49 protein-coding genes, 2 tRNA genes and 2 pseudogenes (1 of these 53 running past the window's edge) are annotated in these 57,419 nt (G+C 72.7%); 40 read left to right on the top strand and 13 right to left on the bottom strand.

Annotated elements, in window-relative coordinates; genetic code table 11:
- From ACEZDG_RS31640 to ACEZDG_RS31590, 11 genes are all read left to right on the top strand, one after another.
- Positions 1–395, top strand: the 3' portion of a protein-coding gene (locus ACEZDG_RS31640; protein ID WP_380516345.1) for a response regulator transcription factor. Its footprint begins 325 nt before the window's first position; only the last 395 of its 720 coding nucleotides appear in the window; the start codon falls outside the window, past its left edge; its stop codon occupies positions 393–395.
- Positions 392–1,909 carry a sensor histidine kinase gene (locus tag ACEZDG_RS31635; RefSeq protein ID WP_380516343.1) on the top strand — a complete coding sequence of 506 codons (1,518 nt, stop codon included), beginning with the start codon at positions 392–394 and terminating at the stop codon, positions 1,907–1,909. Before ACEZDG_RS31640 ends, ACEZDG_RS31635 begins: the two co-directional genes overlap by 4 nt.
- Positions 1,910–1,965: 56 nt before the next feature.
- Positions 1,966–2,457, top strand: a complete 492-nt coding sequence (locus ACEZDG_RS31630) for a DUF1269 domain-containing protein (protein ID WP_380516340.1) — start codon at positions 1,966–1,968, stop codon at positions 2,455–2,457.
- A 159-nt stretch (positions 2,458–2,616) separates the two neighbouring features.
- Entirely contained in the window at positions 2,617–4,005 is a 1,389-nt protein-coding gene (locus ACEZDG_RS31625) for an FtsW/RodA/SpoVE family cell cycle protein (RefSeq protein ID WP_380516338.1), read from the top strand.
- Positions 4,002–5,576: a peptidoglycan D,D-transpeptidase FtsI family protein gene (locus ACEZDG_RS31620; protein WP_380516336.1), complete on the top strand. Its 1,575-nt coding sequence runs from the start codon at positions 4,002–4,004 to the stop codon at positions 5,574–5,576. The genes ACEZDG_RS31625 and ACEZDG_RS31620 overlap by 4 nt, the downstream gene beginning before the upstream one ends.
- A gap of 97 nt (positions 5,577–5,673) precedes the next feature.
- On the top strand, positions 5,674–6,600 hold the full coding sequence (rbsK, locus tag ACEZDG_RS31615; protein WP_380516333.1) for a ribokinase: 927 nt from the start codon (positions 5,674–5,676) through the stop codon (positions 6,598–6,600).
- Positions 6,601–6,714: 114 nt separating this feature from the next.
- A complete protein-coding gene (locus tag ACEZDG_RS31610) occupies positions 6,715–8,223 on the top strand; it encodes an APC family permease (protein ID WP_380516330.1) in 1,509 nt (502 codons plus the stop codon).
- A gap of 30 nt (positions 8,224–8,253) precedes the next feature.
- Positions 8,254–9,573: a sensor histidine kinase gene (locus tag ACEZDG_RS31605; RefSeq protein ID WP_380516327.1), complete on the top strand. Its 1,320-nt coding sequence runs from the start codon at positions 8,254–8,256 to the stop codon at positions 9,571–9,573.
- Between the two features lie 32 nt (positions 9,574–9,605).
- Positions 9,606–10,292: a response regulator gene (locus ACEZDG_RS31600; protein WP_380516324.1), complete on the top strand. Its 687-nt coding sequence runs from the start codon at positions 9,606–9,608 to the stop codon at positions 10,290–10,292.
- 110 nt (positions 10,293–10,402) lie between these two features.
- Positions 10,403–11,773, top strand: coding sequence for a glycosyltransferase family 87 protein (locus tag ACEZDG_RS31595; RefSeq protein WP_380516321.1), 1,371 nt, complete (start codon positions 10,403–10,405; stop codon positions 11,771–11,773).
- Positions 11,774–11,869: 96 nt separating this feature from the next.
- Positions 11,870–12,364: a VOC family protein gene (locus ACEZDG_RS31590; protein WP_380516319.1), complete on the top strand. Its 495-nt coding sequence runs from the start codon at positions 11,870–11,872 to the stop codon at positions 12,362–12,364.
- A 16-nt stretch (positions 12,365–12,380) separates the two neighbouring features.
- Here the strand turns inward: ACEZDG_RS31590 and ACEZDG_RS31585 are convergent, their stop codons facing one another.
- Complete coding sequence (locus ACEZDG_RS31585; RefSeq protein WP_380516316.1) at positions 12,381–14,078, bottom strand: penicillin-binding transpeptidase domain-containing protein; 1,698 nt, start codon at positions 14,076–14,078, stop codon at positions 12,381–12,383.
- Positions 14,079–14,139: 61 nt separating this feature from the next.
- Positions 14,140–16,053, bottom strand: a complete 1,914-nt coding sequence (locus ACEZDG_RS31580) for a dolichyl-phosphate-mannose--protein mannosyltransferase (RefSeq protein WP_380516313.1) — start codon at positions 16,051–16,053, stop codon at positions 14,140–14,142.
- A gap of 66 nt (positions 16,054–16,119) precedes the next feature.
- On the opposite strand from ACEZDG_RS31580, the gene rsmI reads away from it, so the two are divergent.
- The gene (rsmI, locus tag ACEZDG_RS31575) at positions 16,120–16,965 is read left to right on the top strand and encodes a 16S rRNA (cytidine(1402)-2'-O)-methyltransferase (RefSeq protein ID WP_380516311.1); all 846 of its coding nucleotides are present in this window, start codon (positions 16,120–16,122) and stop codon (positions 16,963–16,965) included.
- Between the two features lie 261 nt (positions 16,966–17,226).
- Entirely contained in the window at positions 17,227–17,631 is a 405-nt protein-coding gene (locus ACEZDG_RS31570; protein WP_380516308.1) for a hypothetical protein, read from the top strand.
- A gap of 33 nt (positions 17,632–17,664) precedes the next feature.
- Here ACEZDG_RS31570 and ACEZDG_RS31565 read toward each other — a convergent pair whose 3' ends face one another.
- Entirely contained in the window at positions 17,665–19,485 is a 1,821-nt protein-coding gene (locus tag ACEZDG_RS31565) for a protein kinase domain-containing protein (RefSeq protein WP_380516305.1), read from the bottom strand.
- A gap of 190 nt (positions 19,486–19,675) precedes the next feature.
- On the opposite strand from ACEZDG_RS31565, the gene metG reads away from it, so the two are divergent.
- The 14 genes and pseudogenes from metG (at position 19,676) to ACEZDG_RS31495 (ending at position 34,242) form a co-directional block, all read left to right on the top strand.
- On the top strand, positions 19,676–21,406 hold the full coding sequence (metG, locus tag ACEZDG_RS31560; protein WP_380516302.1) for a methionine--tRNA ligase: 1,731 nt from the start codon (positions 19,676–19,678) through the stop codon (positions 21,404–21,406).
- A complete protein-coding gene (locus ACEZDG_RS31555) occupies positions 21,406–22,293 on the top strand; it encodes a TatD family hydrolase (RefSeq protein WP_380516300.1) in 888 nt (295 codons plus the stop codon). The genes metG and ACEZDG_RS31555 overlap by 1 nt, the downstream gene beginning before the upstream one ends.
- A gap of 524 nt (positions 22,294–22,817) precedes the next feature.
- Positions 22,818–23,051: pseudogene (locus tag ACEZDG_RS31550) on the top strand (transglycosylase family protein); the annotation flags it as partial.
- 114 nt (positions 23,052–23,165) lie between these two features.
- Positions 23,166–24,023 carry a 16S rRNA (adenine(1518)-N(6)/adenine(1519)-N(6))-dimethyltransferase RsmA gene (rsmA, locus tag ACEZDG_RS31545; RefSeq protein ID WP_380516564.1) on the top strand — a complete coding sequence of 286 codons (858 nt, stop codon included), beginning with the start codon at positions 23,166–23,168 and terminating at the stop codon, positions 24,021–24,023.
- 39 nt (positions 24,024–24,062) lie between these two features.
- On the top strand, positions 24,063–25,028 hold the full coding sequence (locus ACEZDG_RS31540) for a 4-(cytidine 5'-diphospho)-2-C-methyl-D-erythritol kinase (protein WP_380516297.1): 966 nt from the start codon (positions 24,063–24,065) through the stop codon (positions 25,026–25,028).
- A 51-nt stretch (positions 25,029–25,079) separates the two neighbouring features.
- Positions 25,080–26,873, top strand: coding sequence for an ABC-F family ATP-binding cassette domain-containing protein (locus ACEZDG_RS31535; protein ID WP_380516294.1), 1,794 nt, complete (start codon positions 25,080–25,082; stop codon positions 26,871–26,873).
- A 142-nt stretch (positions 26,874–27,015) separates the two neighbouring features.
- Positions 27,016–27,336 (top strand): hypothetical protein, encoded by a 321-nt coding sequence (locus tag ACEZDG_RS31530; protein ID WP_380516291.1) that lies wholly within the window; start codon positions 27,016–27,018, stop codon positions 27,334–27,336.
- Positions 27,337–27,352: 16 nt separating this feature from the next.
- Positions 27,353–28,963 (top strand): alpha/beta hydrolase, encoded by a 1,611-nt coding sequence (locus ACEZDG_RS31525; RefSeq protein WP_380516288.1) that lies wholly within the window; start codon positions 27,353–27,355, stop codon positions 28,961–28,963.
- 58 nt (positions 28,964–29,021) lie between these two features.
- A tRNA-Thr gene (locus ACEZDG_RS31520) sits at positions 29,022–29,094 on the top strand.
- A gap of 134 nt (positions 29,095–29,228) precedes the next feature.
- Entirely contained in the window at positions 29,229–29,891 is a 663-nt protein-coding gene (locus tag ACEZDG_RS31515) for a response regulator transcription factor (protein ID WP_380516285.1), read from the top strand.
- 96 nt (positions 29,892–29,987) lie between these two features.
- Positions 29,988–31,097, top strand: coding sequence for a galactose-1-phosphate uridylyltransferase (gene galT, locus ACEZDG_RS31510; RefSeq protein ID WP_380516283.1), 1,110 nt, complete (start codon positions 29,988–29,990; stop codon positions 31,095–31,097).
- A complete protein-coding gene (gene galE / locus ACEZDG_RS31505) occupies positions 31,094–32,068 on the top strand; it encodes a UDP-glucose 4-epimerase GalE (protein ID WP_380516280.1) in 975 nt (324 codons plus the stop codon). The genes galT and galE overlap by 4 nt, the downstream gene beginning before the upstream one ends.
- Before the next feature lie 4 nt (positions 32,069–32,072).
- Positions 32,073–33,230 carry a galactokinase gene (gene galK / locus ACEZDG_RS31500; RefSeq protein ID WP_380516277.1) on the top strand — a complete coding sequence of 386 codons (1,158 nt, stop codon included), beginning with the start codon at positions 32,073–32,075 and terminating at the stop codon, positions 33,228–33,230.
- A 109-nt stretch (positions 33,231–33,339) separates the two neighbouring features.
- Positions 33,340–34,242, top strand: a complete 903-nt coding sequence (locus tag ACEZDG_RS31495; RefSeq protein ID WP_380516275.1) for a LuxR C-terminal-related transcriptional regulator — start codon at positions 33,340–33,342, stop codon at positions 34,240–34,242.
- A gap of 27 nt (positions 34,243–34,269) precedes the next feature.
- On the opposite strand, the gene ACEZDG_RS31490 is transcribed toward ACEZDG_RS31495, so the two are convergent.
- From ACEZDG_RS31490 to ACEZDG_RS31470, 5 genes are all read right to left on the bottom strand, one after another.
- Positions 34,270–34,959, bottom strand: coding sequence for a hypothetical protein (locus ACEZDG_RS31490; protein ID WP_380516272.1), 690 nt, complete (start codon positions 34,957–34,959; stop codon positions 34,270–34,272).
- A 52-nt stretch (positions 34,960–35,011) separates the two neighbouring features.
- A complete protein-coding gene (locus tag ACEZDG_RS31485) occupies positions 35,012–36,763 on the bottom strand; it encodes a phosphatidylglycerol lysyltransferase domain-containing protein (protein ID WP_380516269.1) in 1,752 nt (583 codons plus the stop codon).
- 154 nt (positions 36,764–36,917) lie between these two features.
- Entirely contained in the window at positions 36,918–37,808 is an 891-nt protein-coding gene (locus ACEZDG_RS31480) for an SGNH/GDSL hydrolase family protein (RefSeq protein ID WP_380516266.1), read from the bottom strand.
- Positions 37,809–37,969: 161 nt separating this feature from the next.
- Positions 37,970–39,241 (bottom strand): glycosyl hydrolase family 8, encoded by a 1,272-nt coding sequence (locus ACEZDG_RS31475; protein ID WP_380516263.1) that lies wholly within the window; start codon positions 39,239–39,241, stop codon positions 37,970–37,972.
- Positions 39,242–39,351: 110 nt separating this feature from the next.
- Positions 39,352–39,849, bottom strand: a complete 498-nt coding sequence (locus ACEZDG_RS31470) for a MarR family winged helix-turn-helix transcriptional regulator (protein ID WP_380516260.1) — start codon at positions 39,847–39,849, stop codon at positions 39,352–39,354.
- 108 nt (positions 39,850–39,957) lie between these two features.
- On the opposite strand from ACEZDG_RS31470, the gene ACEZDG_RS31465 reads away from it, so the two are divergent.
- Both ACEZDG_RS31465 and ACEZDG_RS31460 read left to right on the top strand, forming a co-directional pair.
- On the top strand, positions 39,958–40,749 hold the full coding sequence (locus ACEZDG_RS31465) for a methyltransferase domain-containing protein (RefSeq protein WP_380516257.1): 792 nt from the start codon (positions 39,958–39,960) through the stop codon (positions 40,747–40,749).
- A 10-nt stretch (positions 40,750–40,759) separates the two neighbouring features.
- Positions 40,760–41,134: a glyoxalase gene (locus ACEZDG_RS31460; RefSeq protein WP_380516254.1), complete on the top strand. Its 375-nt coding sequence runs from the start codon at positions 40,760–40,762 to the stop codon at positions 41,132–41,134.
- Positions 41,135–41,164: 30 nt separating this feature from the next.
- Here ACEZDG_RS31460 and ACEZDG_RS31455 read toward each other — a convergent pair whose 3' ends face one another.
- Both ACEZDG_RS31455 and ACEZDG_RS31450 read right to left on the bottom strand, forming a co-directional pair.
- On the bottom strand, positions 41,165–41,887 hold the full coding sequence (locus ACEZDG_RS31455; protein ID WP_380516251.1) for a TetR family transcriptional regulator: 723 nt from the start codon (positions 41,885–41,887) through the stop codon (positions 41,165–41,167).
- A gap of 7 nt (positions 41,888–41,894) precedes the next feature.
- The gene (locus ACEZDG_RS31450) at positions 41,895–42,878 is read right to left on the bottom strand and encodes an acyl-CoA desaturase (protein ID WP_380516248.1); all 984 of its coding nucleotides are present in this window, start codon (positions 42,876–42,878) and stop codon (positions 41,895–41,897) included.
- Positions 42,879–43,088: 210 nt separating this feature from the next.
- Between ACEZDG_RS31450 and ACEZDG_RS31445 the strand changes: the two genes are divergently transcribed.
- The 7 genes from ACEZDG_RS31445 to ACEZDG_RS31415 all read left to right on the top strand — a co-directional run bounded on the left by ACEZDG_RS31445 (position 43,089) and on the right by ACEZDG_RS31415 (position 49,309).
- Positions 43,089–43,937 carry a hypothetical protein gene (locus tag ACEZDG_RS31445; protein ID WP_380516245.1) on the top strand — a complete coding sequence of 283 codons (849 nt, stop codon included), beginning with the start codon at positions 43,089–43,091 and terminating at the stop codon, positions 43,935–43,937.
- 45 nt (positions 43,938–43,982) lie between these two features.
- Positions 43,983–44,055, top strand: a tRNA-Gln gene (locus ACEZDG_RS31440).
- A 118-nt stretch (positions 44,056–44,173) separates the two neighbouring features.
- A complete protein-coding gene (gene glmU / locus ACEZDG_RS31435; protein ID WP_380516242.1) occupies positions 44,174–45,625 on the top strand; it encodes a bifunctional UDP-N-acetylglucosamine diphosphorylase/glucosamine-1-phosphate N-acetyltransferase GlmU in 1,452 nt (483 codons plus the stop codon).
- 218 nt (positions 45,626–45,843) lie between these two features.
- Positions 45,844–46,821, top strand: coding sequence for a ribose-phosphate diphosphokinase (locus ACEZDG_RS31430; protein WP_380516239.1), 978 nt, complete (start codon positions 45,844–45,846; stop codon positions 46,819–46,821).
- A 251-nt stretch (positions 46,822–47,072) separates the two neighbouring features.
- The gene (locus tag ACEZDG_RS31425; RefSeq protein ID WP_380516236.1) at positions 47,073–47,657 is read left to right on the top strand and encodes a 50S ribosomal protein L25/general stress protein Ctc; all 585 of its coding nucleotides are present in this window, start codon (positions 47,073–47,075) and stop codon (positions 47,655–47,657) included.
- Between the two features lie 105 nt (positions 47,658–47,762).
- Positions 47,763–48,341: an aminoacyl-tRNA hydrolase gene (pth, locus tag ACEZDG_RS31420; protein ID WP_380516233.1), complete on the top strand. Its 579-nt coding sequence runs from the start codon at positions 47,763–47,765 to the stop codon at positions 48,339–48,341.
- A gap of 293 nt (positions 48,342–48,634) precedes the next feature.
- Positions 48,635–49,309, top strand: coding sequence for an LAETG motif-containing sortase-dependent surface protein (locus ACEZDG_RS31415; RefSeq protein WP_380516231.1), 675 nt, complete (start codon positions 48,635–48,637; stop codon positions 49,307–49,309).
- A gap of 91 nt (positions 49,310–49,400) precedes the next feature.
- On the opposite strand, the gene ppc is transcribed toward ACEZDG_RS31415, so the two are convergent.
- A complete protein-coding gene (gene ppc / locus ACEZDG_RS31410; RefSeq protein ID WP_380516228.1) occupies positions 49,401–52,229 on the bottom strand; it encodes a phosphoenolpyruvate carboxylase in 2,829 nt (942 codons plus the stop codon).
- A 78-nt stretch (positions 52,230–52,307) separates the two neighbouring features.
- Between ppc and ACEZDG_RS31405 the strand changes: the two genes are divergently transcribed.
- Both ACEZDG_RS31405 and ACEZDG_RS31400 read left to right on the top strand, forming a co-directional pair.
- A complete protein-coding gene (locus tag ACEZDG_RS31405; protein ID WP_380516225.1) occupies positions 52,308–53,660 on the top strand; it encodes a sensor histidine kinase in 1,353 nt (450 codons plus the stop codon).
- Between the two features lie 69 nt (positions 53,661–53,729).
- Positions 53,730–54,101 carry a GntR family transcriptional regulator gene (locus ACEZDG_RS31400; RefSeq protein WP_380516222.1) on the top strand — a complete coding sequence of 124 codons (372 nt, stop codon included), beginning with the start codon at positions 53,730–53,732 and terminating at the stop codon, positions 54,099–54,101.
- 21 nt (positions 54,102–54,122) lie between these two features.
- Here ACEZDG_RS31400 and ACEZDG_RS31395 read toward each other — a convergent pair whose 3' ends face one another.
- Positions 54,123–54,617 (bottom strand): SUKH-3 domain-containing protein, encoded by a 495-nt coding sequence (locus ACEZDG_RS31395; RefSeq protein WP_380516561.1) that lies wholly within the window; start codon positions 54,615–54,617, stop codon positions 54,123–54,125.
- Between the two features lie 5 nt (positions 54,618–54,622).
- Positions 54,623–55,036, bottom strand: a complete 414-nt coding sequence (locus tag ACEZDG_RS31390) for a YwqJ-related putative deaminase (RefSeq protein ID WP_380516558.1) — start codon at positions 55,034–55,036, stop codon at positions 54,623–54,625.
- Positions 55,037–55,381: 345 nt separating this feature from the next.
- On the opposite strand from ACEZDG_RS31390, the gene ACEZDG_RS31385 reads away from it, so the two are divergent.
- Positions 55,382–56,422, top strand: a complete 1,041-nt coding sequence (locus ACEZDG_RS31385) for an HNH endonuclease (RefSeq protein WP_380516219.1) — start codon at positions 55,382–55,384, stop codon at positions 56,420–56,422.
- 8 nt (positions 56,423–56,430) lie between these two features.
- A pseudogene (locus tag ACEZDG_RS31380) lies at positions 56,431–57,419 on the top strand (SUKH-4 family immunity protein); the annotation flags it as partial.

Below are 57,419 nucleotides of genomic sequence, written 5' to 3'. Positions count from 1 at the left end.
AGCTGATGGCGCGGCTGCGGGCACTGCTGCGCCGGGCGATGCCGGTGCCGGTCCCGGCCGACCCGCCGTCCAGCCAGGCCGCCCCGGCCGGGGACGACCTGATCGAGGTCGCCGACCTGCGGATCGACCCGACCGCCCGCCGGGTGTGGCGCCGGGAGGCCGAGATCGCGCTCTCGCGCACCGAGTACGACCTGCTGGAGCTGCTCGCCCGGAACGCCGGGATCGTGCTCGACCACAGCACCGTGTACGACCGGATCTGGGGCTACGACTTCGGCCCCGGCTCCAAGAACCTCGCCGTCTACATCGGCTACCTGCGGCGCAAGCTGGAGATCGGCGACGCGCCGGCACTGATCCACACGGTCAGAGGCGTCGGTTACACCCTGCGCGAACCGTGAACAGCCCGACCGTGCCGCCGACCCCGCCGACCCCGCCGCCGCTGGGCCGGCCTTCCGGCACGTCGGTGACCGGCTTCCGCGGGCCGCGCCGGATACCGGTGCCGGCCGGTCTCCGGGTGCGCTTCTCGGTGGCCTTCGCCGGGGTCGCGGCCCTGGTCGCGGTGCTGGTCGGCGGTCTCGGCTACGACGCCGCCGCGAACCTGATCCGGCACGACCGGGCCAATGACTTCACCCAGTCGCTGGAGGCGCTGACCGCCGCGGTGGCCGCGCCGGCGGCGCTCTACCCGTCCGACTTCCAGCCGTCCAACCAGAACCACGACCAGTTGGAGGACCGGCTGACCCAGTCCGGGGACATCGGCATCCAGGTGCTGGGTCCGGACGGCAGCGTGGTGGAGAAGGGCCAGCCGGACCAGCTCCCGGTCACCGCGGCCGACCACGCCCTGGCGGCCGAGCGCAGGCCCGGGCAGGTCCACGACGTGACCGAGGACACCGGGGGCGACCGCTACCGGGTGGTCACCGTGTCGCTCGGGGCCGGGCGCGGCGCGGTGCAGCTCTCGGAGCGGCTCAGCGCCACCGACGACCTGCTCGACCTGCTGCTGGAACGTACCGCGCTGCTGGCCACGGCCGTGGTGCTGGGCGCCGGGGCGGCCGGCTGGTGGCTCGCCGGCCGGATCACCAGGCGGCTGGTGCGACTGACCGGCGCGGCCGAGCACGTGGCCTCCACCGGGCAGCTGGACGTGGAGGTGCCGCGTCGCGGCGCAGACGAGATCGGCCGCCTGGGGCGGGCCTTCGACGACATGCTGGGCCGGCTGGCCCGCTCCAAGGACGACCAGCGCCGCCTGGTCCAGGACGCGGGCCACGAGCTGCGCACCCCGCTGACCTCGCTGCGGACCAATATCGCCGCCCTGCGCCACCTCGACCGGCTGCCCGAGGAGTCCAGAGCGGCGCTGCTCGACGACCTGGCGACGGAGACCCGCGAGCTCAGCGTGCTGGTGAACGAGCTGGTCGAGCTGGCCGCCGACCGCAGGGAGACCGAGGAGTCGACCGAGGTCGAGCTGGACGTGCTGGCTGAACGGGTGGCCGAGCTGGCCCGGCGCCGCACCGGCCGGGAGATCGTGGTGGAGGCCGCACCGGTCAGCCTGACCGGACGCCCCGGGGCGCTGCAGCGGGCGCTGACCAACCTGGTGGAGAACGCGGCCAAGTTCTCCCCGGAGTCGGCCGGGATCCTGCTGCGGGTGACCACCGAACGGGTCACCGTGCTGGACCGCGGCTCGGGCATCCACGAGGCCGACATCGCCCGGATCTTCGACCGCTTCTACCGGGCGACCAGCGCCCGCAGCCTGCCCGGCTCCGGTCTCGGCCTGGCCATCGTCAAGGAGGTGGCGGAGAGCCACGGCGGCGGGGTCTTCGCCAGGAACCGCCCGGGGCCGTGCGGCGGCGCGGAGATCGGGTTCACGCTGCCCACCGGACAGGTGGCGACACGCCGACCAGCAAATCGGACAAATGACTCATAGGTGATTAGATTCCCAGGTAGTTCCAGCCAGGAATTCCAGCCAGGAAAGGGAATCCCGTGAGCAACCTGATCGCTGTCGCCTATCCCGACGTCGCCACCGCGGAGAAGGTCAGAGCGCTCCTCGCCGACCTCCAGAAGCAGAAGCTCATCCAGCTCGAGGACGCCGTCATCGTCGAGCGCAAGCAGGACGGCAAGGTCAAGCTGCACCAGGCCGTCAGCGCCACCGGCGCGGGCGCGGCCGGCGGCGCGCTCTGGGGCGGGCTGATCGGCCTGCTCTTCTTCATGCCGTTCCTCGGCGCGGCGATCGGCGGAGCCACCGGCGCGGCGGTCGGCGCCGCCCAGGACTTCGGCGTCGACGACAACTTCATGCGCCGGATCGGCGAGAACCTGACCCCGGGCGCGGCGGCGCTGTTCGTCCTGGTGCAGAACGCGGTCCAGGAGAAGGTCATCCCGCAGATCGCGCCGTTCGGCGGCCAGCTGATCCAGACCTCGCTCAGCAACGAGGACGAGACCCACCTGCGCGAGGCCGTCAAGGCCGCCCAGGCCTGACCCGCCCCAGGGCCGACCTGCCCTGAGGCAGGTCCACTCCAGGGCCGACCCGCCCGCGGTCCGGGGCTTGCCCCAGCTCGGGGGCAGCCCGGGGCCCGGGGGACGCACCGTCCTGCACCGACCCCCGTCCGCTCGTCCCCCCGCGCCCCGAGGACGCCGATGGCTGCCGCGACCGCCCCCGCGTCCCCCGCGGCCCCGCTGCCGGACGCGCCCGTCCGCACCGGGCGGCTGAGCGAGCTGCTCCTGGTCGTGCTCGCCGTGCTGATCGCGGCCTTCGGCTACGCGGACACCGGCTGCGCCATCGACGGCAGGGTGCCCGCGGACACCTTCCAGTACGGCGCGGGCCTTGGCGTCCTCGCCCTGCTCGCGCATCTGGCGATCAGATTCCGGGCGGGCTGGGCCGATCCGCTGCTGCTGCCGTTCGCGGTGCTGCTGAACGGCCTCGGCCTGGTCGTCATCTACCGGCTGGACCGGGCCACCGGCACCTCCTCGGCGCCCTCGCAGCTGGTGTGGTCGACGCTCGGGGTCGGCCTGTTCATCGTGGTGGTGCTGCTGCTCCGGGACTACCGGAGGCTGCAGCGCTACGCCTATCTGCTGGCCCTGGGCGCGATCGTGCTGATGATCGTCCCGATCTTCCTGCCCGCGGTCTACGGCGCCAAGATCTGGATCAAGATCGGCCCGCTGTCCTTCCAGCCCGGCGAGATCGCCAAGATCGCGCTGGCGATCTTCTTCGCCTCCTACCTGGCCGTCAACCGGGATGCTCTGGCCCTGACCGGCCGCCGGCTGTGGCGGCTGGAGCTGCCGCGCGGCCGTGACCTCGGCCCGATCACGGTGATCTGGCTGGCCGGCACGGCCGTGCTGTTCCTGGAGCAGGACCTCGGCACCTGCCTGATCTTCTTCGGCCTGTTCCTGGTGCTGCTGTACGTGGCCACCGGGCGGATCGGCTGGATCGCGGTCGGCCTGGTGCTGACCGGCCTCGCGGTGGTCCCGGTGGCGCTGTGGGAGCCGCATGTGCACAGCCGCTTCGAGGACTGGCTGCATCCGATGGCCAGCATCGACGCGGGCCAGGGCGCCAGTCAGCTGGCCCAGTCGCTGTTCGCCTTCGCCGCGGGCGGCCTGCTCGGCACCGGCCTCGGCCAGGGCCACTCGTACCTGATCGGCTTCGCGGTCAAGTCGGACTGGATCCTGGCCACCTTCGGCGAGGAGCTCGGCCTGGTCGGCCTCGCCGCGCTGCTGCTGGTGTACGCGGTGCTGGTGGTCCGCGGCTACCGGACCGGGATGCTGCTGCGGGACCCGTTCGGACGGCTGCTGGCGATCGGGCTGGCCACGCTGCTGGGGCTGCAGGTCTTCGTGGTCGCCGGCGGAGTCACCGATCTCATCCCGCTGACCGGGATGACCCTGCCGTTCCTGGCCCAGGGCGGATCCTCGCTGGTGACCAACTGGGTGCTGGTGGCCCTGCTGGTGCGGATGAGCGACGCCGCCCGCCGCCCCCACCTGCCGCCGCCGGCCCTCGATGACGAGCAGAACCTGGTGGTGCCCGAGGCATGAGCCCCTTCGGCCGGCAGAACCGGCAGAACCGGCAGAACCGGAACAGCGGCGGCGGCGGCGGTTCCGGGCCCGAGCCGCACGCCGGCGCGGTCCGGCTCTCGCTCAGCCGCACCTCACGCCGGGCCGGCGAGTTCTGCCTGGTGCTGATCCTGGTCCTGCTGGTCAACTGCACCCGGGTGCAGGTGCTGCAGGCGAAGAAGTACAACGACAACGCCGCCAACCAGCGCGCCGTCATCGCCCGCTACTCCGAGCCGCGCGGCGACATCCTGGTCGCGGGCCGGGCGGTGACCGGCAACACCAGGGTCGAGAGCGGTGCCTACACCTACCGGCGGACCTACACCGACGGGCCGCTGTACGCCCCGGTCACCGGCTTCTCCTCGCAGACCTTCGGGAACTCGCTGCTGGAGGGCGTCGAGGACGGCGTCCTGGCCGGGACGGACAGCGATCTGGCGAGCCACCCGCTGCTGAACGCGATCAGCAGGGCCCAGGTCCCCGGCGGCGACGTGCTGACCACCATCAACGCCAAGGCCCAGCGGGCCGCCTTCGCCGGGCTGGGCAGCAAGCGCGGGGCGGTCGCCGCGATCGAACCGGCCACCGGGAAGATCCTGGCCCTGGCCAGCACCCCCTCCTACGACCCGGGGACGATCACCGGCACCGGCAGCGCCGCCACGGCCAACTGGAACCGGCTGAACAACGCCTCCACCCAGCCGATGCTGAACCGGGCGCTGCGGCAGACCTACCCGCCCGGCTCGACCTTCAAGGTGGTGACGCTGTCGGCCGGGCTGGCGGACGGCGTCTACAGCGGCATCGACGTGCCGACCGACTCGCCGGACCCGTTCACCCCGGCCGACACCAGCACGCCGATCACCAATGAGAGCGCCAGTGACGCCTGCGCCAATGCGACGTTGCGGTATGCGCTGGAGGTCTCCTGCAACACCGTCTTCGGCAAGCTGGGCGACGACGTGGGGCAGTCCGGCATGGTGAAGGCGGCCGAGGCGTTCGGCTTCAACCAGACCGGCCAGACCGTGCCGGTGGGAGTGGTGCCGAGCGTCTTCGACACCTCCATGACCAGCAAGGCGCTGCTGGCCCTGTCCTCGATCGGCCAGTACAACACCGCGGCGACCCCGCTGGAGATGGCCTCGGTGACGGCCGCGATCGCCAATGGCGGGCTGCTGATGAAACCGCAGCTGGTGGCGTCCACCACCAGGGCCGACGGTACGGTCCTGAAGTCGTTCGGCCCGGAGGAGTTCGGGCGGCCGATCAGCGCCGCGGTGGCGGACCAGGTGCAGCAGGCGATGGTGACCGTGGTCACCTCCGGCACCGGCGGCAACGCGGCGATCCCGGGGGTGACGGTCGGCGGCAAGACCGGTACGGCCCAGAACGGCGTCGGCAACAGCGGCACGCCCTACGCCTGGTTCATCTCCTGGGCCCGGCCCGGCGGCGCCACGGCCTCGCCGGTGGCGGTCGCGGTGGTGATCGAGGACAGCAACGCCAACCGCGCCGACGTCAGCGGCGGGGGCCTGGCCGCGCCGATCGCCAGGTCGGTGATGCAGGCCGTCCTGGGCGGCTGAGGACCTCGGGCAGACCCCCGGGCCTGGTCCGGTTCCGGCCCCGGGCGTGCGGCCTGTGGTTGGGCCAAGGGGTTGACCTGCTGCTTAGAGTGTCCCCATGCCGATGATCGCAGTGGTGGGGAGCATCAACCTCGACCTGGTCGTGCCGGTGCCGCACCACCCGGCGCCGGGGGAGACCGTCCTCGGCGGGGAGCTGGCCGAGCACCCCGGCGGCAAGGGCGCCAACCAGGCGGTGGCCGCCGCCCGGCTGGGCGCGCAGGTCGCCATGGTCGGACGGGTCGGCGCGGACCAGGACGGGACCCGGCTGCGGGCGGCACTGGAGCGGGAGGGCGTGAACGTCCGCTGGGTGCTGGCCGAGCCCGGGATGAGGACCGGCCGGGCACTGGTCGCGGTGGACCGGGCGAGCGGGGAGAACACGATCATCGTCAGCCCCGGCGCGAACACTGCTCTCTCTTCGGAGCACTGCGCTGCTTCGGGAACAGTGCTCCGCGACGCGAGCGTCACTCTTCTGCAGCAGGAGATCCCCGCGTCCACCGTCGAGACCGCCGCCCGGCTGGCCGGCGGTACCGTCCTGCTCAACCCGGCCCCGGCCAGGCACCACCCGGCCGAGCGCGCCGACCTGCTCGATCTGCTGGACATGGTCGACGTCCTGGTCCCCAACCGGGACGAGCTCGCGGCCCTGGTCGGCCACCCGCTGCCGGACCTGCACGCCGTCGCCGACGCCGCCCGCACCCTGCGCGGTCCCTCCGCCGTGGTGGTCACCCTGGGCGCGGACGGAGCACTGCTCTGCGAGGAGAGCGCTGTTCTCCTCGTCCCCGCCCTCCATGTGGTCCCGGTGGACACCACCGCCGCGGGCGACGCCTTCTGCGGCGCCCTGGCCTGCGCCCTCTCCGAGGACCGCCCGCTGCACGAGGCGGTCCGGCACGCCAACGCCGCCGCCGCCCTGTCCACCACCCTCTCCGGCGCCCAGCCGTCGCTGCCGACCAGGGCCGAGGTCGAGAAACTGCTCGGCCACAGCTTCTGAGCCTGAAGTGTTCCGAGCCGCGCACGCCTCGGCGAAATGTCCGCTTTGCCGTGCGACGATGCGTCAGATGCCCGCCCGCCAGGCCGCTGACGCACCCTCCGGAGGACCGTCCCCATGGCCAGCAAAGCGACGCTCGGCCGGCAGATCATGCGCCGCAAGCCGGTGGACCTGCTCATCGCCGAGAGCACCGGCGACCTGGACCCGACCGCGATCCCGCTCCCGCCCGGCGCACCGGAGAGCGGCGGGCGCTCCGGCGTCCACCTGCGCCGCAGCATCGGCCTGGTCCAGCTCTCCGCCATCGGCATCGGCGCCACCGTCGGCACCGGCATCTTCTTCGTCCTCAACACCGCCGTCCCGGTGGCCGGACCCGCCGTCATCTTCTCCTTTGTGATCGCCGCCGTCACCGCGGGCCTGACCGCCCTCTGCTACGCCGAACTCGCCTCCGCCATCCCGGTTTCCGGCTCCTCCTACTCCTATGCCTACGCCACCCTCGGCGAGGTGGTCGCCTTCGGCGTGGGCGCCTGCCTGCTGCTGGAGTACGGCGTGTCGGCGTCCGCGGTCTCGGTCGGCTGGGGCCAGTACCTCAACGAGTTCTTCCACGACGCCTTCGGCTTCACCCTGCCCGACGCCGTCGCCCAGCCCCCCGGCGACGGCGGCTACGTCAACGTCCCGGCGATGGTGCTGGTGCTGCTCTGCTGCCTGCTGCTGGTGCGCGGGGCCAAGGAGTCGGCCCGCGCCAACGCCGCCATGGTCGGCATCAAGCTCTGCGTCCTGGTGCTCTTCGTCGCCATCGCGCTCACCGGCTTCCACTCGGGCAATCTGAAGCCCTTCGCGCCGATGGGCTTCACCGGCGTGCGGCTCGCCGCCAGCAGCATCTTCTTCTCCTACATCGGCCTGGACGCGGTCTCCACCGCAGGCGAGGAGGTCAAGGACCCGCACCGGACGCTGCCGAGGGCGATCATCATCGCCCTGGTCGTGGTCACCGTCCTCTACATCGGCGTCGCCTTCGCCGCGGTCGGCGCGCAGAAGTGGTCCCTGTTCGAGGGCCAGCAGGCCGGTCTGGCCCAGATCCTGCGCGATGTCACCGGACAGACCTGGCCCTCCGTCATGTTCGCGCTCGGGGCCATCGTCTCGATCTTCAGCGTCACCCTGGTGGTCATCTACGGCCAGACCCGCATCCTCTACACCATGGGCCGCGACGGCATGCTGCCCCCGCGCTTCGCCCAGGTCTCGCCCCGTACCGGCACCCCGGTCTGGAACACCGTCGTGGTCAGCGCCGGGGTCGCCCTGCTGGCCGGGTTCGTGCCGCTGGACGTGCTCGCCGATCTGACCAGCCTGGGCACCCTGGTCGCGTTCGCTGTGGTCAGCGTGGGCGTGATGATCCTGCGCCGGACCAACCCCGGCCTGCCGCGCGGCTTCAAGGTCCCCGGCTACCCGGTCACCCCGGTGCTCAGCGTCGGCTTCTGTGCCTATCTGATCTACGGTCTGCACCCGCTCACCTTCCTGATGTTCGGGGCCTGGCTGGTCGGCGCCGCCTGGATCTACTTCGGCTACAGCGTCAAGCACTCGCGGGTCGGCCGGGCCCGGCTCGACCACTCCGGGGCCGGCAACCCCTCATCCTGATCACGCCCCAAGGCATATGCTCGGACCACCATGGACGGAGCCCCGCAGCAGCGCAGCGCCCCCGCCCTGCTCCGCGTTCGCCGCGTCTTCCAGCTCGTCCGGCAGGCCGCCTGGGCAGCCCCCGACCAGCGCGTCCTGCTGGTCCGCTCGCTGGCCGGCGGGCGGCTGCGGACCGCCCTGGCGGTGGCCGGCTGCGCGGGGGTCTTCGTGCTCACGGTGACCGCCGACACCCAGCTGAACCAGCTGGTCCCCGGCAGCCTCGCCTGGGCCCTGGCCGGGCTGCAGGTGCTGCCGCTGCTGCTGGTCGCGCACCGGCCGCTGGCGGCCTGGCGGATCTCCGCGGTCGGCCTCACCCTCACCACCTTCGCCGAGGTCGGCCATGCGCCGACCCCGTTCTGGCCCTGGCCGGTCAGCGGCTGCATCGCCTATGTGGCGCTGCTGTTCGTCACCGCCCAGATGTACGGACGGGACGTCGCGGTCGGCGTCGACCTGCTGACCGCGCTGGCGGTGCTGCTCCCCGCCGTCTTCCTGGTCGGGCTGCCGCCGGTGGTGCTCGCCGTCTCCGCCGTGGTGGTGACCCTGGTGCTGGTGCTCGGCGAGTCGATCCACTCCCGGCAGGAGGCGGAGCGGCACCTGGTCGCCGCCGAGGAGCAGCGCCGGGCCGGCCTGGCCCGCCAGGCCGTGCTGGAGGAGCGCTCCCGGATCGCCCGCGAACTGCACGACGTGGTCGCCCACCACATGTCGATGATCGCGATCCAGGCCGAGGCCGCCCCCTACAAGGAGCCCGGCCTGCCGGAGCAGACCCTGCGCACCTTCGGCGCGATCCGGGAGGCGTCCACCACCGCGCTCACCGAGATGCGCCGGGTGATCGGGCTGCTCCGGGAGGAGGACGAGAACGCCGAGCGCGCGCCGCAGCCCGGCATCGACCGGATCCCGGAGATGGTCAGGGCGGCCCGGCAGGCCGGGATGCAGGTGGACCTCACCCTGGCCGGCGGCCCGGAGCGGGCGCCCGCGGTGGTCGACGTCTCGGTCTACCGGATCGTCCAGGAGGCGCTGAGCAACGCGGGCCGGCACGCGCCCGGCGCCCGGGTCGAGATCGAGGTGCTCCGCACCAGGGACGCGGTCCAGGTGCATGTCGCCGACGACGGCCGCACCAACGGCGGCCCGGCCCCCGGCGGCAACGGCGGCCACGGTCTGACCGGGATGCGCGAGCGCGCGGCGATGCTGGGCGGCACGCTCAGGGCGGTCCCGCGCGAGCACGGCGGCTTCGAGGTCACCGCGCAGCTGCCCCTGGACGGGATCCCGCCGCAGCGTCCGGGAGAATCGTCCACGGCCACCGAGGTCGACTGACGCCACATCAGCAGCAACGGGGGAGACCAGGCATGGGAGAGAGCATCAGGGTCCTCCTGGTCGACGACCAGGAGATGGTCAGGGACGGGCTGGGCGCGCTGCTGTCCTCCGCCCCCGACATCGAGCTCGTCGGCGAGGCCGGGGACGGGCTGCGCGCGGTCCAGCTCGCCGCCGAACTCCGTCCCGACGTCGTGGTGATGGACATCCGGATGCCCGGCATGGACGGCCTGGCCGCCACCGGACGCATCGTCGGCACCCCCGACGCGGCCGGAACGTCACCCCGCGTCCTCATCCTCACCACTTTCGACCTCGACGAATACGTGTACGAGGCGCTGGCCCGGGGCGCCAGCGGCTTCCTGCTGAAGGACGCGCCGGCCCGGGACCTGATCAACGCGGTCCGGGTGATCGCCGCGGGCGAGGCGCTGCTCGCGCCCTCGGTCACCCGCCGCCTGATCGACGACGTGGCCCGCCGCCGCCGCTCCGGGAACCTCCGCCCCGAGGCGGTGTCCGCGCTGACCGTCCGCGAGCTGGACGTGCTGCGGCAGGTCGCCCGCGGGCTCTCCAACGCGGAGATCGCCGAGGAGCTGTTCCTCTCCGAGCAGACCATCAAGACCCATGTCGGGCGGATCCTCGCCAAGTTGGAGATCCGCGACCGCACCCAGGCCGTGGTCTTCGCCTACGAGAACGGACTGGCCGGCGTCGTCGGCGAGGAGCACTGAAGCAGGAGCACCGGGCCACGCCCCACCGGCCTCCCCACTCTCCAGGGTGATAGGCGCTCCACCCTCCAGCGTGACGACACCGCGGTCCGCGGCTTCCTAGGTTGGCTACCGTGACGACGACGCATGCCCCGACGCGCACGGACCGGTCCACCAGCGCCGCCACTCCGCCCGGCGCGCCCGCTCGCCGCCTCCCCTGGGTCCTCGGCTGGCTCGGCTGCGCGATCTGGGCGGCCTGCTTCCCGCTGGTCTCCAGCCTCTCCCCGCAGCGCACCTGGGGTCTCGTCGCCGCCGTCGGCTACACCGCGGCCCTCGCCGCGGCGGCGCTGCTGCCGCGCCGGCAGGTGGCCAGGGTCTCCGCCGCCCTCGCCCTGCTCGGGGCGGTGGCCGTCCCGCTGGGCATCATGACCGCCGAGGGCTGGTCGCAGTCCGAGGTGCTGGTGGTCCAGAACTCCGCGGTCCAGCTGCTGCACACCGGCACGCCCTACCTGCCCGACCCGCACCAGGTCATCGGCTACGACCCCTACCTCCCGGCGATGGCGCTGTTCGGCCTGCCGCGGGCGCTGCTCGGCGACCACGGGACCCTGCCGCGGATGGCCGGCGACCCGCGGATCTGGTTCCTGGCCGCCTTCGCCGGCTGCCTGGTGGCCAGTTGGCGGCTGCTGCGGACCCCGGGCGCCCCGGTCCGGCGCTGGGGGACCGCCGTGGCCGCCGTCACCGCCTCCCCGCTGGTCGCCCTGGTCGCCGTCACCGGCGGGGTGGACCTTCCGCTGATCGGCTGCTGCTGCCTGGCCCTGGCCCTGGCCGGACGCGGCCACGCCGGGCGCGCCGGCCTGGTCCTGGCCCTGGCCTGCGCCATCAAGTGGACCGCCTGGCCGGCCCTCCCGGTCGCCGCGGTGCTGCTGCTGCAGCTGTACGGCCGCCGGGCGGCGCTGCGCTGCACCGCGGTGGCGCTGGCCGCGGCGGCCGTGCTGGTGGCCCCGTTCGTGCTGCTCAGCCCGCATGCGGTGGCCGAGCAGGTGATCCGTTTCCCGCTCGGCATGTCCACCATGCGCACGGCCGCGGCCAGCCCGCTGCCGGGCCATCTGCTCGCCGGGCTCGGCGCGGGCGGAAGGACCGCCGACTTCGTGCTGCTGGCCCTCGGCGGCGCGGCCGTGGCCGGCTGGGTGCTGCGCCGGCCCCCGAGGACCGCGCTGCAGGCCGCCGACCGGCTGGCGGTGGGCGTCAGCATCGCCTTCCTGCTCGCCCCGGCCGGACGCTTCGGCTACCTGGAGCTGCCGGCCCTGCTGCTGCTGTGGCCCCGGCTCGCCACGGCCCGCCCGGTCGCCCTGCGGCTGCCGCCCGACCTGGGGTCGGTCCGGATCCCCCGTCCGGCCGGCCGGGTCCGCCCGGCCGCCGTGGTGGCCCGGATCCCCCAGCAGTGGGCCGCGGTGTCGGCTCCCTGGCGTCGGGTGCTGCTGCGGCGCAGCTCCGGACTCGGCTGACTCGGATCCCGCTGGATCGCCACGGGAATACTTTCCTGGGAAAGTAAGTTGCAGGAGGTGGCGACAGCGCCGCCCAGCCGACCCGAGGAGCCCCCGATGTCCGTCCGCCGTCTCAACCACGCCGTGCTCTACGTCCGCGACGTCACCCGCTCGGTCGGCTTCTACACCGATGTCTTCGGCTTCGAGGTCGCCGTCGAGATCGGCGACCGGGCCGCCTTCCTCCGGGCCCCCGGCACGCTCAACGACCACGACCTCGGCCTGTTCTCGGTCGGCGCCCAGGCAGCGGGACCGGTCCCCGGCCAGGTCGGCCTCTACCACCTGGCCTGGGAGGTCGGCACGCTCGGCGAGCTGGCCGTGATCGGGACCAGGCTGCGGCAGCGCGGCTCGCTGGTCGGGGCGACCGACCACGGCGTCAGCAAGTCCTTCTACGCCAAGGACCCGGACGGCATCGAGTTCGAGGTGATGTGGCGGGTCCCGCGCGAGGAGTGGCCGGTGGACGGCGGCGGCCTGGACCGGCTCGACCTGGACGCCGCCCTCGCCCGCTGGGGCGCGGACCTGGCGACCGGTGCCGCGGCCGGCTCCGCGACCTGAGCCCGGCGGCGGTCGCTCAGTCGTTCTTGAGGATGTCCGCCACCACGTAGCCGGCCGACTCGGCGCCCGAGTGGGCGTCGACGACCTCGGCCGCGACCGACAGGGTGTTGTCGTAGGCGACGAACCAGCCGTTGTTCGGCTTGCCCTCGCCGACCTCGGCGGTGCCGGTCTTCGCGCCCACCGAGCTGCCCATCCCGCCGAGGCGGGGTGCGGCGGTGCCCCCCTGCGCGGTGGCGACCATCATCTGCCGCAGTTCCTTCGCGGTCGACTGACTGATCGGTGAGGCCGCCTGCTGCTGGTCCAGACCCGGGATGAGGATCGGCTGCTTGAAGCCGCCGTGGGCCACCGTCGCGCCGATCGAGGCGATCACCAGCGGGCTGGCCGCGATGTCGCCCTGGCCGATGGCGTCCCCGGCCCGTTCGATGCGCAGGGTGCCCTGGTCCGTGCCGGCCGGCGGGTCCATCTTCGGGTCCTGGGTGGGGACCCCGATCGACCAGTCGCCGATGCCGAAGACGTTCTTGGCCTCGTCGCTCTGCTTGGTGAAGCTGTCGGGGCCGTTGCCCCAGGCGTTGTCCATCAGCCGGATGAAAGCGGTGTTGCAGGACTGCGCGAACGCCTCTTTCATCGTGGGGGCATTGATGCTGCCCTCCATGTTCTGGAAGGTTCGGCCGCCGACCAGCACGGTGGGGGTGCACTGCGCGGCGCTCCCGGGGCTCTTGCCGCCCTTGTCGATCAGGGCCGCCGCCGTGATGATCTTCATCGTCGAGCCCGGGGCCGAGTAGCCCTGGAGCGCGATGTCGCCGTCGGTCCCGCTGAAGGCGATCGCCCGGACCCCCCCGCTGGCGTGGTCGATCGCGACCACGCCCACCGACTTGCCGGCGATGTGCGAGTCCTTGACCGCGCGCTCGGCCTGGGCCTGGATCTTGGCGTCGAAGGTGGTGTAGAGCTTGGCGCCGACCGGGGCGGTGAAGGTCGTGGCATTGGCGATGTGCGTCCCGCCGGCGTCCACCACGTCCACGCCGGTTCCGGCGCCGCCCGCGCCGCCGCCGGTCGCCTTGGCCGCGTACTTGGTCTTCAGCTGGCCGACGATGTCGGCCAGGGAGGGGAACTTGGCCGGAGTCAGCGGGACGCCCTTGCGGTCCACGACGGTGACGTTGGTGCCGGCGGCCACGGATATCGCTCCCGCCGCGAGGGTCTGCCCCTTCTCCAGCTTGGGGTAGAGCACGCTGGGCGACCAGTCCACCGAAGTGAGGCCGCCGGTGTTCTGCAGCACGTCCAGCGCGTCCGAGTAGGTCCAGGTGCCGCCGGCCACCTTGGCCGTGACGGTGAAGGTGACCCGGGTCGCCGCTCCGGTCCCGGCGGCGGAGGAGGTCGACACAGTCGAGGACGACGCCAGGTCGCTGAAGGCCACCGAGGCCAGCTTCAGTCCGCTGTCGTAGGCGGTGAGATCGGCCTGCGCATCCGTGGGGTCGTTGGTCTGGCTCGCCGCACCGGCGTAGTGGGCCGGCCCCTGTTTCCAGCTGTCGAGGAACGACTGGGCCCGTTTCAGCGCCTCCGCGCTGGTCGGTGGCGTGGTCGAGACCGTGGTCGCGGAGGCCGCCGGGGTACCGGAGACATTCGTGACGGCGTGTACGAAGTTGTACGCTCCGTACCCGCCCGCCCCCAATAGGGCGATGCAGGTGGTTATGACGCCGGCTTTGACCCCGCGGTTCATGGCTTCCCCGTTGATACAGACGCATGGACAGGCTTCACGGGGATGGTACGTGTCCCTTGCATCAGATCCAGGTCGACCACCACATTCTGTCGTTCCATTGTTGGTAGGTCGTGATCTGCGCGTCGTAAAGGGGAAGGAAGTACAGGAATGTCGCCATGATCGCGATGACCAGTGCCCCCGCGCCGATGCCGCCGAACAGCCGCCGGTCCCGCGAGGCCGTGGCCTTGCCGAGGATCCCGCCGATCATCAGCGCCAGCGCCAGGCAGAGGTAGGGCTCGAAGTCGATCGAGTAGAAGTAGAAGATGGTCCGCTGCTGCCACTCGAACCAGGGCAGGTAGCCCGCCGCGACGCCGACGCAGATCGCCGCCGCCCGCCAGTCCCTGGCGAAGAACCACCGGTACAGCGCGTAGACCAGCGCGAAGCAGGCCGCCCACCACAGCAGCGGGGTGCCCAGCGCCAGCACCTCGCTGGAGCACTGGGCCGCGCCGCCGCACTGCGCGGGCTTCAGGCCGCCCGGGTAGTAGAAGGACACCGGACGGGCGTCGACCAGCCAGCTCCACGGGTTGGACTGGTAGATGTGCGGCGAGGTCAGCGTGGTGTTGAAGTTCCAGATTTCCGCGTGGTAGTGCCACAGGCTGCGCAGCCGCGCGGGCACCCAGGTCATGTCGACCTGGGGCAGGTGCTTGATCGGCCCCCAGCTCCCGGCGGAGAGGCCGCCCCGGTGGTCGGCCCAGTGCCGGTCGTAGGCGCCGCCGTCGACGCTGTTGCCGACCTTGGCGTTGCTGAACAGCCAGCCGGACCAGGACGCCAGGTAGGTGAGGAAGCCGACCACCACGACGCAGACGATGGCCCAGAGGCCGTCCTTGACGATCGCGGTCAGGTACGGGTGCCGGGCCCCGGCGGTCTTCCGGGCGCCGGCGTCCCAGAACACGCTCAGCAGCCCGAACCCGGCCAGGAAGTCGAGCCCGTTCCACTTGGTCGCGCAGCACAGCCCCAGGCAGATGCCGGCCAGCAGCCGCAGCGGGCGCCAGCCCAGCCAGGCCCGGGACGCCAGGTCGTGGTCCGGTGCCGCGTCCGGGTTCTCGGCGGTCGCGCCGACCGCGTCGGCGAGCCGGGCCCTGGCCCGGTCGCGGTCCACCAGCAGCAGGCCGAACGCGGCCAGCGCCCAGAACATCACGCAGAGGTCGAGCAGCCCGGTCCTGCTCATCACGAAGTGCAGGCCGTCCACGCACATCAGCAGCCCGGCGACGCAGCCGATCAGGGTCGAGCGGAACATCCGCCGGCCGATCCGGCAGACCATCAGCACGGCCAGGCTGCCGAGCAGCGCGACCATGAAGCGCCAGCCCACCGGGGTCAGCCCGAAGATCATCTCGCCGATGCCGATGACCCACTTCCCGGCCGGCGGGTGCGCGATGAACGCGGGCCCGGTCGGGGCGGGGAGCTTGTGCGGGTTGGCCAGGATCAGCGCGTTGGCGTTGTCCGGCCAGTTGACCTCGAAGCCGTAGTGCCAGAGCGCCCAGGAGTCCTTGGCGTAGTAAGTCTCGTCGAAGATGATGTCGTGCGGCGTCCCGAGGTGGGTGAACACCAGGATCGCCCCGAACAGGGTCACCGCCAGCGGCCCGAGCCAGCCGGACCAGCGGCACAGCCAGGTCCACAGCCCGGGCGGGAGGCGCAGGCCGAGCCGGGCCAGCACCGCGGACGGCGCCCCGGTGGCGACACCGGCCCCGTCCGGCATCGGCGGCACCAGCCGCTCCCGCAGCGGGCGCAGGTCGGGCGCGCGGTAGCCGAGCCGGGCCAGCCGCTGCTGCCAGGCGCTCTGCGGCCGGCGCCGGGGCTGGTTGCCCTGCGCGAACAGCCCGGACGCACCCGTGCCGGAGCCCGGTTCCGACCCTGACGGATCGTCGTCCCGCTCGCCGGTCAAAAGATCCGCGCCGTCGCCGCCCGGCGCTGCCCCTGTCGCCCTGTCACCGCTCACCCGTGCATCGTAGGGGTCGGACCTGTCAGTGGTACGGGCACCTCGCCATCCTGGGAGGATGAGCGGGTGACAGGTCTACTCGTATTGGCAGGAACCCCCATCGGCGAGGTCTCCGACGCGCCGCCCCGACTGGCCGAGGAACTGCTCGCGGCCGACGTCGTGGCCGCCGAGGACACCCGGCGGATGTGGCGGCTGGCGAACGCCCTCGGCGTGCAGCCCAAGGGCCGCGTCGTCTCCTACTTCGAGGGCAACGAGGTGGGCCGGACCCCGGAACTGGTGCAGGCGCTGCTCGGCGGCGCCCGGGTGCTGCTGGTGACCGACGCCGGGATGCCCTCGGTCTCCGACCCCGGCTACCGCCTGGTCGCGGCGGCGGTGGAGCAGGGCATCCGGATCACCGCCGTGCCGGGGCCCTCGGCGGTGCTGACCGCGCTGGCGCTGTCGGGACTGCCGGTGGACCGCTTCTGCTTCGAGGGCTTCCTGCCCCGCAAGGGCGGCGAGCGCGGCACCCGGCTGCGCGAACTCGCGGCCGAGCCGCGGACCATGGTCTTCTTCGAGTCCCCGCACCGGATCGAGGACTCGCTGCGCTCCATGGCCGAGGCCCTCGGCGACGACCGCCCGGCGGCGGTCTGCCGGGAGCTGACCAAGACCTACGAGGAGGTCAAGCGGGGTCCGCTGGCCGAGCTCGCGGCCTGGGCCGCGGACGGGGTGCGCGGCGAGATCACCGTGGTGGTCCAGGGCGCGCCCCCGCTCGACCCCTCCGCGCTCAGCCCGGCCGAGCTGGCCCGCAGGGTCGCGGTGCGGGAGGAGGCGGGGGAGCGCCGCAAGGAGGCCATCGCGGCGGTCGCGGCCGAGACCGGCGTGCCCAAGCGCGAGGTGTTCGACGCGGTCGTGGCCGCCAAGAACGCGGGCTGAACCGGACGGGGCGCACCCCGCTCCCGCCACCGGGTGGGGCGTGCGACGGGGGCGTAGGGTGTCGGAAAAAGGCGCACATATGGAGGCGCTGACAAAGACCCGATCAAGTGCGGCCCTGGTTCTGGTACGCACAGGACCAAGAACATCCAACTCTGTCCCAAGAATTCTCCTGAACTGAATCCGGGGGGCTCGGGAGGGGAATTCTGGGAGTGAGCAAAGACCCCACGCGGGCGAACGTCCGCGGGGCATCGGGAGAACGCCATGAACGAATCCGCCCCCGTCGAGGACCCGATCCGGGAGGCCTACGCCTTCGCCTGCCTGAACTGCGGCTTCGGCTGGGAACAGGCGTACGAGATCCTGCACCTGGTCGACGTGGACGGCAGGCCGAGGGCCCAGTACCGGGCCAACGGCGTCCCCGTCCCCTCCCCGCTGACCCAGCCCTCCTGCCCCGGCTGCGCCGGGAACCACGTCCGGATCATGCGCGCCGGACGGGTCGCCGAGGTCGCCTCGTACTGGCACCCCGCCCCCGTCGCCGCCCCGGCCCCGCGCCCGGCCGCGCCGGCCGTCCCGAGCCACGCCCCGGCCCGCCCGCGCCGGGAGCGCCGGCTGCACCTGCCGTTCCACCTCCACCTGCGCCGCAACCACCACGGCACCCCGGAGGCCTGAGCCCCCGGGGTCCCGCTCCGGCTACGGCTCCGGCTACGGGGTCGCGGAGGCGGTGGCGGACGCGCTGCCGCAGTCGCTGCCCTGCACGGTGAGGGCGATCGGCTGGCTCGGCGGGTACGACGCCTCCGGCGTGGCGGCGGGCGACTGGGCCAGCACGGTGCCCGCGGCTCCGCCGGCGCAGGAGTACGTCACCGTGACCTTGCTGAAGCCCTTGAGGTCGGCCTGCGCCGTCGCCAGCGGCAGCCCCACCTCGCTCTGGTAGGCGATGCAGTCGTCCTCGGAGGCGGTGAGCGTGATCAGCGAGTCCGCGGCCACCCGGCTGCCCGCGCTCGGCGACTGCGCGTACACGCCGGGACCGGCCTGGGTGCAGTGGTAGCGCACCTTGATGCTGCCGCCGTGGAAGCCCTTGTCGGTGAGCAACTGCTTGGCGTAGTCCACCGGTTGGCCGGTCACCGTGGGCACGGTGAGGTACACCGCCGCCGCGGTGCTGCTCTGCCCGGTCCCGGACGCGCTGTCGCTGGCACTGGCGCTGGCGGAGGGCGTGGCCGAGGCGGAGACCGTCGCGGGCGCGGTGGTCGGGGCGACGGACGCCCCCTCGGGCTTCCCCGAGGAGTCGTTGCGGTTCAGGGCCGCCAGCGCGATCCCGGTCCCGGCGACCGCGAGCAGCAGGGCGGCGGCGATGATCATCGGCGCCTTCCGCCGGGGCCGCGCAGCACTGCCCGCGGCCGTGGTCCGCACCGGCGCCGAGGGGGCGGGGACGACGGTGGGCGCGCCCTCGGCGGCGAACGCGGCGAGGACGGGCGCGGGCCCGAAGCCGGCCGGGGGCGGAGGGCCGAACCCCATCGGCGGCGTCGCCGACTCGGCCGGAACGGGCACCGGCACCGTCTCCGCCGTCTCCGAAGCAGCGGCACCTGAGGCCGCTGCCGCCTTCGCCGCCGTGGAAGCCCCGGCCGCTGCGTTCAGCGCGCTCGGCCGCTCGGCCTCCACCCGGGCGATCATCCCGGTCAGTCCGGCCGGCAGCCACATCTCGGTGGGTGCGTGCGGCTCCTCGCCCTCCTCCGCCTCCAGTCGGTCCAGCAGGGCGTCCGGGCCCGGCCGTGACGTCGGGTCCTTGGCCAGGCAGGATCCGACCAGGCCGCGCAGCTCCTCAGGGACCGCGTCCAGCCTGGGCTCGCTGTGCACCACCCGGTACAGCAGCGAGGGCGCCGAGCCCTCGCCGAAGGGACCGGCCCCGCTCGCCGCGAAGGCGAGCACCGCGCCCAGCGAGAACACGTCCGTCGCCGGGGTCACCTGGTGGCCCTCGATCTGCTCCGGCGACATGAAGCCGGGCGAGCCGACGATCACCCCGGTCCGGGTCAGCTCGGTGGCCTCCACCGCCCGGGAGATGCCGAAGTCGATCACCCGGGGGCCGTCCGAGGCCAGCAGCACGTTGGAGGGCTTGAGATCACGGTGGATCACTCCGGCCCGGTGGATCGCCACCAGCGCCTCGGCCAGCCCCGCCGCCAGCGCCCGGACCGAGTCCGCCGGCAGCGGCCCGTGCTCCCGTACCGCTTCGCTCAGCGAGGGCCCCGCGACGTACTCGGTGGCCAGCCACGGCGTCTCCGCCTGCGCGTCCGCGTCCAGCACGGCCACGGTGAAGGCGCCGCCGACGGCCCGGGCCGAGGCGACCTCGCGGGCGAAGCGGGCCCGGAAGTCCGGGTCGTCCGCCAGTTCGGCCCTGATCACCTTGAGCGCCACCCGGCGTCCGCCCCTGGACCTGGCCAGATAGACCCGGCCCATGCCGCCCGCACCCAGTCTGGCCAGCAGTCGGTACCCGCCGACCTGCTGCGGATCATCCGCTTCCAACGCCTGCACGATTCCCCCTGTCGGTACCCCCGGCCACCAGGAAACATGCCCGGGGCCCCCTTGCCTAGACTCCTGGCTGCCCATTCGTGACGGTCCGTAATCGAATCGAAAGGGGCCTGTCGCCTTCGGTAGGATGACGCCTGGCTTCCGACAACGGTTCAACCGCTTCTGCGACACCTCCATAAGGAGCATCTCCGAGATGACCCGCCAGTTGATCACCAGCGCGCTTCCCTACATCAACGGGATCAAGCACCTGGGCAACATGGTCGGATCCATGCTCCCGGCGGACGTGTACTCCCGGTATCTGCGGGCCCGCGGCCACGAGGTGCTGTACATCTGCGCCACCGACGAGCACGGCACCCCGGCCGAGCTGGCCGCCAAGGAGGCCGGCCTCCCGGTCGCCGAGTACTGCGCCCAGCAGCACGACGTCCAGAAGGCGATCTACGAGGGCTTCGAGCTCTCCTTCGACTACTTCGGCCGCAGCTCCTCGCCGCAGAACCGGGAGATCACCCAGACCATCGCGCGGCAGCTCCAGGCGAGCGGCTTCATCGAGGAGCGGGCGATCCGCCAGGTGTACTCGGTCGAGGACGCCCGCTTCCTGCCGGACCGCTACATCGTCGGCACCTGCCCGCACTGCGGCTACGACAAGGCCCGCGGCGACCAGTGCGAGAACTGCACCCGGGTGCTGGACCCCACCGACCTGATCGACCCGCGCTCGGCGATCAGCGGCAGCAGCGAGCTGGAGGTCCGCGAGACCAAGCACCTGTTCCTGCTGCAGTCCAAGCTGGCCGACGAGGTCGAGGGCTGGGTGGACGAGCACGGCAAGGACTGGCCGGTGCTGGCCTCCTCGATCGCCCGCAAGTGGCTCACCGAGGGCCTGCACGACCGCGCGATCACCCGCGACCTGGAGTGGGGCGTCCCGGTCCCGGCCGACACCTGGCCCGAGCTGGCCGCCGAGGGCAAGGTCTTCTACGTCTGGTTCGACGCCCCGATCGAGTACATCGGCGCGACCAACGAGTGGGCCGACGCGGCTCCTGACGGCGAGTCACGGGACTGGCGGTCCTGGTGGTACGAGGCCGACGACACCGTCCGCTACACCCAGTTCATGGGCAAGGACAACGTCCCGTTCCACTCGGTCATGTTCCCGGCCACCCAGCTGGGCACCCGTGACGCCTGGAAGAAGGTCGACTTCCTCAAGCCCTTCAACTGGCTGAACTACTACGGCGGCAAGTTCTCCACCAGCCAGCAGCGCGGCATCTTCACCGACGCCGCGCTGGAGATCCTGCCCGCCGACTACTGGCGCTACTTCCTGATGGCCAACGCCCCCGAGTCGGACGACACCAACTTCACCTGGGAGCTGTTCGCCTCCTCGGTGAACAAGGACCTGGCCGACACCCTCGGCAACTTCGTCAACCGGGTGCTGTCCTTCTCCCGCAAGCGCTTCGGCGACGAGGTCCCGGCCGGCCGCGCGGCCGGCGAGGCCGAGCAGAAGCTGGGCACCGAGATCGCCGAGCTGCTGGCCGAGTACGAGGGCCAGCTGGAGGCCCTGCAGTTCCGCAAGGCGGCCCAGGCCCTGCGCGCGCTGTGGAGCGCCGGCAACTCCTACCTGGAGACCAAGGCCCCCTGGCTGGAGGCCAAGACCGACCTGGACGGCGCGGCGCTCACCCTGCGCACCGCGATGAACCTGATCCACCTCTACGCGGTGGTCTCCGCGCCGTTCATCCCGGCCAGCAGCGCGGCGATGCGCTCGGCCTTCGCGCTGGCCGGGGACACCCGCGGCTGGGTGGAGCCGGAGCAGGCCAGCAGCCTGGACCTGGTCCCGGCCGGCACCCCCTTCACGGTGCCGCCGGTGCTCTTCGCGAAGATCACCGAGGACGACCTGGAGGCCTACCGCACCCGCTTCGGCGGCGCCGAGGCCGACCCGAGCTGATGGCCCAGTCCAAGAAGTCGCAGTCCGACAAGCACGTCGCCCCGCCGCTGCCCGAGCCGCTGCGGGTCGCCGTCGCCGACTCGCACACCCACCTGGACATGCAGTCCGGCACCCCCGAGGCGGGCCTGGCCAAGGCCGCCTCGGTGGGGGTCGACACCGTGGTCCAGGTGGGCTGCGACCTGCCCGGTTCGCGCTGGGCCGCCGAGCTGGCGGCCCGTCACCCGAACGTCCACGCCACGGTCTCGCTGCACCCCAACGAGGCGCCGCGGCTGGTCCTCGGGGATCCTGACGGCTGGTCGGGCCAGAAGCGCGGCCCCGGCGGGATGAAGGCGCTGGACGACGCCATCGCCGAGATCGACGCCCTGGCCGCGCTGCCGCAGGTGCGCGGCGTGGGCGAGACCGGCCTCGACTACTTCCGCACCGGGCCCGAGGGGGTGGAGGTGCAGCAGGAGTCCTTCCGCCGCCACATCGCCCTGGCGAAGAGGCACGGCAAGGCCCTGGTGATCCACGACCGGGACGCCCACGAGGACGTGCTGCGGATCCTCGCCGAGGAGGGCGCGCCCGAGCGCACCGTCTTCCACTGCTACTCCGGCGACGCCGCGATGGCCAAGGTCTGCGCCGAGGCCGGCTACTACCTGTCCTTCGCCGGACCGGTCACCTTCCCGGCCAACCACCACCTGCGCGAGGCCCTGGCCGTGGCCCCGCTGGACCGGGTCCTGATCGAGACGGACGCCCCGTTCCTGACCCCGGCCCCCTACCGGGGCCGCCCCAACGCCCCGTACCTGATCCCGGTCACGCTGCGGGCGATGGCCGCCGTCCGCGGCCTGGACGAGGACGCCATGGCCACCGCGCTCGCCGCGAACACCGCTCGGGCGTTCGACTACTGACCGGTCCGCCGTGACCCGGCGGGTCCTGGTTCGTTGATCCCGACGCAGGTGTCGGGGCAGACGGTTGAACGGTCTGACGGTCGGACGGCGAGAGGCTTCAGGTGAACGTCCCCTCTGGGATCAAGGGCGGCCAGGGCAGGGTGCCCAAGGCGCTGGTGCTGGCCCTGCTGGTGGGCGGGACCGGCGCGTACGTCGCCCAGCAGCAGGTCCGCCCGGACGCCGTCCCGGTCTCGCACACCGAGCCGGACGCGGACGCCTCGGCGGACGCGCCGGAGGCGACGCCGCTCTACGCGGCCACCCCGGTCGATGTGATGCCGCAGGTGGCCGCGGGCCCGTCCCTGGTCCGGGTGGCCGAGGAGCCCTCGCGCTCGATCGGCGCCGCCCGGCACGCGCTGCCCCGCCTCGGCGGCATCGAGCACCACCGCGACCGGTCGCTGCTGCCGACCGGACGCCACCGCCGCGACGCCGCGCGCGAGCACGACGACTACGGCAGCGCGGCCGGGACCCACCACACCACCGGTGAGCTGAACTGGTCCGCGCTGGCCCGCTGCGAGGCCGGCGGCAACCCGCACGCGGTGGACCCCAGCGGGCGCTACGGCGGGCTCTACCAGTTCGACAGCGGCACCTGGCACCACCTCGGCGGCTCGGGACGCCCGCAGGACGCCTCGCCCTCCGAGCAGACCGCCCGCGCCCGCAAGCTCTACCACCAGCGCGGCACCTCCCCCTGGCCCACCTGCGGCCACCGCGCCGCGGGCTAGCCCGGCGGCTGTGCGGGGGCGGGGGCGGCGGACACGTAGGCTTGTGGGGTGAGTACCAACCCCACCGCCGCCCCCGCCGAGACCTCCGGGACGGCTCCCGCCGAAGGCGGGCCCCTGCTGGGGGCCGCCGACATCCGCAGCATCGCCGCGGCCCTCGGGGTGCGGCCGACCAAGCAGCGCGGGCAGAACTTCGTCATCGACGCCAACACCGTGCGCCGGATCGTCCGGGCCGCCGGGGTCGGCCCGGCGGACGTGGTGGTGGAGGTCGGGCCCGGCCTCGGCTCGCTCACCCTCGGGCTGCTCGAGGTCGCCGACCGGGTCACCGCGGTGGAGATCGACCCGCTGCTGGCCCGGCACCTGCCGACCACCGTCACCGCCCGGATGCCCGACCGGGCCCCCCGCTTCGCGCTGGTCGAGGCCGACGCCATGGCCGTGACCGAGCTGCCGGGGCCGCCGCCCACCGCGCTGGTGGCCAACCTCCCCTACAACGTCGCCGTGCCGGTACTGCTGCACATGCTGGAGACCTTCCCCAGCATCGAGCGCACCCTGGTGATGGTGCAGTCCGAGGTCGCCGACCGGCTCGCCGCCGCCCCCGGCAACAAGGTGTACGGCGTCCCCTCGGTCAAGGCCAACTGGTACGCCGAGGTGAAGCGCGCGGGGGCGATCGGCCGCAATGTGTTCTGGCCGGCGCCCAATGTCGACTCCGGCCTGGTCTCGCTGGTCCGGCACGACCCGCCGGAGACCACGGCCACCCGGCAGGAGGTCTTCGCCGTCGTCGACGCCGCCTTCGCCCAGCGCCGCAAGACGCTGCGCGCCGCGCTGGCCGGCTGGGCCGGCTCGCCCGCCGCCGCCGAGCGGGCGCTGACCGCCGCGGGCATCGACTACACCCTGCGCGGCGAGACCCTGACGGTGGAGCAGTTCGCCCGCATCGCCGAGGCCAGGCCGGAGGGCTCCGGCGGTACGGCAGAATAGCCACGCCGTCGTCCATGTAGCGCTGGGAGCACCAAGGCCGTGCAGTCGTCCATCACCGTCAGGGTTCCGGCCAAGGTCAACGCGCAGCTCGCGGTCGGCGGCCGTCGCTCCGACGGCTACCACGGGGTGGCCTCCGTCTTCTTCTCGGTGGGCCTCTACGACGAGGTGACGGTCACCCCCGCCGACCGGCTGCGGATCACCGTCGCCGGCACCGACGCCGCGTTCGTGCCGACCGACCCGAGCAACCTCGCCGCCAGGGCGGCGCTGCTGCTGGGCGCCCGCTACGGGATCGAGCCGAACGTCCATCTGCACATCGACAAGGGCATCCCGGTGGCCGGCGGGATGGCCGGCGGCAGCGCGGACGGGGCCGCGGCCCTGGTCGGCTGCGACGCGCTGTGGGGGACCGGCGCCGACCGCTCGGTGCTGCTGGAGCTCGCCGCCGAGCTGGGCAGCGACGTCCCGTTCAGCCTGACCGGCGGGGTCGCCCTGGGCGAGGGCCGGGGCGAGCGGCTGACCCCGGTGCCGACCGCGGGCAGCTTCCACTGGGTCTTCGCCACCGCCGAGGGCGGGCTCTCCACCCCGGCCGTGTACGGGGAGTGCGACCGGCTGCGCGAGCTCACCGGCGGCTCCTCGGACACCGAGGTCCCGGTCCCGGCCACCGACCCGGCCCTGCTGGAGGCCCTCCGCACCGGTGACCCCGGCGCCCTGGGCGCGGCGCTGCGCAACGACCTCCAGGCCGCCGCGCTCTCGCTCCGCCCCGCCCTGGCCGACACCCTGCGCGCGGGCACCGACGCCGGCGCCATCGGCGCCCTGGTCTCCGGCTCCGGCCCCACCTGCGCCTTCGTCGCCAAGGACGCCGCCGCCGCGGCGGCCCTCGCCGCCGCCCTCACCGCCTCCGGCACCTGCCGCACCGCCCGCCCGGCCGAGGGCCCGGTCCCCGGCGCCGTCCTGGTCCGACGGCCCCTCGTCCCGGCTCCGAACGGGCCGGTGAGCCGGGCAGACTAGGCTGGAGGGGTCGTAGACGCATCCCCCAGCCCCCGCAGGAGCGCAGCACCCGTGGCCGTCAACCTTGTCACTGTCGAATCCGTAGTGAAGGTGTACGGTACCCGCGCCGTCCTCAACAGTGTGTCCATCGGGGTCAGCGAGGGCGACCGGATCGGCGTGGTCGGGCGGAACGGCGACGGCAAGACCACCCTCACCCGGATCATGGCCAAGCTGGAGGAGGCCGACTCCGGCCGGGTCACCCATGTCGGCGGCCTCCAGGTCGGCGCACTGACCCAGAGCGACACCCTGGACCCGAAGGCCACCATCAGGCACGAGGTCATCCGGGACATGGACGACCACGAGTGGGCCGGCAACGCCAAGGTCCGCGATGTGCTGACCGGCCTGTTCGGCGGCCTGGACCTGCCCGGCTTCGCCCAGGGCCTGGACACCGTGATCGGCCCGCTGTCCGGTGGCGAGCGCCGCCGGATCGCGCTGGCCAAGCTGCTGATCGCCGAGCCCGACCTGCTGGTGCTGGACGAGCCCACCAACCACCTGGACGTGGAGGGCATCTCCTGGCTGGCCGGCCACCTGCGGGTGCGCCGCTCCGCGCTGGTCGTGGTGACCCACGACCGGTGGTTCCTCGACCAGGTCTGCACCCGGATGTGGGACGTCCAGGACGGCACCGTGCACGAGTACGAGGGCGGCTACTCCGACTACGTCTTCGCCCGCGCCGAGCGCGAGCGCCGGGCGTCCACCGAGGAGACCAAGCGGCAGAACCTGATGCGCAAGGAGCTGGCCTGGCTGCGCCGCGGCGCCCCGGCCCGTACCTCCAAGCCGCGGTTCCGGATCGAGGCCGCCAACGAGCTGATCGCGGACGTGCCGCCGCCGCGGGACCGGGCCGAGCTGATGAAGTTCGCCAACTCCCGCCTCGGCCGCACCGTGTTCGAGCTGGAGGACGTGACCGTCCAGGCCGGCCCCAAGGTGCTGCTGAAGCACCTCACCTGGAACCTCGGCCCGGGCGACCGGATCGGCCTGGTCGGCGTCAACGGCGCGGGCAAGACCTCGCTGATGCGCGCGATGCAGGCGGCCTGGGACAGCGACGGCGACGTCCAGCCCGCGGCCGGCCGGGTGGTGGTCGGAAAGACCGTCAAGCTGGCGTACCTGTCCCAGGAGGTCACCGAACTGCCGCCGACGCTGCGGGTGCTGGAGTCGGTGGAGCAGATCCGCGGCCGGGTGGACCTGGGCAAGGGCCGGGAGATGTCGGCCAGTCAGCTCTGCGAGACCTTCGGCTTCAGCAAGGAGAAGCAGTGGACGCCGGTCGGCGACCTCTCCGGCGGTGAGCGCCGCCGGCTGCAGCTGCTGCGGCTGCTGATGGACGAGCCCAACGTCCTGTTCATGGACGAACCGACCAACGACTTGGACATCGAGACCCTGAGCCAGCTGGAGGACCTGCTCGACGGCTGGCCGGGCTCGCTGGTGATCGTCAGCCACGACCGGTACTTCATCGAGCGCACCACCGACCAGGTGTTCGCGCTGCTCGGCGACCAGACCCTGCGGATGCTGCCGAAGGGCATCGATGAGTACCTGGAGCGCCGGCACGCCATCGCCGAGCGGATCGCCGCCAGCATGCCGGCCGCGACCTTCGCCAAGAAGACCGGCGACACCAGGGCGGCGAAGAAGGAGCTGCAGCGGATCGAGCGGCAGATCCAGAAGATGGACAAGGAGGAGGCCAAGCTGCACGAGCAGCTGGCCGCCCACGCCGCCGACTTCGCCAAGGTCGCCGAGCTCGACGCCACCCTGCGCGCGCTCAAGGAGCAGCGCGACGTGCTGGAGCTGGAGTGGCTGGAGCTCGCGGAGGACGTCTGAGCGCCCCCCTCGCGCTCCGAAACCACTCCATCGGATGAACCGTTCGTGATCGGCTTTCCTGACTCTCCGTGAGTTCATAGCCTCGGCAGTAACTCAGGGCAATGGCTCGGGGTGGCAAGGGGGCGACAGGGGGGTGGGTTCCATGACGGGGTTCTCCGACGGTTCCGGGGTGCTGGTGCAGCCCGAGGTGCTGGACGCCGAGGCGGGGGTGTTCAACGCGGCGGCCCTGGCCGTCGAGTCCGGCGCGCGGCAGGCCCGCGCGGTGCTGGCCGGGGCCGGCGCGGCGCTGCCGGGCTGGAGTACCGGGGCGGCGCTCGGCGACTGCGCCGCCGCCTGGGCGCAGTGCCTCTCCGGCCTCTCCGCCGCCCTGGACCGGGACGCCGACCAACTGCGGGCCAGCGCCAGGAACTACCGCGAGGCGGACGCGGGAGCCGCCCGGCAGCTGCTCTCCCTGCACCGCTGACGCCGTCGCACCGCTGATGACGTCCACGGCGCTCTCCCCCGAGCAGGTCGCGGAGGCCGACACCGCGTCACTTGTCGCCGCCGCGCGGGCCTGTGACGCCCTGTCGGGGCTGCTGGCAGCCCGTACCGCGGCGCTGACCGAGTCCCGCGGCCGGGGCCGGGCCGGCTGGCACGGCATCGCCGCGGACCGGGCCCAGCTGGTGCTGGTGCTGGAACGCGGTCGGCTGCATGCCGCCGCCGAGCAGTTCCAGGCGCTGGCCTCGGTGCTGGTGCGGACCGCCGAGGAGCTGCGCCCGGTCCGGGCCGAGGTCCGCGCGGTGCTGGCCGAGGCGAGGGCGGCCGGCTGCCTGGTCCGCGGCGCCGAGGTCAGCGGCGGCAGCGGCGCCGGTCCGCTGGCGGCCCGGCTGGCCGCCGCGCTCGCCGCGGCCGGACGGGCCGACGCCCGTTGCGCCGCGGCGCTGGCCGGTTCGGCCGGGCAGGCCCGGAGCGGCGAGGGCCTCGACCCGGCCGTCGGCCGTTCCGCGCTGCTGGCGGCTGCCGCCCTGGTCGGCGCCGGGCTGCCCGGGCCCGGCAGCAGCCCGGCCCGGGTGCACGACTGGTGGCTGCGCCTCGACCCGGACGAGCGGCGGATGCTGCTCAGGGACCAGCCGCAGCTGGTCGGCAGCCTGGACGGGGTGCCCGCCTCGGTCCGGGACCGGGCCAACCGGACCCTGCTGGACCAGCTGCTGGCCTATCAGTCGGACGCGCTGCCGAACCAGGGGCTGCTGGCGATCCGGGACCGGTTGGACCGGCAGCGCGGCGCCTCCCCGCCCGCGCTGCTGCTGTCGCTCGGTCTGGAGGGGCAGGGCCGCGCGGTGCTCTCCTTCGGCGATCCGGACCGGGCCGACCGGGTCTGCGTCTACGTCCCCGGGATGGGCACCAGGCTGGCCGACGTCGGGGGCAAGGACGGGGACCGCGCGCTGGCCGTGCACGACGCGGCCGGGGCGGCCGATCCGGGCGCCCGCCCCGGTGCGACCGCCGCCATGGTGTGGCTGGGCTACGACGCCCCGCAGAGTCTGGCCGAGGTGGCCGCGGACGGCCGCGCCGCCGCCGGGGCCGCCCCGTACGACCGCTTTGTCGCGGGGCTGCGGGCCACCCACGCGGGGCCTCCGGCGCGGATCACCGCGCTCGGCCACAGCTACGGCTCGCTGCTGGTCGGCCTGGCCGCCCGGCGGCCGGGCGGGACCGGGGCCGACGGCATCGTGCTGATCGGCAGCCCAGGGGCCGGGGTCTCGCACGCCTCGGAGCTGGGGGTGGATCCGGCCAGGGTCTGGGTCGGCGCGGCGGCCGACGACCCGGTCAGCAGCCTGCTGCCGGGACCGCCGCGGAGCGCCGCCGAGGCGGTCGGGGCGGTGCTGACCGGAGCGCTGCCGCCGTTGCGGACCCCGGTGCCGCCGGTGCTCCAGGAGCACCACCGGGTCTGGTTCGGCGCCGATCCGGCGGCGCCCGCCTTCGGGGCCCGCCGACTGCCGGTGGACACCGGCCGGGGCCCGGGCGGCGGCTTCACCGGGGCCCATTCGCACTACCTCGACCGGGGCAGCGGCAGCCTCGCCGCCATCGGCCGGATCGTCGCCGGGAAGCAGCCCTGAACCGCCGGTTCGAGGATTTTACGTTTGGCCCGGTGACCAGGTATTGTCTTCCTCGTTCGCCCCTATAGCTCAGTCGGTAGAGCGTCTCCATGGTAAGGAGAAGGTCTGCGGTTCGATTCCGCATGGGGGCTCGTACAGTCCGAAGGCCCCCGTCATCGACGGGGGCCTTCGGCGTTTCCCTGGCGGTGCGGACCCCGCATGCGTTGTGATGGTGCGTCATCCGCCGTGTCGCGGTGGCATACGACGACAGGGGAGCGCTGTGGGCGTGAGGCTCGTGGTGGCGGACGACCATCGGCTGCTGGCGGAGGCGCTGGCGACGGCGCTGCAACTGAGGGGCCACCGGGTGCTCGCGGTGGGCACCCCGGTGGGCTCGGCGGCGGAGCTGGTGCTGCAGCGGCGTCCCGAGGTGTGCCTGCTCGGCATCGCGCACCCGGAGGATCCGGCCTCCTTCGACGCGGTGCGCCGGATCCGCCGGGAGCGCCCCGAGGTCGGTGTGGTGGTGATGGGCGGGGTCGGCGCGCCGGCCGGGGTGGCCGCGGCGTTCGGGGCCGGCGCGGCCGGCTACGTCCGCCAGGACGAGCGGATAGAGGTGGTCGAGCGCGCGCTGACCCGGGTCCGCGCGGGGGAGGCGGCGGTGGCCCCTGAGCTGCTGCACACGGTGTTCCAGTACCTGCTGCGGCCCTCGGCCGAGCCGGACGACGAGGCGCTGCGGCTGCTGCGGCTGCTGACCCGGCGTGAGGTGCAGGTGCTGATGCGGATCGCGGAGGGCGAGGACACCAGGGAGATCGCCGAGGGGATGGCCATCGCGCCGAGCACCGCGCGCACCCATGTGCAGCGGGTGCTGATGAAACTGGGCGCCAGGACCCGGTTGGAGGCGGCGGCGGTCGCCGCCAGGACCGGGCTGCTGGAGCGTGCCGCGCAGAACTGACCGAACACTCCCATCCAAGCCTGTTGACTGCTGAGCCTTTGTGTTTGAATATGTTGACATAAGGTTTGCAGCGCTGTGGTGAGGGTGGAGTCCGTAGTGAAGAAGACCAGTACTCGGTTGGCCGACGGCCGCGAGTTGATCTACTACGACTCCCGCGACGACGTGGTCCGCGACTACCCCGACCTGCGACCGCTGGAGGCGACCAGCACCGCGTCGGAGATCCGCTACGACCCGCTGCTGGACGAGTGGGTGGCCATCGCCTCGCACCGGCAGGGCCGGATCTTCCACCCCCCGGCGGACGAGTGCCCGCTCTGCCCCTCGCGGGACGGGCGGCTCAGCGAGATCCCGGCCCCGGACTACGAGGTGGTGGTCTTCGAGAACCGCTTCCCCTCGCTCACCACCGCCGCGGCCGGCGCCCCCGACCGCGAGGTCGGCTCGCTGCCGCACCACGCCCGCCCCGGCAACGGGCGCTGCGAGGTGGTCTGCTTCACCTCCGACCACGACGCCTCCTTCGCCGACCTCAGCCCGGCCCAGGTCGCCCTGGTGCTGGACGCCTGGACCGACCGCACCGCCGAGCTCTCCACGATCCCCGGTGTCGAGCAGGTGTTCTGCTTCGAGAACCGCGGCAAGGAGATCGGCGTCACCCTGGGCCACCCGCACGGCCAGATCTACGCCTACCCCTTCGTCACCCCGCGCACCGAGCGGATGCTCTCCTCCGCCGCCGCGCACCGCCGCCGCACCGGGCGCAACCTCTTCGACGACCTGCTCGCCGCCGAACGGGCGGACGGCGAACGGGTGGTGATCGCCGGCGAGCACTGGACCGCCTTCGTCCCCTACGCCGCGCACTGGCCCTACGAGGTGCACCTCTACCCCAACCGCAGGGTCGGCGACCTGCTCGCCCTCAACGACGCCGAGCGCGCCGAGTTCTGCACCGTGTACCTGGACCTGCTGAACCGCTTCGACCGGCTGTTCGAGGGTCAGCAGGGCGGCAGGACCCCCTACATCGCCGGCTGGCACCAGGCGCCGCTGCGGTCCGCGGCGCCCGGCACGGTCGGTGAACTGGCGCTTCACATGGAGCTCTTCACCATCCGTCGTACGCTGGGCAAGCTCAAGTTCCTGGCCGGATCGGAATCCGGCATGGACGTGTTCATCAACGACGTGTCTCCGGAGAAGGCGGCACAGCGTCTACGAGAGGTCTCTCCTTGACTCCGCAGAGCAAGTACCTGGTCACCGGTGGAGCCGGCTACGTCGGCGGCGTGGTCGCCGCCCGGCTGATCGAGGCGGGCCACCAGGTGGTGGTCCTGGACGACCTCTCCACCGGGCACCGGGCGTCGGTCCCGGCCGGGGCGGTCTTCGTCCAGGGCCGGCTCCAGGACCTGGCCGCCGAGGTGCTCGACGGCTCCTTCGACGGGGTGCTGCACTTCGCCGCCAGCTCCCAGGTCGGCGAGTCCGTGGCCGACCCGGAGAAGTACTGGCGCAACAACGTCGCCGGGTCGATGGAACTGCTCGCCGCGATGCGCAAGGCCGGGGTCGGCCGCCTGGTGTTCTCCTCCACCGCCGCCGTCTACGGCGAGCCGGAGCAGAGCCCGATCGAGGAGACCGCGCGCACCGCCCCGACCAACCCCTACGGCGCCACCAAGCTGGCCGTCGACCACATGATCACCGGTGAGGCGAACGCCCACGGCCTGGCCGCGGTCTCGCTGCGCTACTTCAACGTGGCCGGGGCCTACGGGGCCCAGGGCGAGCGGCACGACCCCGAGTCGCACCTGATCCCGCTGGTGATCCAGGCCGCCCAGGGCCGCCGCCCGCACATCGCGGTCTACGGCGAGGACTACCCCACCCCGGACGGCACCTGCGTCCGCGACTACATCCATGTCGCGGACCTGGCCGAGGCGCACCTGCTCGCCCTCGCCGCGGCCGAGCCCGGGCAGCACCTGATCTGCAACCTCGGCAACGGCAGCGGCTTCTCGGTCCGCCAGGTGATCGACACCGTCCGCCGGGTCACCGGCCGGGAGATCACCGCGGTCGGCGCCGACCGCCGCCCCGGCGACCCGGCCGTGCTGGTCGCCTCGGCCGAGCGCGCCCGCACCCTGCTGGGCTGGACTCCCAGCCGCACCGACCTCGACGGCATCGTCGCCGACGCCTGGGCCTTCGCCCGGGCCCTGGAGAAGGAGTAGCGAAGTGACCCAAGCGGAGGCTGTGCGGAAGGGCTTCAACGCCCTGTACGGCGCCGACCCGGAGGGCGTCTGGCAGGCGCCGGGCCGGGTCAACGTCATCGGTGAGCACACCGACTACAACGACGGTTTCATGCTCCCGATCGCCCTTCCGCACGCCGCCCGGGTCGCCGCCGCCCGGCGCGAGGACGGAGTGCTGCGGCTGTACAGCGGCCAGTACCCCGACGCCGGGGTGACCGAGCTCCGGCTCGACGACCTCGCCCCCCGCACGGTCGACGGCTGGGCGGCCTACCCCGCCGCCGTGGTCTGGGCCCTCCGCGAAGCGGGCCACCGGGTCGGCGCGGCCGACCTCTACCTGGACAGCGACGTCCCCACCGGGGCCGGCCTCTCCTCCTCCGCGGCGCTGGAGTGCGCCGTCGCCACCGCCTACAACGACCTCTACGAACTCGGCCTGACGCCGCCTCAGTTGGCGAGACTGTGCCAGCGGGCCGAGAACGAGTTCGTCGGCGTGCCCTGCGGGATCCTGGACCAGCTCGCCTCCGCCTGCTGCGCCGAGGGCCACGCCCTGTTCGTCGACGCCCGCAGCCTGGACACCCGGCAGGTGCCCTTCGACCTGGCCGCCCACGGCCTGGTGCTGCTGGTGATCGACACCCAGGTCAAGCACGCCCACGCCGACGGCGCCTACGCCGAGCGCCGCCGCGGCTGCGAACGCGCGGCCGAACTGCTCGGCGTCCGCGCCCTGCGGGACGTCCCCGAGGCCGGTCTTGACGAGGCGCTGGCCCGGCTGCCCGAGGGCGGACTGCGGTCGCTGACCCGGCACATCGTCACCGAGGACGCCCGGGTGGAACGGGTGATGGCGCTGCTGGACGCCGGGGACCTGCGCGGCATCGGCCCGATCCTGACCGAGGGCCACGCCTCGATGCGGGACGACTTCGCCATCTCCTGCGCCGAGACCGACCTCGCCGTGGACACCGCGGTCGCGGCCGGCGCCCTCGGCGCCCGGATGACCGGCGGCGGCTTCGGCGGGTCGATCATCGCCCTGGCCGACACCGCCGACGCTGACGGGATCACCGCCGCGGTCACCGCCGCCTTCGCCGCCCGCGGCTGGACCGAGCCCCGGGCCTTCACCGCGGTACCGGGGCCCGGCGCCCGCCGCCTGGCCTGATCCCGCCATCCGTAGCAGCCCCCCGGCCGCCCGTTCCCGTTACACACCACCCTCCCAGGCCCTACCCTGATCCCCTGTAGGTCGGCGGGGGCCGGGGGAGGGGACGACTGTGGCGCGTATCCGGGTCCTGGTCGCGGACGGCCATCGGATCTTCGCCGAGGCGCTCGCCACGGCGCTCGCGGCCGAGCCCGACGTCGAGGTCGCGGCGGCGGGCACGGCGGCTGCGGCCGAACGCGCCCTGGACCGCGCCGCCGGCGAGAACCGCCCGTTCCAGGTGCTGCTGGTGGACGCCGACCTGGTCCCCGGCAGCCCGGCCGCGCCGTCCACCACCGCGAACGCGGCCCGGCGGCTGCTCCCGCCGCAGCGGCCCGGGCCGGTGCTGCCCGCCCAGCGGCAGTCCTCGGCGCCGCCCGCGGCCCCGGCCGGCCCGGCCGCCTCCGCCGGGAAGCGGATCCCCGCGCCGCGCGACGCCGAGGTCCCCGAGCACGGCGCCCCGAACACGGCGGGCGCCCCCGCGGGCCCGGCCGAGCCCGCCGAGGACGGCATCACCCTGGTCGCCAGGGCCCGGGCCGCCCATCCCTCGCTGCAGGCGGTCGTCCTCGCCGTGGTCGACGACCCGCACCGGGTGGTGGCGGCACTGCAGGCGGGGGCCTCGGGCTGGGTCGCCAAGGAGAGCTCGCTCGGCCGGCTGATGGCGGTGGTCCGCGGGGTGCTGCGGGAGGAGACCCACATCCCGCCGCTGCTGCTCACCGGGGTGATCAGGGAGCTGACCGCGGCCCGCCGCGACCGCACCGAGAGCGAGCGGCTGATCGAGTCGCTCACCCCGCGCGAGAAACAGGTGCTGCGCTGCATGGTCGCCGGGCTCGGCCGGCAGGCCGTCGCCGACCGGCTCTACCTCTCCCCGCACACCGTCCGCACCCATATGCAGAACGTGCTCGGCAAGCTGGGGGTGCACTCCACCCTCGCCGCCGTCGCCGTGGCCCGCCGCGCCGGCGTCGGCCCGGTCGACTAACGAGGGACCGGCTCGGTCGGCGAGACCTCAGCGGAGCGAGAGCAGCGGGCGCCAGGCGTCCGCGGTCCGGACCAGCCTTCGGGCGACCAGTTCGCCGCCGCCGGCCAGGACCAGGGTGCAGAGGATCGCCGCCAGGTGCTCCGCCCCGGCGAGGTTGGGGAACAGCGCCTGCTCCAGGACCATGGCGAGGACGATGGCCGCGCCGGTGAGCCAGGCCCGGTAGCGCCAGGCGATGTAGACGGCGAGGGCGACCACGGCCGCCGAGGGCCCGGTGTCCCGGACCAGCGCGTCGGACCAGGGCAGCGAGAACAGGCTGTCCGCCCCCCGCGCGCCCGCGTGCACGGCGTGCCGGGCGTAGAGGGTCCCGGCCAGGGTCCCGGCATAGGCGACGGCCAGCGTCGCGCAGCGGCCGATGGTCAGCTCGGCCAGCCCGAAGACCAGCAGCACCTGCACCGCCGCGCCCCAGACCGGCAGGTCCGGCGCGGGCACGAACAGCGACAGCGGGGTGCGCAGCAGCGACTCCCACAGCGGCAGCGAGGCCCGGACCACGCCGAGCCGCTCCACCACCGCCGCCCCGCCGGGGACGTGCTGCAGGGTCTGGAAGAGCAGCACGGCCATGGTGGCGGTCAGCGTCAGGGTCAGGGCCGCCAGGCGGTCCCGGGCGAGGCTGCGGCCTGCTGTGCGGAGCAACCCGTCACCGAGCAACAGAGCTCTCATTCATCCAAAAATAGGACAGATTGCCACAGCTGGCCCCTCCAGCAGCCTGCTCCTAGGGCTCCAGCGCGCTGGTGTGCCGCCGCTTGAACAGGCTGGGCAGGCTCGGCGCGGTGATGAAGCCCTCGGCCCTGGCCGAGGCCACCCCGATCCTGGGCAGGTCGCTGCTGCGGCTGAACAGCAGGTAGCGGGGCTCCCAGATCGGCCGGTACTTGGCGTTCGCCCGATAGAGCGACTCGATCTGCCACCAGCGCGAGAAGAAGATCAGCACCGAGCGCCACAGCCGCAGCACCGGGCCCGCCCCGAGCCTGCCGCCGCGCTCGAAGACCGCCCGGAACATCGCGAAGTTCAAAGAGACCCGCTGGATGCCGACCGCCTCGGCCTGCCCGATCAGCTCGATCACCATGAACTCCAGCAGCCCGTTGTCGGAGTCCCGGTCGCGCCGCATCAGGTCCAGCGACAGGCCGTCCCGGCCCCACGGGACGAAGCTCAGCAGGGCCCGCAGCTCGTCCTGCCCGTCCCGGCACTCCAGCATCACGCACTGGCCGTCGTCCGGGTCGCCGAGCCGTCCCAGCGCCATCGAGAAGCCGCGCTCGGTCTGCCCGTCGCGCCAGTGGTCGGCGCGCTGCAGCAGGGTGTCCATCTCGTGCTCGGGGATGTCGGCGTGCCGGCGCACCCGTACGGTGTAGCCGGCCCGGCCGACCTTCTTGTGCGCCTGGCGCACGCCGCGCATCGCGCGCCCCTCCAGGGTGAACTCGTCCACCTCGACGATCGCCTCGTCGCCCAGTTCCAGGGCGTTCAGGCCGTGCCGGGAGTAGACCGTGCCGCCCTCCTCGCTGGCGCCCATCACCGCCGGGATCCAGGCGTGGTCGCGGGCCTGCTCCAGCCAGCGGTCGATCGCCCCCGGCCAGGCCTCCACGTCCCCGATCGGATCGCCCGAGGCCAGCGAGACCGCGCCGACCACCCGGTAGACCACGGCCGCCTTCCCGGACGGGGAGAAGACCACCGACTTGTCCCGGCGCAGCGCGAAGTAGCCCAGCGAGTCGCGTGCCCCGTGCTGCTCCAGCAGGCCGCGCAGCTGCCGCTCGTCCTGGGGGCAGAGGTACTCCTTGCCCTTGGGGGAGCGGGACAGCGCGTACAGCACCAGGATGAAGATCAGCGCGCTCATCACATTGATGGCGATGTCGACCCAGTGCGGGGTGTTGATGTCCTGGTAGTCGGCGCTGGAGGGGGCCAGCGTGTAGACCCGCAGCAGCGCGTAGCGCAGCTGGCTGCCCAGGGTGGCGCCGGGCGCGCTGTTGGTCAGCGCGACCAGCACGGTGCCGATCGCCACGCCGACCGCCCCGCCGCCGAACAGCACGCCGAGGGCCAGCCGGGGGTTGGAGCGGTCGCCCTTGGCCCGGAACTCCTTCCGGCCGACCAGCAGCGCGACCAGCAGCAGCACGGTGACGGCGGTGGAGACCCAGTTGAACCAGTGCGCGCGGAAGTCGGGGTCCAGGGCCACATAGGCGACCATGATCAGCGTGTAGAGGGCGACCACGACCGTGTTCCAGATCCAGGCCGCGCGTTTGCGGCGGCTCATCATCATGGCCAGGAACAGCGCCAGCGCACCCGAGGTGAAGCCCACCGTGATCATGTACGGGGTGAAGTAGTCGCCGGTGTTGTGCCGGGAGACCTGGCTGTGGAACGGGGCGGAGACGGCTCCGAAGAGGTTGAGCACCGCGGCGACCCGCAGGTACCAGACGGCGAAGCCGGCGGCGCGGGGCCGCCAGGTATCAATCCGTTTGGGTGGTGTTTCGGATGACACGTCCCTGCTCACCCCTTTCCAGATGAATCCTCATAATTGCATAACATTTGGACAACGACGTCCGCCGACAAGGCGAGAGCCCGCCCCCCGAACGGCGGGGGCGGGCTCTTCCTGAGGTGTAGGGGACGACGTAGGGGCAGCTGGGGGGAAGGTCTCAGCGGCGGCGCTCCAGGGTCTTCTCGAACGCCGCGGCGAGCACCCCGTACCCGGTCGGGTTGGCGTGGATGTCGTGGTACGGCGTGCACTCCCAGGTCCAGGCGCAGATCCTGGCCACGTTCAGCGGCACCGCGCCCACCCCGGGCAGCGTCACCTGGTCGGTGAAGTCGTCGGTGGAGAACGCCTTGGACACGTCCGCCAGCGCGAAGCCGTTCCGGTGCAGCCCCTTGGCGATCACCCCGTTCAGCACCGTGGACAGCGCCGTGGACTGCTGCGCCAGCGCCTGGCCGGCCGGACCGGTCAGCCAGACCGCGAGGAACGGGTCGTAGTAGTTCATGCCGACGTACTCCGGGCTGCCGCCGCCGGCGCGGCGCAGCGCCCCGGCGATCTGCGGCAGCTGGGTGCCGACCGTGGCCACGCCGGCCGTGGTGCAGGCCTGGTCGATGGCGCCCCCGGCCAGGCAGCCGTCCACGTTGTTGGCGCCGATGTCCAGGGTCACGTAGCGGACCTCGCCGCGGTGCGCCCGGAGGAACTTCACCGCCGCGTCCAGCTGCGAGGTGGCCCCCGGGTAGCTGCAGATCCCGCCGTCGATCATCGTCCCGGTGGTCTCGCCGCTGCAGCCGAGCTTGATGTGCACCAGCCTCGGGTCGTGCTTCTTCAGCTGGGTGTACAGCTGGTCCGTGTACGACAGCGAGGTGTTGGTGTGCACGTCCGGCTGGTAGCCGGCCGCCAGCGAGTCGCCGAGCGAGACGTAGTAGTGCGGCGGCGCCGGGTGGTGGTGCCGGCCGCCCCGGTCGTGCGCGGAGGCGTTGCCGGCCATCGTGGCGGTGGCGAGGGCGGCGACCGCGAGGGCGGTGAGTCCGCGGCGGATGCGGGAAGTGCTGGACATGGGTGGTGCCCCCTCCTGGGGGGCGCGACGCTGCTGCCCCCGATCCAGGGAGTATCCCAACTCACCAGTAGCTTTTGGCAAGACCCGTGCAGCACTGCGCTCCTCCGGGCCAGGAGCCGGAGGAGCGCAGCGGTCGGCGGGACCGGCTCACTGAGCCGCCGTCAGGAGGCGGGGCTCCAGTAGTCGCCGGCCATCACGAGGGTGACCAGGGTCTTGATGGTCTCGCCGTAGTAGGCGTCGCCGAACGGGTTGCTGCCCAGCTGCTTCCAGATCGCGTCGGTCCAGGCCTGGTCGCCGGAGGCCATCGCGGCCGGGCCGACCGAGTCGCCGGCCTCCTCGGCCTGGGTGTCGCCGGAGACATTGCCGTTGGCGCAGTTCAGCTTGACGTGCGGCTGGACCTTGGCCGGGTTGCCGCCGGACAGCGACTTCAGGCAGGCCGACTCCAGCTTGGCCGTCTTGTACGCGGTCGCCGCCGTGGTCGAGCCGTTCAGCAGCGCGTCGGTGCCCAGGTGCCACGGCACCCGGATGGAGTTGTAGCCGACGATGTTGTCCGGCTGGTCCTCCTGGTAGTCGGCGGCGGCCGGCTTGGGGCTGGTGCCGTTGGCGCCGACCACGAAGTCCGACAGCAGGCCCGAGCTCGCCGAGTACTTGGCGGTGAACTCGTTGATCACGGCCTCGGTGCGGGTGACCACCTTGTTCCAGTCGTGCGCGGTGTCGTACTTCGCGAAGGCGCGCAGGTGGTCCAGCATCATGTCGGAGGGCCGGGTGTCGGTGCTCGGGCCGTCGTCCTCGCACTTCAGGTGGCCGTCCGAGGCCACGTCATGGGCGTAGACACTGGCCAGCCAGGCCTTGGCGTCGGCGGTGTAGCCGCCCCACTGCTTGTCGGCCAGGACCAGCCCGTAGCCGACGTCCAGGTCGCCGTCGGTGGCCGAGTCCGGGGTGCCGGAGTCGGCGTACTTGCAGGTCTTGCCGTCCAACTGCCACTGCATCAGGCCGTCGGCGTCCTTGTGGTCCTTCACCAGCTGCCACAGGCCGTTGAACTCGGTCTGCGCGGCGGCGTCGTAACCGGCCATCAGCGGCACGATGTTCATGCCGTAGCCCTGCGCCTCGGACACCGTGCCGTTGTTGGGCGCGTCGTCGTCGCCCTTGGTCGAGACGTAGTACTCGTTCGAGGCACAGCCCTTGACCAGGTAGGTCTTCTTCCAGGAGTCGTACTGCTTGGTCACCGCGGCGTCCCTGGCCGCCTGCGAGGCCGAGGGCAGCACACCGACCTTGTACGTCACATGGGCGGGGAAGGGCTTCGCCGGAGCGGTCGCGGCGGAGGCGTCGGCCCCGCCGGCGGCGACGACGCCGAGACTGAGACAACCGGCTGCCGCGGCGGCGGCGACCAGCTTCCTGACACTGCTTCGGGCGATGAGGGTCTGACGGGCCATCTGCTGAGGGCTCCCTTCATAGTTAGGAAAGTTTCCTAACTGGATTTCGGCAAGAGTGGCCCCAGGTCGGCGGTGCGTCAAGAGTGTGCGCGGCGTTCTCTTACGGAGTTCTATTCCGGAAGGTTGTCGAACGGGGCCACCAGCTGCCGCAGCAGTCCGGCCAACTCCCCGCGCTGGGCCGTGGAGAGCTCCGCGAGCAGGGCCCGTTCGTGCTTCAGCAGCCCGGCCAGCGCCAGGTCCGCGAGATTGCGCCCGGAGGCGCTCAGTCGCACCAGCACGCCGCGGCGGTCGCCCGGATCGGGCAGCCGCTGCACCAGGCCCTTGCCGGCCAGCCGGTCGATCCGGTTGGTCATGGTGCCCGAGGTGACCAGCGTCTGCGTCAGCAACTGCCCCGGTGAGAGCTGGTACGGATCCCCCGCCCGGCGCAGCGCGGTCAGCACGTCGAACTCCCACGGCTCCAGGCTGTGCTCGGCGAAGGCGGTCCGCCTGGCCCGGTCCAGATGGCGGGCGAGGCGGCTGATCCGGCTCAGCACCTCAAGCGGTTCCACGTCGAGGTCGGGGCGCTCTCGGCGCCATGCAGCGACCAGCCGGTCGACCTCGTCCTCCATGGTTGATCAGTGTAGTGGCCGGTGTGTCGATATGAAGTCTCTTGACATCAAGAAACAGAATCAGCCAGACTCGAACTATCTTGACGTCGAGATACTTGGAGCGCCGTAATGACCCCCGCCACCCCCGCCGTCGCCTGGGACCCGGCCCAGTACCTGCGCCACGCCGACCACCGCAGCCGCCCCTTCCACGACCTGGCCGCCCGCATCCCGCACACCCCCGACCGGGTCGTCGACCTCGGCTGCGGCCCCGGCAACACCACCGTCACCCTGCTGGACCGCTGGCCGAACGCCCGGATCACCGGCGTCGACAACTCGCCCGCGATGATCGAGAAAGCCCGCCGGGACTACCCGCGGACCGCCTTCCGGCTCGGCGACATCACCGGCTACGACCCCGCCGCCGACAACCCGGCCCCCGACCTGCTGCTCTCCAACGCCGCACTGCAGTGGGTACCGGACCACGCCGACCTCTTCCCGCGCTGGATCGAGGGCCTGCCGGCCGGCGGCGTCCTCGCCTTCCAGGTCCCCGGCAACTTCGGCGAACCCACCCACACCCTGCTCGCCGACCTGTGCGCGAGCCCCCGCTGGGCCGACCGGCTCGGCGGCCTGCACCGCCCCGCAGTACTGCACCCCACCGAGTACCTCAACCGGCTCACCGCCCTCGGCTGCACCGTCGACGCCTGGGAGACCACCTACTACCAGGTGCTGCAGGGCCGGGCCCCGGTACTCGACTGGATGCTCGGCACCGGCCTCCGCCCCGCCCTCGGCGCCCTCCCCGACCAGGCCGACCGCGACGCCTTCCTGGCCGAGTACGCCGCGCTGCTCGCCGAGGCCTACCCGTCCGCCTCGCACGGCACCGTGCTCCCGTACCGCCGTATCTTCGTCATCGCCACCAAGGACTGAGGAGTTCCTGTTGATCGTCGCTCTCGACCACGTCCAGCTGGCCGCCCCGCCCGGCAGCGAGCCAAAGCTCCGGGCCTACTACGCCGATGTGCTGGGGATGACCGAGGTCCGCAAACCCCCGGTGCTCGCGCTGCGCGGCGGCTGCTGGTTCCAGATCGGCCCGGTGCAGCTGCACCTCGGCATCGAGGACCCGTTCACCCCGGCCAAAAAGGCCCACCCCGCGCTCCGGATCCAGGGCATCCACGCCTATGCCAAGCAGATCGCCGCCCTGGGCGCCCCGGTCAGCTGGGACTACGACCTCCCCGGCCACCACCGCTTCTTCTCCACCGACCCGGTCGGCAATCGGATCGAGTTCCTCGAACCGATTGCCACCCAGGCCGGCTAGCACCTGCCCGGCCGCCGCACCCGAACGGCCCTAGTTCTTGCGGCGGCCCACCAGCTGCGGGCGCCGCTCCATCCCCTCAAGACCGTGCCAGGCCAGATTGACCAGGTGGGCGACCACCTCGGCCTTCTTCGGCTTGCGCACATCCAGCCACCACTGGCCGGTCAACGCCACCATCCCGACCAGCATCTGCGCATACATCGGCGCCAGCTTGGCGTCATAACCGCGCGACTTGAACTCATGCCCGAGGATGTCCTCGACCTGCGTCGCGATGTCATTGATCAGCGACGCGAAGGTCCCGGTCGACTGGGCCACCGGCGAATCCCGGACCAGGATCCGGAAGCCGTCGGTCGAGGTCTCGATGTAGTCCAGCAGCGCGAACGCCGCCTCCTCGCACAACTCGCGCGGATGGCCACCGGTCAGCGACCCTGTGACCATGTCGAGCAGCAACTGCATCTCCCGGTCGACCACGACCGCGTACAGCCCCTCCTTGCCGCCGAAGTGCTCGTACACCACCGGCTTGGAGACCCCGGCCTTGGCCGCGATCTCCTCCACCGACGTCGCCTCGTAGCCGCGCTCGGCGAACAGGGCCCGGCCGACGTCGAGCAGCTGCTCCCGCCGCTGCTTCCCGCTCATCCTCACCCGTCCGGCCCTGGCCCCCGTCGCAGCCGGCTTCCGTGCCCGTCCGGGCCGGGCGACCCGCGCGGGCGCGGGTGGATCGCCCGCCCCGTCTGATCCACTGCTGCTTTCGTTCACGGGACCATCATGCCGCGCGCCGGGCGGCGATCCGCTCCGGGCTGGGCCAGCGGACGTCCTTCGCCCACCCGGCGAGCTCGAACCAGCGGATCAGCCGGGCCGAGGAGTCCACCTGTCCGCGCAGCACCCCGTGCCGCGCCGAGGTCGGCTCGGCGTGGTGCAGGTTGTGCCAGGACTCGCCGCAGGACAGCACCGCCAGCCAGGCCACGTTCCCGGAACGGTCACGCGACTTGAACGGGTGCTTGCCGACCGCGTGGCAGATCGAGTTGATCGACCAGGTGACGTGGTGCAGCAGCGCTACCCGGACCAGCGAGCCCCAGAAGAACGCCGTCAGCGCACCCTGCCAGGACCACGACCACAGGCCGCCGGCCAGCGGCGGAAGCAGGATCGAGACCAGGGTGAAGAAGGCGAACTGGCGCGAGATCCAGGTGATGTCCCGGTCCTTCAGCAGGTCGGGGGCGTAGGTCTGCTGCGGGGTCTGCTCCTCGTCGAAGAGCCAGCCCATGTGCGCCCACCACAGGCCCTTGAGCAGGGCCGGGACGGTCTCGCCGTAGCGCCAGGGGGAGTGCGGGTCGCCGTCCTTGTCGGAGAACTTGTGGTGCTTGCGGTGGTCCGCCACCCAGCGCACGATCGGGCCCTCAATGGCGAGGCTGCCGGCCACCGCCATCACGATCTTCAGTACCCGGGTGGCCTTGAACGAGCCGTGGGTGAAGAAGCGGTGGAACCCGACGGTGATCCCGTGGCAGGCGGTGAAGTACATCACCGTCATGATCACCACATCGTGCCAGCCGATGCCCCAGCCCCAGGCGAACGGTACGGCCGCGAGCACTGCCAGGAACGGCACCCCAATGAAGGACCCCAGGGCGAAGCGCTCGGCCGCCCCCTGCCGCTCGCCCCCGCGGGTGGCCAGCGGCGGCGGTGTGTCCGGGCGCCGCAGTACAGCCGTCGCCGCGGCGGAGGCGGCGGTCTCCTCAGTGGGCTCGATGCTCATACGTCTACCTCGGAAGGTGGGGTGAGGGAGTGATGCGGAAACGGAGCACTGTTCCTACGGTTCCGTAACCTACGGCATCGTAGGTTGAATGCCCCGCTCTGCACACCCCCAACCACCCCGGGCGCGTCGAGCATGGTCCAATTCCCTCGAACGTATGGTCCTTGGCCGTTTTCCCACGCCCGCCCGCACGGCGCGACCAGGGTCGATCCCATGGCCATGGACGAAGAGGCAGACCTGCGGGAGCGGGCGGTGGCCCTGCGGCGGGGCGGGATGAGCCGCCGCCAGATCAGGGACGAGCTCCGCATCTGGAACAACGGCACCCTCAACCGCCTGCTCGAGGGCGAGCCCCCGCCGGAGTGGACCAAGCGCCCCAACGCCAAGGACGACCTCCGCGCGAAGGCCCGGGAACTACGGACCGAGGGCCTGACCTACGACGAGATCCAGGAGCAGCTGGGCGTCTCGAAGAGTTCGGTGTCCCTCTGGGTGCGGGACCTGCCGCGACCGCCACGCAGGCGGTCGCCGCAGGAGCGGCGGGACCATATGCAGCGGATCTGCTGGGGGCCGCTGCGCGAGCGGCGTGACGGGGAGCGCAGGGCGGCCAAGCAGGCTGCGGCGTCCGAGATCGGCGAGCTCTCGGACCGCGAGCTCTTCGTCCTCGGTGTCGGGATCTACTGGTCCGAGGGGACGAAGGACAAGGAGTACGCCCGGCGGGAGTGCGTGACCCTGATCAATAGTGACGCGGGGCTGATCGCCGTCTACCTGGCCTGGCTCGACCTGCTGGCCGTGGACCGGTCGAGGCTGCGCTTCCGGGTGTCGATCCACGAATCGGCGGACGTCGACGCGGCTCAGCAGGCATGGGCCGAACTGGTCGGTCTGCCGGTCGAGTCGCTGCAGCGGGTGAATCTGAAGCAGCACAATCCGACCACGGCCCGGTACAACACGGGGGCGGACTACAAGGGCTGCCTGATCGTCAAGGTGTTGGACGGCGCCGACCTCTATCGACGAATCGAGGGCTGGTGGTCGGGATTGGTAGTGGAGGCGAAGCGTCGAAACCCGTAGGCTGTGGTGGTGCCATGGGGGAACAAGATTCCTCTTGACAAATAATCCGCTGTAGTGTAATTGGCAGCACGGCATCCTTTGGAGATGTTCGGTCTAGGTTCGAGTCCTAGCAGCGGAGCTTCGATTCTGATCGTTTTTGTGGCAGGGCTATTCTCGAACAGTCCGGGTACGCCTGTGCGGAACCCTTGGTGGCCCGGCGTTCCCTCATTTCCTGTGACGCCGAGGAGCCTCCCGCTGTGAGCTTCAATCCGCCGGCCGCTGTTGTCGTTCTCGCCGCTGGCGGGGGTACCCGCATGAAGTCGGCGGTGCTGCCGAAGGTGCTGCACCCGCTCTGCGGTCGCACCCTCGTCGGCCACGCCGCCGCCGCGGCCCGCGAACTGCACCCCGAGCACCTGGTCGTGGTCATCGGCCACATGCGGGAGAAGGTCGCCGCCCACCTCGCCGAGGTGGACCCGGAGGCCAGGACCGTGGTCCAGGAGCAGCAGAACGGAACCGGCCACGCGGTCAGGACCGCCCTGGAGGCCCTCGCCGCGGACGGGATCTCGCTGGACGGCACCGTGGTCGTCAGCACCGGCGACACCCCGCTGCTGACCGGCGCCACCCTGCGCCGCCTGGTCCAGGCGCACGCCGCCGACGGCAACGCCGCGACCGTGCTGACCGCCGAGGTGCCGGACGCGTCCGGCTACGGCCGGATCCTGCGCGGGCCGAGCCACGAGGTGCGGCGGATCGTGGAGCACAAGGACGCCACCGAGGCCCAGTTGCGGATCGCCGAGATCAACTCCGGGGTGTTCGCCTTCGACGGCAAGCTGCTGGGCGAGGCGCTGGCCCAGGTGCGCACGGACAACAGCCAGGGTGAGGAGTACCTCACCGATGTGCTCGGCATCCTCCGTGAGGAGGGCCACCGGGTGGGCGCGCTGGTGGCGGCGGACTTCCGCGACATCCTGGGCATCAACGACCGGGTGCAGCTGGCGCAGGCCCGGCGGATCATGAACGACCGGCTGGTCGAGGACGCGATGCGGGCCGGTGTGACCGTGGTGGACCCGGCGACCACCTGGCTGGACGTGCAGGTGACGTACGAGCAGGACGCGGTGATCCTGCCGAACACCCAGCTGCAGGGGGCGACCTCGATCGGCGAGGGCGCCGAGGTGGGTCCCAACTGCACGCTGCGGGACACCGCGGTGGGTGCGGGCGCGCATGTGAGCAACACCACAGCGACCGAGTCGGTGGTCGGCCCGGGGGCGACCGTGGGCCCGTACGCGTACCTCCGTCCGGGCACGGTGCTGGGGGCGAAGGGCAAGATCGGGACCTATGTCGAGACCAAGAACGCGGTCATCGGCGAGGGCAGCAAGGTGCCGCACCTGAGCTATGTGGGCGACGCCACAATCGGCGTCGGCAGCAACATCGGCGCGGCCTCGGTGTTCGTCAACTACGACGGTGTGCACAAGCACCACACCACGATCGGGGACCACTGCCGGACCGGTTCCGACAATATGTTCGTCGCTCCGGTGGTGGTCGGCGACGGTGCTTACACGGCGGCAGGATCCGTGATCTACAAGGACGTTCCGGCCGGCGCCCTCGGTGTCACCCGCCCGCAGCAGCGCAATGTGGAGGGCTGGGTGGAGCGCAAGCGCCCGGGTACGGCGGCGGCGCAGGCGGCGGTCGAGGCCCGCGCGCGGGGCGAGGAGTAAGCCCCCGCCGCGCGCCCGCGGGCGGCTGTCGGCTGCCCGGTGCGGCTGTTTCCGGCCGCCCCGGAGGCGACGGGAACTGTTCCCGGCGCGTAACCTGGGGGACATCCAGGCGCCGCGGACGCTCGTCCTCGTCGGCGCTCCAGCCAACCCCCCAGCAGCCGGGCCGCGTCACGCGGCAGGCGCAGCGCGCGTTCTTGACGCAATGAGGAGACGGTGCAGTGACCGGGATCAAAACGTCCGGTGAGAAGAACTTGATGCTCTTCTCCGGCCGCGCACACCCCGAGTTGGCCCGGGAGGTGGCGGAGCAACTGGGGGTGGACCTGGTTCCCACTAAGGCCCTGGACTTCGCCAACGGTGAGATCTATGTGCGCTACGAGGAGTCGGTGCGCGGCGCGGACGCGTTTGTGCTGCAGAGCCACACGGCGCCGATCAACCAGTGGATCATGGAGCAGCTGATCATGATCGACGCCCTGAAACGGGCCTCGGTCAAGAGCATCACTGTGATCATGCCCTTCTACGGCTACGCCCGGCAGGACAAGAAGCACCTCGGCCGGGAGCCGATCTCGGCCCGGCTGGTCGCCGACCTGCTGAAGCAGGCGGGCGCGCACCGGCTGATGTCGGTGGACCTGCACACCGCGCAGATCCAGGGCTTCTTCGACGGCCCGGTGGACCACCTGTTCGCGCTGCCGCTGCTGGCGGACTACGTGGGCGGCAAGGTCGACCGCGACCGGCTGACCATCGTGTCCCCGGACGCGGGCCGGGTGCGGGTGGCGGACCAGTGGTCCGACCGGCTCGGCGCCCCGCTGGCGATCATCCACAAGCGCCGCGACCCCAATGTCGCCAACAAGGTGCTGTCGGCCGATGTGGTCGGCGACGTCAGGGGCCGGGTCTGCGTACTGGTCGACGACATGATCGACACCGGTGGCACCATCTGCGCCGCCGCGGACGCGCTGTTCGAGCAGGGCGCGGCGGACGTGATCGTGGCCGCGACCCACGGGGTGCTGTCCGGCCCGGCCGCGGACCGGCTGAAGAACTCGCGGGCCAGCGAGTTCGTCTTCACCAACACCCTGCCGACGCCGGGTGAGCTGCAGATGGACAAGGTGACCACGCTGTCGATCGCCCCGCTGATCGCCCGCGCGATCCGCGAGGTCTTCGACGACGGTTCGGTGACCAGCCTGTTCGAGGGCGCTCACTAGCGTCCGTGTGATCGTTTGGGTCCCTCGCCGGGCTTCGGCTAGACTGCTGGAATTGCCCGGCGAGGGAGTCCCCACTCCGTGATCGACGCGCTGCTCCGCCATAGCTGGCTGGTCGTGCGAGATGCCGCCGGGCGACTCATCCCTGATTCTTCGGGTGAGGTTCTGCCGGTGGCTTTTTCTTTCGCAGAGGTCTTCTGCTCGGAGAGCCGTGCCGGACGGCGCCCGCCCCCCGTGTACCGAGGAGTGCCGTCATGGCCGCCGAGATCCGCCTTGAAGCCCAGCCCCGCAACGAGTTCGGCAAGGGTGCCGCCCGTCGCGCCCGCCGTGAGGGCCTGGTCCCCGCGGTGGTCTACGGCCACGGCACCACCCCGGTCCACGTCAACCTTCCGGGCCACGCCCTGATGCTGGCGCTGAAGACCCCCAACGCGCTGTTCACCCTGCCGATCGACGGCAAGGACGAGTTCGTGCTGCCGAAGGCCGTGCAGCGGGACGCGATCAAGCGCAACGTGAAGCACATCGACCTGCTGCTGGTGAAGCGCGGCGAGAAGGTCACCGTCGAGATCGTGATCAACACCGAGGGCGAGCTGGCCCCCGGCGGCAACCTGCTGGAGCACGTGCTCAACACCCTCCCGCTCGAGGCCGAGGCCACCAACCTCCCCGAGTCGGTCACCATCTCGGTCGAGGGCCTGTCGGCCGGCGACTCGGTCCTGGCCAAGGACATCACCCTGCCGAAGGGCTCGACCCTGGCCGTCGAGCCGGAGACCGTGGTGCTGCACGTCGTCGCCGCCCAGGTCGAGGCCGTCGCCGACGAGGACGAGGCCCCCGCGGAGGCCTGAGCCTCCCGGTTCCGTTCGCTCGGTCCGCTGCCCCGGTCCCTGTCCTGCGACAGGCCGGGGCAGCGGCATGTCCGTTGGCAGGCTGTCCGTTGAGAGGACCCAGCAGTGAGTGACGAGTACACCGGTCCGTGGCTCGTGGTGGGCCTGGGCAACCCCGGCCCCGAGTACGCGGGGAACCGCCACAACGTCGGTGCGATGGTGGTGGACCTGCTGGCCTCCCGGGTCGGCGCGAAGTTCAAGGCGCACAAGAGCCGCAACCAGGTGGTCGAGGGACGGCTGTCGGGGCAGCGGGTGGTGCTGGCGAAGCCCGCCTCGTACATGAATGTGTCCGGCGGGCCGGTGACCGCGCTGCGGGACTTCTACAAGGCCCCGGTGGAGCGGATCGTGGTGGTCCACGACGAGCTGGACATCGACTACGCCACGCTGCGGCTGAAGCTGGGCGGCGGCGACAACGGGCACAACGGGCTGAAGTCGCTGACGAAGTCGCTGGGTCCGGACTACCACCGGATCCGGGTGGGGGTGGGGCGTCCGCCGGGGCGGATGGAGGTCGCCGACTTCGTGCTCAAGGACTTCTCCTCGGCGGAGCGCAAGGAACTGGACTGGTTCGTGGACCGCGCGGCGGACGCGGTGGAGTCGCTGATCTCCGAGGGCCTGGAACGGGCGCAGTCGACCTACAACTCCTGACGGTGTGTATATGTCGACCTCGGCTATCGGATCGTTACGGATCGGCCTTCTGGGGCTTTTGGTCATGGATGGGGTCTTTGGTCCGGCGATGCTGGTGGGATTGGCATGCAATGCCGGTTTTCGAGCGAATTGACAACGGGGCCCGGTGAAATGACGATGTGTGATGCTCATGGGGGAGGCGTGCATGTCATTTGCCGCTCTTCCCGGCTTGGAGACTCGCGATGTCCCTGCGGGTCGTGCTGGTCATCCCCTGTGGCTCCAACCGCTCTGGTTCTGTCCAGTTAGGGGAAGAAGTGTCCATATCCCGTCGCACCCGCACCACGGTGCGCACTCTCGGCGTCGCCTCCGCCGCAGCCGCGCTCTCGCTCGGCGTCGCAGGCAACGCGTTCGCGTGCAACATCGGTGAGCTCAGCTGGGTTGCAAGCTGCGATTCCGACAGCGGCACTGCCACGATCGTCGTGACCGACACCGACGGTTCGGTGGGTTCGCTGAAGCTGGTCGACAAGGCCGACGCGACCGCCGACCAGACCAAGGACCTGCCCGGCGCGAAGTACGGCGTCGACCAGGTGGTCACCTTCACCGGTGTCCCGTGGAAGGACCTGAGCAGCGTCACCATTCTGGTGACCGTGCCCAACTACCTGACCAACCAGCCGATCACCAAGACCTCGATCACTGGTGAGAACTGCACCAAGCCGACGCAGTCGCCCACGCCCACGCCGACGCCGTCCGCGACCACCACCAAGCCGACGCCGACGCCGTCCGCGACCACCACCACGGCCGCGCCGTCGCCCAGCACCAGCAGCACCGTGGACGCGACCGCGTCCCCCTCGCCGACCGGCCCGGTGCTGGCCACGACCGGTGGCGGCAGTGACACCGGTCTGATCGCCGGCCTGGCCGGCGCGTTCGTCGTTGTCGGTGCCGGCGCGGTGTTCGCGCTGCGTCGCCGCTCCGCGGGCACGCACAACTAAGCAGGACCCGCAGGACCCGCACCACGTACGACTGAGGCCCGCTCCGGAAAGCTTCCGGAGCGGGCCTCAGTCGTGTGCGGCAGACCAGGCGTCAGCCGGTGTTGCGCAGGCCGGCCGCGATGCCGTTGACGGTCAGCAGCAGCGCGCGGGAGCGCAGCGGGTCCTCCGGCAGCCCCGCGGCGGCGTCCTCCCGCTGGCGGCGCAGCAGGGCCACCTGGAGGTAGGAGATCGGGTCGAGGTAGGCGTCGCGGATGGTGAAGGTCTGCTTCAACACCGGTGTGTGGTCCAGCAGTTCGTTCTCACCGGTGATCCGCAGCACCTCCTTGAGGGTCAGCGCGTGCTCGGCCTCGATCAGGTCGAAGACGTGCTTGAGCTCGGCCGGGACCAGCTGGTCCACGTAGTGGCGGGCGATCCGCAGGTCGGTCTTGGCCAGCGTCATGGCGACGTTGGACAGGAAGTTGCGGAAGAAGTGCCACTCGTTCTGCATCTCGTCCAGGATGTCGCCGAGCCCGGCGTCCCTCGCGGCGGCGAGGCCGGAGCCGACGCCGTACCAGCCGGGGACGATCTGCCGGGACTGGGTCCAGCCGAACACCCAGGGGATGGCCCGCAGGCCGTCCAGGCCCGCGCCGCTGTCCGGGCGGCGGCTGGGGCGGGAGCCGAGGTGCAGCGAGGCGAGCTGGTCGACCGGGGTGGCGGCGAAGAAGTACGCCGGCAGGTCCGGGTCCTCGACCAGGCGGCGGTAGGCGGTGTGGGCGCCGTCGGAGACGGTGTCCATGGTGGCGTCCCAGCGGGCCAGCGCCTCCTCGGACTGCCGGGGCGCGGTGTGCAGCGCGCTGGCCTCCAGCGTGGCGGAGACGGTGAGCTCCAGGTTCTCCCGGGCGAGCGCCGGGATCAGGTACTTGTCGGAGATCACCTCGCCCTGCTCGGTGACCTTGATCTCGCCCTCCAGCGTCCCGTAGGGCTGGGCCAGGATCGCCTCGTGCGAGGGGCCGCCGCCGCGGCCGACGGTGCCGCCGCGGCCGTGGAACAGCCGCAGCCGGATGCCGTAGCGGTGGGCCACGTCGCGGAGCCGGCGCTGGGCCCGGTGGATCTCCCACTGCGAGGTGGTGATGCCGCCGAACTTGGAGGAGTCGGAGTAGCCGAGCATGACCTCCTGGATGTCCCCGCGCAGCGAGACCAGCAGCCGGTAGGAGGGGTCGCGCAGCATCTCGTCGAGGATGGTGTCGGCGGCGCGCAGCTCGTCGGTGGTCTCCAGCAGCGGGACGATGCCGACCTTGGCGATGCCGGCGTGCAGGTCGATCAGGCCGGCCTCGCGGGCCAGCACCGCGGCGGCGAAGACGTCGTCGGCGCCCTGGCACATGGAGATGATGTAGCTCTCCACGATCTCGTCGCCGAAGCGCTCGAAGCTGTCGCGGACGGTCTCGAACACGCCCAGGGTCTTCGCCCCGGCCGCGTCCAGCGGGGCCGGCGTGGGGGCCAGCGGGCGGCGGGACTTGAGCTCCTTGGCGAGCAGCCGCTGCCGGTACTCGCGCGGCATGTCGGTGTAGCGCCAGGCCTCCTCGCCGAGCCGGTCGAACAGCTGGCCGAGGGCGTGGTGGTGGGCGTCGGCGTGCTCGCGGACGTCCATGGTGGCGAGCTGCAGGCCGAAGGCGGAGACGGTGCGGATCGCCCGGGAGAGCCGGCCGTCGGCGATCAGCTCGCCGCGGTGCGCCCGCAGCGAGTCCTGGATCACCTGGAGGTCGGCCAGCAGCGGGGCGGTGCCGAGGTAGTCGCGGCCCTCGACGTGCGGGGTGCTGTTGGCGAGCCGCTCGCGGGTGTTGACCAGCTTCTGCCGGATGCAGGTGGCCTTGAGCCGGTACGGCTCCTCGGCGTTCATCCGCTTGTAGCGGGGGCTGATCTCGGGCAGCGCGGCGAGGTCGGCCTCCAGCGAGCCGAGCAGCTCGTCGGTGGCGCCGGACAGCCGGACCGAGGAGGAGAGCTGGTCCCGCAGCTCGTTGACGACCTCGAGCGCGTCCTTGATGCCGTACTCGTGCTGCAGCAGCAGCACGTCCAGGGTGACCGCGGGGGTGACGTTGGGGTTGCCGTCCCGGTCGCCGCCGATCCAGGTGCCGAAGCTGAGCGGGCGGACGCCGTCCGGGATGCTGATGCCGACCCGGGCCAGCTCCTCGTTCAGCTCCTCCAGCACGTCGGGGACGGCGCGCTTGTAGAGCTCGTCCAGGTAGTAGACGGCGTTGCGGGCCTCGTCCGAGGGCTCGGGGCGGGCGATCCGCAGTTCGTCGGTCTGCCAGAGCAGGTCGATCACCTCGGCGAGCCTGCGGTCGGCCTGACGCCGTCCGCTGGGCCGGGTCGGGGTGTCGGTCTGCTCCAGCAGCTCGGCGATCCGGCGCAGCTTGGTGAGCACGCTGCGGCGGGCGGCCTCGGTCGGGTGCGCGGTGAACACCGGGCGCACGGCGAGGTGCGCGAGCGCGTCGCTGACCTGCTGCGGGTCGGCCTCGGCGAGCTTGTCGGCGGTGCGGGAGAGCAGCGAGCCCTCCTCGGCGCGGTGCACGCCGAGCTCCCGGCCGCGGTGCACCTGCTCGGTGACGTTGGCCAGGTGGAAGTAGGTGGAGAAGGCCCGGACCAGCTTGGCTGCGGTCTCCAGGTCGGTCTCCTCCAGCAGCGCGGACGCGGCGGCGCCGTCGCTGCGGGTGAGCGCGCGGACCTCTTCGACGAGGTCGAGCAGTTCCTGGCCCTCCTGCCGGACCAGGGTCTCGCCGAGGAGTTCGCCGAGGCGGCGGATGTCGGCGCGAAGAGCGGAGTTGTCCGGCTCGGCCGGGGTGGTGGCCGGGGTGGTGGCCTCGCGTGCGTCGCTCACGCTGGTGCTCCCTGTTGCAGGTGGGTGGGCGGGCTCCCGGACGGCGCTGTCCGACCCGACCAGCATAGGTGTGCGGGTGTCGCCGGCACTGGCTGCGGTCGAATGCCGGACACCTGGGCGGGGTCGGCGACATAGGCTGACCCCATGAGCGCGGCAACGCCCGGGGTGGGCGCGGAAGGCACAGCGAGGCCGTGGGCCCGGCTGTGGACGGGGTTCCGGACGGGGGTCTGGGCGCGGCGACGCAGCATGTGGTTCGACCTGGGGGTGACCGCCCTCGCGGTGGTCGAGTGCATGACCAGCGCCGCCTCGTTCGCGAGCAAGCAGGGGGTGGGCCTGACCGGCACGGTGCTGCTCGGGGCGTTCGGGATGCTGGCGGCCTCGACGCTGGTGGTCCGCCGGCGCTGGCCGCTGGTGCCGGTGGCGGCGGCGCTGCTGACGATCCCGCTGCAGGCCGGGTACCTGCTGCTGATGGTGGGCCTCTACACGCTGGGCGCGTACCGGCCGGAGGGGATGGCCCGGCGGTTCGCCGACCGGCGGCCGATGTCGCTGCTGTGCGCCTGGGCGATCCTGGAGACCACGGTGGTCTCGGCGCTCACCGTCGGCACCCAGCAGGCGGACGCGGTGCGCCGGGGCGTCCCGATCTACGCGCTGGTCATCATCTCGGTGCTGGCGGCGGTGGGCATCACCGTCGCGCCGACCATGCTCGGCCTCTACATCGGCGCCAGGCGGCGGCTCTGGGAGACCCTGTCCGAGCGCGCCGAGGGCCTGGAGACCGAACTGGCGCTGCTGGCCGAGCAGGCCACCGAGCGGGCCCGCCGGGCCCGGATGGAGGAGCGCACCCGGATCGCCAGGGAGATGCACGACGTGGTGGCGCACCGGGTGAGCCTGCTGGTGGTGCACGCCGGCGCGCTGGAGCGGGTGGTGCACAAGGACGCGCAGCGGGCGGCGGAGAGCGCCAAGCTGATGGGCGACATCGGCCGGCAGGCGCTGGACGAGCTGCGGCAGATCCTGGGGGTGCTGCGCACGGTGGAGACCGACGCGGTCAGCGGGGAGGTCGCGGCGGCGGTGCTCGCCGTCCCCTCCTCGGACGGTCCCGGCCTCGCGGACGTGCCGCGGCTGGTGGACGAGTCCCGGGCGGCCGGGCTGCGGGTCCGGCTCACCGTCGGCGGCGCGCGGCGGGCGCTCAGCGCCGAGACCGAGCGGACCGCCTACCGGGTGGTGCAGGAGGCGCTGACCAATGTGCTGAAGCACGCGGCCGGGGCCGAGGCGGAGGTCGTGGTCGCGTACGTGCCTGGCGGGGTGGCGCTGGTGGTCTCCAACAACTGCCCGGTGGTGGGCGGCGGCGAGGGCGGCCGGGAGCTGCCCAGCGGCGGGAACGGCCTGGTCGGGATGCGCGAGCGGGTGACCGCGCTGGGCGGCAGTTTCACCGCGGGCGAGACCGAGGCCGGCGGCTTCCGGGTGGAGGCCAGGATGACGGTGGCGGCGGCCCCGAGGTAGCGCCCCCGGTACTACCGTTGGCGTCGTCACCAGCCACCGACACCAGCCACCGACGACGGAGACCGCATCGTGCTGATCGCCCTCGACCCCGACTCAACCGTTCCACCGTTCGAGCAGGTCAGAGCGCAGATCGCGGAGTTGGCGCGGACCGGTGCGGCCCCGGTCGGGACCAAGCTGCCGACGGTGCGCGGGCTCGCCGAGCAGCTGGGCCTGGCGGCGAACACCGTCGCCAAGGCGTACCGGGAGCTGGAGGCCGCCGGGGTGGTGCAGACCCGGGGCCGGCACGGCACGGTGGTCGCTTCCTCCGGCGACGCCTCCCGCGGCGCCGCCGCCCGGGCCGCGGCGGCCTACGCGGCGCGGGTGCACGGTCTGGGCATCCCGGCGGCGGAGGCCCGCGCGGTGGCGGAGGCGGCGCTGCGGAGCGCCTACGGCGAGGACTGACCGGCTACGAGGACCGGCCGGCTACATGGTGTCGGCGACGAAGCGCAGCCGCTCCGGCGTCGTGCCCAGGACCAGGGTGCTCAGCGCCTGGTCCACGGTCTGGCCGAGGAACCACTCGCCGCTGTGGTCCAGGCTGTGCACCCGGCCCAGGGCGTCGATGGCGAGCAGCGCCTGGCCGTCCCGCTCCTCGCCCAGCGGCGCCAGCGGGACCTCCAGGCAGCGGCCCAGGTCGGCCAGGGTGCGCGGCTGGTGCAGCCCGGCCAGCGGGTCGATCACAAAGGCGGTACGGGCCTGCTGGCGGCCCGCGCCCTCCAGGCCGACGGTGAGCCCGCCGTACTCGGCCCAGGCCTCCACGGCCGCCGGGAACAGCGCGTGCCGGTACCCCTCGGGAGAGGTGTAGCCGGCCAGGGTGTCGGCCCAGCGCTCGGCCTGCGGCAGCATCCTGCGGCCGGGGAACCAGCCGGCCTTGGTCAGCACCGAGGCGACCTCGGCGGCGAATCTGGCGTCGGGGGGCATGGTGCTCACGTCCCCTTCGCGGGTGACGGCGCGAGCGCCACGACCTGGACGCCGAAGTGCGCGAGCAGCGGCACGCAGGAGCGGCACGGCGGCTGGTGGGTGCCGTGCGCCGGGTCGCCCTCCTCGCGGATCCGCACCGTGGTCAGCCGGGCGCCGCGCAGCGACTTCCTGGCGTCGCCCTCGGTGAAGGGCCGGCGGGCGGCCCGGCGGCTGCGCTCGCCCTCGGCGGTGTCGAAGTACTGCGACAGCAGCACCGCCTCCGGGCAGCGCCCGGTGAAGCGCTCGCGCTGCTCCAGCGGCAGGCCGTCCAGGAACGAGGACACCAGCGGGTGCAGCTCGGGTGCGCGGTCGGCCTTCTCCCCGGCGCAGGTGTGGGTCTCGCCGCCGCGCAGCGACAGCGCGGCGGCCACGATCGGCATCAGGCTGTCGCGCCGCTCCCGCAGCAGCGGCGCGGCGGTGGCAACGGTCGCCGGGCGGCGGCCATCGGTGATGTGGTCCACGTACGGTCGTTCCTTCCCTGTTCTCGCGCACGGCGGACAGGGCACTTGCCGCGCGGCAGCCCCCGTTGGCGGGCCCCGGCCCACCGCTGCTGCAGGGCTCAGCCTGCCAAATGCCCACAGGTCGGGGGAAGTCGGGGGGTCATTGAGGCACTGTAACTCCACATGTTCGAATCAGCGGCGAGCAGTGCGGACGCTGGAGATCCGCCGGGCCCCGGCACCCCCTAGGCTGGGGGAGGCATTCAGTTCCAGCAGGGGGCAATCTTCATGACGACAGGTCGGCCCAACGCCGCCTATGCCGGGCAGGTCGTGCACTTCCCCGATCCGCTGCGATCCGAGAAGTACCCCGCAGGGGTGCGGATCGACGGGCAGGGGCACCCTGACTTCGGCCCCTACGTCCGTGCCGCGGCCGAGGTCGCCGACCCGCCGGACGGCTTCGGCGTGGACGAACTGCGGCTCACCGACTACGTGTCGGCGAACGCGGCGCTCTACGCCGCGGGCCACGAGCTGTGGGCGGACGTGGACAGTGCCGTGTCCACCCCGCGCGGCTGGACCTGGCACCACGCGGTCGGCGGCGCCCGCCCCGGGCACCGGCGGATGGAGCTGGTCCCGGTGGAGGTCAAGGCGCTGCTCCGGCACCACGCCGGGCTCGCCTCGTCCGGCGCGGACCACGGCAAGCGCGGCACCCGGCCGCTGCAGGAGCGCCGCCCGGTGCACTTCCCGCTCGGCGAGGGCCCGCTCGCGGAGGGTGCCCCCGGCGAGGGCGACGACGCCCCCGAGAAGCCGGACACCGCGCGGGCCGGCACCAGCGAGCAGCGGGTGCAGGCCGCCGAGGAGGGCCTCGGCTACGGTCTGCCCGGCCCGTACCGGACCTTCCTCAAGGCGGCCGGCGGGCGTGCGCCGCACGGCGTCGCGCTGGACACCGAGCTGGGCATCCTGGTCGACCAGCCGTTCCTGACGCTGCGTGAGGAACGCACCCTGGACGACCTGGTCTATGTGAACAAGTGCCTGCGGGACCACCTGACCAAGGACTACCTGGGCGTCGGCTACGCCCAGGGCGGCCTGATCGTGCTGAAGACCAAGGGCGGCGCGGTCGGCACGGTCTGGTTCCTCCCGTACGACGACGCCAGGGACACCGGCGCGGCCGGGGTGCCGCCGCAGCAGCGCTGCGAGCAGCTGCTGCTGCCCTGCGGCGAGGACTTCGACGCCTTCCTGCTGCGGCTCGCGGGCAGCCCGCCCGAGCTGCAGACGGTGGCCGAGCTGATGGTGGACGGCGGCTTCGCCCGCGCGGTCCCGGTGGAGGGGTGAGCGGGCCCGTGGTGACGTACGCGGAGGCGCAGCAGCGCGCCGAGGAGTGGATCAACGAGGGTGTGGCCTCGTACCAGCGCCGCGAGGTGCGGGTGCGGGAGTTCGACCTGGGCTTCGTGGCCTGGGCGGTGGACCGCGCGGACGGCCCGTCCTCGGACGGCGGCGCGGTGCGGCTGGTGATCGCCCGCGACAGCGGGGCGACCTCGCTCTGGCCGGCCCTGCCGATCAACGACGTGGTGCGCCACTACGAGGAGGCGTACGGCCGCCCGGTCGGCGCGACCCCGACCGGTACCCCGTCGGCGTCCGGCCGCGACCTGGCCGAGGCGACCTCGTTCCTGCTCAGCCCGCCGCAGTGGCTGGAGGAGCCGGCGGCCGGGGCCGCCGCGGGCGTCCAGGCCCCGAGCCACGGGCCCGGCCCGGTGCCGGTCGGCGCGGGTGCGCGGCCCGGGACCGGGCCCGGGCCGGAGACGCCGCCGTCGCTGATGGTGGCGCCGCCGGTGTCCGAGGGCCCGCCGGGAGAGGTGCCCACGATGCTGTCGCCGCCGCCGGACTGGGCCGGCGCTGCCCCCCGGCAGCGCCCGGCCGCCCAGCCGGGCAGCTCCTACGCCGCCCCGCAGCCGCCGCCCCCGCCCGGCCCGCAGTACGGGGCAGGACCCGGCACCCCGCCGCCCCCGCCGCCGGACTGGGCCGGAGGCCCGTCCCAGCAGCGCCCGCCGCAGCCGGGCGGTCCCGGCCTGCCCCCGCCCCCTCCGCCGGGGCTGGCGGGCGGTGCCGGTGCGCCCGTACCGCAGGCCCCGCCCGGGGTCGCCCCCGGCCGTCCCGGGGTGCCGCCGCCGGCCGCCGGTGCGGACTCGCTGGACTACGCGCCGACGATGCTGTCCAGGCCCGCCCGCCCGGCCGGCCCTGCGCCGGTGCCGCAGAGCCCGGCCCCCTCGGCGTCCGGCCCGGCCGGCGGCCCGCCGCCGCCCCCGCCGCCCGGCCTGCTCGGGGGAGCGGG

Source organism: Streptacidiphilus alkalitolerans, assembly GCF_042511045.1.
In the GTDB taxonomy this organism is placed as follows: domain Bacteria; phylum Actinomycetota; class Actinomycetes; order Streptomycetales; family Streptomycetaceae; genus Streptacidiphilus; species Streptacidiphilus alkalitolerans.
This window is presented reverse-complemented; position numbering and strand designations above follow the sequence as displayed.

Bases quoted from the DNA above. Each gene is read 5' to 3' on its own strand.
- ACEZDG_RS31625 (WP_380516338.1), top strand. From the start codon at position 2,617: ATGGCTGCCGCGACCGCCCCCGCGTCCCCCGCGGCCCCGCTGCCGGAC.
- ACEZDG_RS31620 (WP_380516336.1), top strand. From the start codon at position 4,002: ATGAGCCCCTTCGGCCGGCAGAACCGGCAGAACCGGCAGAACCGGAAC.
- rbsK (WP_380516333.1), top strand. From the start codon at position 5,674: ATGCCGATGATCGCAGTGGTGGGGAGCATCAACCTCGACCTGGTCGTG.
- ACEZDG_RS31610 (WP_380516330.1), top strand. From the start codon at position 6,715: ATGGCCAGCAAAGCGACGCTCGGCCGGCAGATCATGCGCCGCAAGCCG.
- ACEZDG_RS31605 (WP_380516327.1), top strand. From the start codon at position 8,254: ATGGACGGAGCCCCGCAGCAGCGCAGCGCCCCCGCCCTGCTCCGCGTT.
- ACEZDG_RS31600 (WP_380516324.1), top strand. From the start codon at position 9,606: ATGGGAGAGAGCATCAGGGTCCTCCTGGTCGACGACCAGGAGATGGTC.
- ACEZDG_RS31590 (WP_380516319.1), top strand. From the start codon at position 11,870: ATGTCCGTCCGCCGTCTCAACCACGCCGTGCTCTACGTCCGCGACGTC.
- ACEZDG_RS31585 (WP_380516316.1), bottom strand. From the start codon at position 14,078: ATGAACCGCGGGGTCAAAGCCGGCGTCATAACCACCTGCATCGCCCTA.
- ACEZDG_RS31570 (WP_380516308.1), top strand. From the start codon at position 17,227: ATGAACGAATCCGCCCCCGTCGAGGACCCGATCCGGGAGGCCTACGCC.
- metG (WP_380516302.1), top strand. From the start codon at position 19,676: ATGACCCGCCAGTTGATCACCAGCGCGCTTCCCTACATCAACGGGATC.
- ACEZDG_RS31555 (WP_380516300.1), top strand. From the start codon at position 21,406: ATGGCCCAGTCCAAGAAGTCGCAGTCCGACAAGCACGTCGCCCCGCCG.
- ACEZDG_RS31530 (WP_380516291.1), top strand. From the start codon at position 27,016: ATGACGGGGTTCTCCGACGGTTCCGGGGTGCTGGTGCAGCCCGAGGTG.
- ACEZDG_RS31525 (WP_380516288.1), top strand. From the start codon at position 27,353: ATGACGTCCACGGCGCTCTCCCCCGAGCAGGTCGCGGAGGCCGACACC.
- ACEZDG_RS31490 (WP_380516272.1), bottom strand. From the start codon at position 34,959: ATGAGAGCTCTGTTGCTCGGTGACGGGTTGCTCCGCACAGCAGGCCGC.
- ACEZDG_RS31480 (WP_380516266.1), bottom strand. From the start codon at position 37,808: ATGTCCAGCACTTCCCGCATCCGCCGCGGACTCACCGCCCTCGCGGTC.
- ACEZDG_RS31475 (WP_380516263.1), bottom strand. From the start codon at position 39,241: ATGGCCCGTCAGACCCTCATCGCCCGAAGCAGTGTCAGGAAGCTGGTC.
- ACEZDG_RS31470 (WP_380516260.1), bottom strand. From the start codon at position 39,849: ATGGAGGACGAGGTCGACCGGCTGGTCGCTGCATGGCGCCGAGAGCGC.
- ACEZDG_RS31465 (WP_380516257.1), top strand. From the start codon at position 39,958: ATGACCCCCGCCACCCCCGCCGTCGCCTGGGACCCGGCCCAGTACCTG.
- ACEZDG_RS31450 (WP_380516248.1), bottom strand. From the start codon at position 42,878: ATGAGCATCGAGCCCACTGAGGAGACCGCCGCCTCCGCCGCGGCGACG.
- ACEZDG_RS31445 (WP_380516245.1), top strand. From the start codon at position 43,089: ATGGCCATGGACGAAGAGGCAGACCTGCGGGAGCGGGCGGTGGCCCTG.
- ACEZDG_RS31425 (WP_380516236.1), top strand. From the start codon at position 47,073: ATGGCCGCCGAGATCCGCCTTGAAGCCCAGCCCCGCAACGAGTTCGGC.
- ppc (WP_380516228.1), bottom strand. From the start codon at position 52,229: ATGCTGGTCGGGTCGGACAGCGCCGTCCGGGAGCCCGCCCACCCACCT.
- ACEZDG_RS31405 (WP_380516225.1), top strand. From the start codon at position 52,308: ATGAGCGCGGCAACGCCCGGGGTGGGCGCGGAAGGCACAGCGAGGCCG.
- ACEZDG_RS31395 (WP_380516561.1), bottom strand. From the start codon at position 54,617: ATGCCCCCCGACGCCAGATTCGCCGCCGAGGTCGCCTCGGTGCTGACC.
- ACEZDG_RS31390 (WP_380516558.1), bottom strand. From the start codon at position 55,036: ATGCCGATCGTGGCCGCCGCGCTGTCGCTGCGCGGCGGCGAGACCCAC.
- ACEZDG_RS31385 (WP_380516219.1), top strand. From the start codon at position 55,382: ATGACGACAGGTCGGCCCAACGCCGCCTATGCCGGGCAGGTCGTGCAC.